The 54,390-nt window shown below is 67.0% G+C and carries 58 protein-coding genes (2 of these 58 cut by a window edge); 34 read left to right on the top strand and 24 right to left on the bottom strand.

The features are described from left to right. The 6 genes in view from TSO5_RS01320 to TSO5_RS01295 are tightly spaced (at most 49 nt apart) and all read left to right on the top strand, a layout consistent with a single transcriptional unit that may run on beyond the window. A protein-coding gene (locus tag TSO5_RS01320) for a D-alanyl-D-alanine carboxypeptidase family protein (RefSeq protein WP_109149900.1) crosses the window boundary here: on the top strand, positions 1-178 show its 3' end. 1,013 nt of this gene lie to the left of the window's left edge; only the last 178 of its 1,191 coding nucleotides appear in the window; its start codon lies off the left edge, out of view; it ends in the stop codon at positions 176-178. 11 nt (positions 179-189) lie between these two features. Continuing rightward, positions 190-849 (top strand): dTMP kinase, encoded by a 660-nt coding sequence (tmk, locus tag TSO5_RS01315; RefSeq protein WP_109149987.1) that lies wholly within the window; start codon positions 190-192, stop codon positions 847-849. Next, complete coding sequence (locus tag TSO5_RS01310) at positions 846-1,979, top strand: DNA polymerase III subunit delta' (protein WP_109149899.1); 1,134 nt, start codon at positions 846-848, stop codon at positions 1,977-1,979. Before tmk ends, TSO5_RS01310 begins: the two co-directional genes overlap by 4 nt. Positions 1,980-2,028: 49 nt before the next feature. Continuing rightward, complete coding sequence (metG, locus tag TSO5_RS01305; protein ID WP_109149898.1) at positions 2,029-3,579, top strand: methionine--tRNA ligase; 1,551 nt, start codon at positions 2,029-2,031, stop codon at positions 3,577-3,579. Positions 3,580-3,587: 8 nt separating this feature from the next. Further along, positions 3,588-4,367 (top strand): TatD family hydrolase, encoded by a 780-nt coding sequence (locus TSO5_RS01300; protein WP_109149897.1) that lies wholly within the window; start codon positions 3,588-3,590, stop codon positions 4,365-4,367. Beyond that, positions 4,364-5,173: an MBL fold metallo-hydrolase gene (locus TSO5_RS01295; protein WP_109149896.1), complete on the top strand. Its 810-nt coding sequence runs from the start codon at positions 4,364-4,366 to the stop codon at positions 5,171-5,173. Before TSO5_RS01300 ends, TSO5_RS01295 begins: the two co-directional genes overlap by 4 nt. Positions 5,174-5,347: 174 nt before the next feature. On the opposite strand, the gene TSO5_RS01290 is transcribed toward TSO5_RS01295, so the two are convergent. Next, positions 5,348-6,445 (bottom strand): TRAP transporter substrate-binding protein, encoded by a 1,098-nt coding sequence (locus TSO5_RS01290; protein WP_109149895.1) that lies wholly within the window; start codon positions 6,443-6,445, stop codon positions 5,348-5,350. A 598-nt stretch (positions 6,446-7,043) separates the two neighbouring features. Between TSO5_RS01290 and TSO5_RS01285 the strand changes: the two genes are divergently transcribed. The 3 genes from TSO5_RS01285 to TSO5_RS01275 are packed head-to-tail and all read left to right on the top strand — an operon-like array spanning position 7,044 to position 9,818. Further along, complete coding sequence (locus TSO5_RS01285) at positions 7,044-8,216, top strand: OpgC domain-containing protein (protein ID WP_247870524.1); 1,173 nt, start codon at positions 7,044-7,046, stop codon at positions 8,214-8,216. 40 nt (positions 8,217-8,256) lie between these two features. After that, positions 8,257-9,039, top strand: a complete 783-nt coding sequence (locus TSO5_RS01280; protein ID WP_109149893.1) for a hypothetical protein — start codon at positions 8,257-8,259, stop codon at positions 9,037-9,039. After that, complete coding sequence (locus TSO5_RS01275) at positions 9,036-9,818, top strand: SGNH/GDSL hydrolase family protein (protein WP_247870523.1); 783 nt, start codon at positions 9,036-9,038, stop codon at positions 9,816-9,818. The genes TSO5_RS01280 and TSO5_RS01275 overlap by 4 nt, the downstream gene beginning before the upstream one ends. Before the next feature lie 31 nt (positions 9,819-9,849). Here TSO5_RS01275 and TSO5_RS01270 read toward each other — a convergent pair whose 3' ends face one another. Then, positions 9,850-10,233 (bottom strand): hypothetical protein, encoded by a 384-nt coding sequence (locus TSO5_RS01270; protein ID WP_109149892.1) that lies wholly within the window; start codon positions 10,231-10,233, stop codon positions 9,850-9,852. Between the two features lie 35 nt (positions 10,234-10,268). Beyond that, complete coding sequence (locus TSO5_RS01265) at positions 10,269-12,815, bottom strand: GGDEF and EAL domain-containing protein (protein ID WP_109149891.1); 2,547 nt, start codon at positions 12,813-12,815, stop codon at positions 10,269-10,271. 194 nt (positions 12,816-13,009) lie between these two features. On the opposite strand from TSO5_RS01265, the gene recO reads away from it, so the two are divergent. Together recO and parC are read left to right on the top strand one after the other, a co-directional pair. Further along, positions 13,010-13,732, top strand: a complete 723-nt coding sequence (gene recO / locus TSO5_RS01260) for a DNA repair protein RecO (protein WP_109073777.1) — start codon at positions 13,010-13,012, stop codon at positions 13,730-13,732. A 20-nt stretch (positions 13,733-13,752) separates the two neighbouring features. Further along, the gene (gene parC, locus TSO5_RS01255; protein WP_109149890.1) at positions 13,753-15,978 is read left to right on the top strand and encodes a DNA topoisomerase IV subunit A; all 2,226 of its coding nucleotides are present in this window, start codon (positions 13,753-13,755) and stop codon (positions 15,976-15,978) included. 179 nt (positions 15,979-16,157) lie between these two features. On the opposite strand, the gene TSO5_RS01250 is transcribed toward parC, so the two are convergent. From TSO5_RS01250 to TSO5_RS01235, 4 genes are read right to left on the bottom strand one after another with little or no spacing between them, the layout of a single operon-like run. Then, positions 16,158-17,144: a hypothetical protein gene (locus tag TSO5_RS01250; protein ID WP_109149889.1), complete on the bottom strand. Its 987-nt coding sequence runs from the start codon at positions 17,142-17,144 to the stop codon at positions 16,158-16,160. After that, the gene (locus tag TSO5_RS01245) at positions 17,141-17,794 is read right to left on the bottom strand and encodes a DUF6468 domain-containing protein (RefSeq protein WP_109149888.1); all 654 of its coding nucleotides are present in this window, start codon (positions 17,792-17,794) and stop codon (positions 17,141-17,143) included. The genes TSO5_RS01250 and TSO5_RS01245 overlap by 4 nt, the downstream gene beginning before the upstream one ends. Next, positions 17,791-18,864 (bottom strand): flagellar motor switch protein FliM, encoded by a 1,074-nt coding sequence (gene fliM, locus TSO5_RS01240; RefSeq protein WP_085089732.1) that lies wholly within the window; start codon positions 18,862-18,864, stop codon positions 17,791-17,793. Before fliM ends, TSO5_RS01245 begins: the two co-directional genes overlap by 4 nt. A gap of 28 nt (positions 18,865-18,892) precedes the next feature. Further along, complete coding sequence (locus TSO5_RS01235; RefSeq protein ID WP_109149887.1) at positions 18,893-19,444, bottom strand: flagellar basal body-associated FliL family protein; 552 nt, start codon at positions 19,442-19,444, stop codon at positions 18,893-18,895. A 489-nt stretch (positions 19,445-19,933) separates the two neighbouring features. On the opposite strand from TSO5_RS01235, the gene flgF reads away from it, so the two are divergent. Genes flgF through flgH form a run of 4 tightly spaced genes read left to right on the top strand, consistent with a single transcriptional unit; the run spans position 19,934 to position 23,085 of the window. Then, positions 19,934-20,656, top strand: a complete 723-nt coding sequence (flgF, locus tag TSO5_RS01230) for a flagellar basal-body rod protein FlgF (protein WP_109149886.1) — start codon at positions 19,934-19,936, stop codon at positions 20,654-20,656. 31 nt (positions 20,657-20,687) lie between these two features. After that, positions 20,688-21,473 carry a flagellar basal-body rod protein FlgG gene (flgG, locus tag TSO5_RS01225; protein WP_085089735.1) on the top strand — a complete coding sequence of 262 codons (786 nt, stop codon included), beginning with the start codon at positions 20,688-20,690 and terminating at the stop codon, positions 21,471-21,473. 60 nt (positions 21,474-21,533) lie between these two features. Further along, a complete protein-coding gene (gene flgA / locus TSO5_RS01220) occupies positions 21,534-22,307 on the top strand; it encodes a flagellar basal body P-ring formation chaperone FlgA (protein WP_109149885.1) in 774 nt (257 codons plus the stop codon). A 13-nt stretch (positions 22,308-22,320) separates the two neighbouring features. Then, the gene (gene flgH, locus TSO5_RS01215) at positions 22,321-23,085 is read left to right on the top strand and encodes a flagellar basal body L-ring protein FlgH (RefSeq protein ID WP_199230785.1); all 765 of its coding nucleotides are present in this window, start codon (positions 22,321-22,323) and stop codon (positions 23,083-23,085) included. A gap of 235 nt (positions 23,086-23,320) precedes the next feature. Here flgH and TSO5_RS01210 read toward each other — a convergent pair whose 3' ends face one another. From TSO5_RS01210 to TSO5_RS01205, 3 genes are all read right to left on the bottom strand, one after another. Continuing rightward, entirely contained in the window at positions 23,321-23,512 is a 192-nt protein-coding gene (locus TSO5_RS01210) for a hypothetical protein (protein WP_109149884.1), read from the bottom strand. A gap of 205 nt (positions 23,513-23,717) precedes the next feature. Next, on the bottom strand, positions 23,718-23,882 hold the full coding sequence (locus tag TSO5_RS32520; protein WP_158282326.1) for a hypothetical protein: 165 nt from the start codon (positions 23,880-23,882) through the stop codon (positions 23,718-23,720). Between the two features lie 86 nt (positions 23,883-23,968). Then, positions 23,969-24,115, bottom strand: coding sequence for a DUF1289 domain-containing protein (locus TSO5_RS01205; protein ID WP_158282325.1), 147 nt, complete (start codon positions 24,113-24,115; stop codon positions 23,969-23,971). A 324-nt stretch (positions 24,116-24,439) separates the two neighbouring features. Here TSO5_RS01205 and TSO5_RS01200 point away from each other — a divergent pair, with 324 nt between their 5' ends. Then, entirely contained in the window at positions 24,440-25,405 is a 966-nt protein-coding gene (locus TSO5_RS01200; RefSeq protein ID WP_158282324.1) for an ATP-grasp domain-containing protein, read from the top strand. A 4-nt stretch (positions 25,406-25,409) separates the two neighbouring features. On the opposite strand, the gene TSO5_RS01195 is transcribed toward TSO5_RS01200, so the two are convergent. Continuing rightward, the gene (locus tag TSO5_RS01195) at positions 25,410-25,628 is read right to left on the bottom strand and encodes a DUF6494 family protein (protein WP_109149881.1); all 219 of its coding nucleotides are present in this window, start codon (positions 25,626-25,628) and stop codon (positions 25,410-25,412) included. An 86-nt stretch (positions 25,629-25,714) separates the two neighbouring features. Beyond that, on the bottom strand, positions 25,715-26,062 hold the full coding sequence (locus TSO5_RS01190; protein WP_247870522.1) for a helix-turn-helix transcriptional regulator: 348 nt from the start codon (positions 26,060-26,062) through the stop codon (positions 25,715-25,717). A gap of 35 nt (positions 26,063-26,097) precedes the next feature. Between TSO5_RS01190 and ybaL the strand changes: the two genes are divergently transcribed. Further along, entirely contained in the window at positions 26,098-27,795 is a 1,698-nt protein-coding gene (ybaL, locus tag TSO5_RS01185) for a YbaL family putative K(+) efflux transporter (RefSeq protein ID WP_109149880.1), read from the top strand. A 129-nt stretch (positions 27,796-27,924) separates the two neighbouring features. On the opposite strand, the gene dksA is transcribed toward ybaL, so the two are convergent. Together dksA and TSO5_RS01175 are read right to left on the bottom strand one after the other, a co-directional pair. After that, positions 27,925-28,344 carry an RNA polymerase-binding protein DksA gene (gene dksA / locus TSO5_RS01180; RefSeq protein ID WP_012974451.1) on the bottom strand — a complete coding sequence of 140 codons (420 nt, stop codon included), beginning with the start codon at positions 28,342-28,344 and terminating at the stop codon, positions 27,925-27,927. A 256-nt stretch (positions 28,345-28,600) separates the two neighbouring features. Beyond that, complete coding sequence (locus TSO5_RS01175; protein ID WP_109073789.1) at positions 28,601-29,026, bottom strand: flagellar assembly protein FliX; 426 nt, start codon at positions 29,024-29,026, stop codon at positions 28,601-28,603. A gap of 230 nt (positions 29,027-29,256) precedes the next feature. Here TSO5_RS01175 and TSO5_RS01170 point away from each other — a divergent pair, with 230 nt between their 5' ends. From TSO5_RS01170 to TSO5_RS01145, 6 genes are all read left to right on the top strand, one after another. Continuing rightward, positions 29,257-30,399 carry a flagellar basal body P-ring protein FlgI gene (locus TSO5_RS01170; protein ID WP_109073790.1) on the top strand — a complete coding sequence of 381 codons (1,143 nt, stop codon included), beginning with the start codon at positions 29,257-29,259 and terminating at the stop codon, positions 30,397-30,399. Between the two features lie 5 nt (positions 30,400-30,404). After that, positions 30,405-30,788: a rod-binding protein gene (locus TSO5_RS01165; protein WP_247870521.1), complete on the top strand. Its 384-nt coding sequence runs from the start codon at positions 30,405-30,407 to the stop codon at positions 30,786-30,788. Then, positions 30,781-31,290, top strand: a complete 510-nt coding sequence (locus tag TSO5_RS01160; RefSeq protein ID WP_109149878.1) for a flagellar basal-body protein — start codon at positions 30,781-30,783, stop codon at positions 31,288-31,290. The genes TSO5_RS01165 and TSO5_RS01160 overlap by 8 nt, the downstream gene beginning before the upstream one ends. A 302-nt stretch (positions 31,291-31,592) precedes the next feature. Further along, positions 31,593-33,458, top strand: coding sequence for a flagellar hook-length control protein FliK (locus TSO5_RS01155; protein WP_109149877.1), 1,866 nt, complete (start codon positions 31,593-31,595; stop codon positions 33,456-33,458). Positions 33,459-33,539: 81 nt separating this feature from the next. Continuing rightward, positions 33,540-34,289, top strand: coding sequence for a flagellar hook capping FlgD N-terminal domain-containing protein (locus TSO5_RS01150; RefSeq protein WP_109149876.1), 750 nt, complete (start codon positions 33,540-33,542; stop codon positions 34,287-34,289). Between the two features lie 188 nt (positions 34,290-34,477). Then, positions 34,478-34,804, top strand: coding sequence for a DUF1153 domain-containing protein (locus tag TSO5_RS01145; RefSeq protein ID WP_109073795.1), 327 nt, complete (start codon positions 34,478-34,480; stop codon positions 34,802-34,804). Positions 34,805-34,895: 91 nt separating this feature from the next. Here TSO5_RS01145 and TSO5_RS01140 read toward each other — a convergent pair whose 3' ends face one another. Beyond that, the gene (locus tag TSO5_RS01140) at positions 34,896-35,489 is read right to left on the bottom strand and encodes a TetR/AcrR family transcriptional regulator (RefSeq protein WP_109149875.1); all 594 of its coding nucleotides are present in this window, start codon (positions 35,487-35,489) and stop codon (positions 34,896-34,898) included. A gap of 147 nt (positions 35,490-35,636) precedes the next feature. On the opposite strand from TSO5_RS01140, the gene TSO5_RS01135 reads away from it, so the two are divergent. Further along, positions 35,637-36,080 (top strand): MaoC family dehydratase, encoded by a 444-nt coding sequence (locus tag TSO5_RS01135; RefSeq protein WP_109149874.1) that lies wholly within the window; start codon positions 35,637-35,639, stop codon positions 36,078-36,080. Between the two features lie 90 nt (positions 36,081-36,170). Here TSO5_RS01135 and TSO5_RS01130 read toward each other — a convergent pair whose 3' ends face one another. Both TSO5_RS01130 and TSO5_RS01125 read right to left on the bottom strand, forming a co-directional pair. Then, positions 36,171-37,259 carry a TRAP transporter substrate-binding protein gene (locus tag TSO5_RS01130; protein ID WP_109149873.1) on the bottom strand — a complete coding sequence of 363 codons (1,089 nt, stop codon included), beginning with the start codon at positions 37,257-37,259 and terminating at the stop codon, positions 36,171-36,173. 789 nt (positions 37,260-38,048) lie between these two features. Continuing rightward, complete coding sequence (locus tag TSO5_RS01125; RefSeq protein WP_109149872.1) at positions 38,049-38,738, bottom strand: rhomboid family intramembrane serine protease; 690 nt, start codon at positions 38,736-38,738, stop codon at positions 38,049-38,051. 218 nt (positions 38,739-38,956) lie between these two features. Here TSO5_RS01125 and TSO5_RS01120 point away from each other — a divergent pair, with 218 nt between their 5' ends. The 8 genes from TSO5_RS01120 (at position 38,957) to TSO5_RS01090 (ending at position 48,026) form a co-directional block, all read left to right on the top strand. Continuing rightward, entirely contained in the window at positions 38,957-39,754 is a 798-nt protein-coding gene (locus TSO5_RS01120; RefSeq protein ID WP_109149871.1) for an enoyl-CoA hydratase, read from the top strand. A 507-nt stretch (positions 39,755-40,261) separates the two neighbouring features. After that, a complete protein-coding gene (gene dprA, locus TSO5_RS01115; protein ID WP_109149870.1) occupies positions 40,262-41,398 on the top strand; it encodes a DNA-processing protein DprA in 1,137 nt (378 codons plus the stop codon). A gap of 46 nt (positions 41,399-41,444) precedes the next feature. Then, positions 41,445-44,234: a type I DNA topoisomerase gene (topA, locus tag TSO5_RS01110; protein ID WP_109149869.1), complete on the top strand. Its 2,790-nt coding sequence runs from the start codon at positions 41,445-41,447 to the stop codon at positions 44,232-44,234. 219 nt (positions 44,235-44,453) lie between these two features. Beyond that, entirely contained in the window at positions 44,454-45,272 is an 819-nt protein-coding gene (locus TSO5_RS01105) for an enoyl-CoA hydratase (RefSeq protein WP_109149868.1), read from the top strand. Continuing rightward, positions 45,269-45,805: a CoA-binding protein gene (locus TSO5_RS33180; protein WP_247870520.1), complete on the top strand. Its 537-nt coding sequence runs from the start codon at positions 45,269-45,271 to the stop codon at positions 45,803-45,805. The genes TSO5_RS01105 and TSO5_RS33180 overlap by 4 nt, the downstream gene beginning before the upstream one ends. A gap of 21 nt (positions 45,806-45,826) precedes the next feature. Further along, on the top strand, positions 45,827-47,122 hold the full coding sequence (locus tag TSO5_RS01100; protein ID WP_247870519.1) for an O-acetylhomoserine aminocarboxypropyltransferase: 1,296 nt from the start codon (positions 45,827-45,829) through the stop codon (positions 47,120-47,122). 119 nt (positions 47,123-47,241) lie between these two features. Then, positions 47,242-47,538, top strand: coding sequence for a DUF1778 domain-containing protein (locus TSO5_RS01095; protein WP_109149867.1), 297 nt, complete (start codon positions 47,242-47,244; stop codon positions 47,536-47,538). Then, positions 47,535-48,026: a GNAT family N-acetyltransferase gene (locus TSO5_RS01090; protein WP_109149866.1), complete on the top strand. Its 492-nt coding sequence runs from the start codon at positions 47,535-47,537 to the stop codon at positions 48,024-48,026. The genes TSO5_RS01095 and TSO5_RS01090 overlap by 4 nt, the downstream gene beginning before the upstream one ends. 6 nt (positions 48,027-48,032) lie before the next feature. On the opposite strand, the gene TSO5_RS01085 is transcribed toward TSO5_RS01090, so the two are convergent. Continuing rightward, positions 48,033-49,268: an MFS transporter gene (locus tag TSO5_RS01085; RefSeq protein WP_109149865.1), complete on the bottom strand. Its 1,236-nt coding sequence runs from the start codon at positions 49,266-49,268 to the stop codon at positions 48,033-48,035. Positions 49,269-49,489: 221 nt separating this feature from the next. On the opposite strand from TSO5_RS01085, the gene TSO5_RS01080 reads away from it, so the two are divergent. Beyond that, on the top strand, positions 49,490-49,834 hold the full coding sequence (locus TSO5_RS01080; RefSeq protein WP_109149864.1) for a hypothetical protein: 345 nt from the start codon (positions 49,490-49,492) through the stop codon (positions 49,832-49,834). 10 nt (positions 49,835-49,844) lie between these two features. Here TSO5_RS01080 and arfB read toward each other — a convergent pair whose 3' ends face one another. From arfB to TSO5_RS01055, 5 genes are read right to left on the bottom strand one after another with little or no spacing between them, the layout of a single operon-like run. Next, on the bottom strand, positions 49,845-50,264 hold the full coding sequence (arfB, locus tag TSO5_RS01075; protein WP_109149863.1) for an alternative ribosome rescue aminoacyl-tRNA hydrolase ArfB: 420 nt from the start codon (positions 50,262-50,264) through the stop codon (positions 49,845-49,847). Next, a complete protein-coding gene (gene rsmA / locus TSO5_RS01070) occupies positions 50,261-51,169 on the bottom strand; it encodes a 16S rRNA (adenine(1518)-N(6)/adenine(1519)-N(6))-dimethyltransferase RsmA (RefSeq protein WP_109149862.1) in 909 nt (302 codons plus the stop codon). The genes arfB and rsmA overlap by 4 nt, the downstream gene beginning before the upstream one ends. A gap of 56 nt (positions 51,170-51,225) precedes the next feature. After that, positions 51,226-51,534, bottom strand: a complete 309-nt coding sequence (locus TSO5_RS01065; RefSeq protein ID WP_109149861.1) for an AzlD domain-containing protein — start codon at positions 51,532-51,534, stop codon at positions 51,226-51,228. Continuing rightward, entirely contained in the window at positions 51,527-52,261 is a 735-nt protein-coding gene (locus TSO5_RS01060) for an AzlC family ABC transporter permease (protein WP_199230784.1), read from the bottom strand. Before TSO5_RS01060 ends, TSO5_RS01065 begins: the two co-directional genes overlap by 8 nt. A 22-nt stretch (positions 52,262-52,283) precedes the next feature. Beyond that, the gene (locus tag TSO5_RS01055) at positions 52,284-53,168 is read right to left on the bottom strand and encodes an AraC family transcriptional regulator (RefSeq protein ID WP_109149860.1); all 885 of its coding nucleotides are present in this window, start codon (positions 53,166-53,168) and stop codon (positions 52,284-52,286) included. A gap of 185 nt (positions 53,169-53,353) precedes the next feature. On the opposite strand from TSO5_RS01055, the gene TSO5_RS01050 reads away from it, so the two are divergent. After that, positions 53,354-53,863: a DUF4405 domain-containing protein gene (locus TSO5_RS01050; RefSeq protein ID WP_109149859.1), complete on the top strand. Its 510-nt coding sequence runs from the start codon at positions 53,354-53,356 to the stop codon at positions 53,861-53,863. A gap of 9 nt (positions 53,864-53,872) precedes the next feature. Here the strand turns inward: TSO5_RS01050 and TSO5_RS01045 are convergent, their stop codons facing one another. Further along, positions 53,873-54,390 carry the 3' portion of a DEAD/DEAH box helicase gene (locus TSO5_RS01045; protein WP_109149858.1) on the bottom strand. 3,013 nt of this gene lie beyond the right edge of the window, so 518 of the gene's 3,531 nt are visible here — the last part of the coding sequence; the start codon falls outside the window, past its right edge; the stop codon is at positions 53,873-53,875.

The raw sequence follows: 54,390 nt of genomic DNA, 5'->3' as shown, positions 1-54,390 counted from the left end.
CGCGCCGGTTGCCGCCCCGATCAAGAAGGGCGACACTGTCGGCAAGCTGGTCATCTCCGCCCCCGGCTTCCCGGGCAAGGAGGTGCCGGTGGTCGCGGCGCAGGACGTGCCGAAGGCCGGCTTCGTCGGCCGCGCCTTCGCCGCCGCCAAATATCTCGTTTTCGGCAACAGCCTGTAATCGTGACGACCATGCCGACCTCCTTCACCGCCTCCGCCAACCGTGGCCGCTTCATCACGCTGGAAGGCGGCGAAGGGGCCGGCAAGTCGACTCAGTTGCGCCGTCTGGCCGAGTCCCTGCGCGCCCGCGGCATCGACGTGGTGACGACGCGCGAGCCGGGCGGATCGCCTGGGGCGGAGGAAATCCGCGGCCTGCTGGTGACCGGCGAGACCGGCCGCTGGAGCCCGGTGACGGAGGCGCTGCTGCACACCGCCGCCCGCCGCGATCATCTGGAACGGACGGTGTGGCCGGCGTTGGAGGCCGGCAAGTGGGTGCTGTGCGACCGCTTCTTCGACAGCACCATGGCCTATCAGGGCTATGGGCTGGGGCTGGGACGCGAACTGGTGGAGACCCTGCAGCGGGCGGCGCTCGGCGAGTTCCGCCCCGACCTGACGCTGATCCTGGACATCGAGGTCGAGCAGGGTTTGCGCCGCGCCGCCTCGCGCCATGGCGGCGAGGACCGCTATGAGCGGATGGACATCGGCTTTCACCAGCGGCTGCGCGACGGCTTCCTCGACATCGCCCGGCGGGAGCCGGAGCGCTGCGCGGTGGTGGATGCCGACGCCGATCTGGACGGGGTACAGGCCCGCGTCTGGGACTCCGTCGCTGGGCGGCTGGGGTTGAACTCGTGAGCAAGGCGCGCACCCCTGCCCCCGCAACGCCGACGGCGGAGGAGGCGCTCGCCCCCCGGCGCAACCCGGACCTCATCGGGCATGAGGAGGCGGAGCGGCTCCTGCTGGAGGCGTGGAATTCCGGCCGGCTGCCGCATGCCTGGCTGATCGGCGGCACGCCGGGGATCGGCAAGGCGACGCTGGCCTTCCGCTTCGCCCGCTTCGTCCTGGCCCAGGACCCGCCGGGGGACAGCCTGTTCGGCAATAGTCTCTTGGGCGGAGCGGCGCCGGTCACCTCGCTGCACATCGGCCCCGACCATCCGGTGTTCCGCCGGGTGGCGTCGGGCGGCCATGCCGACCTGCTGACCATCGAGCGCCAGCGCGACGAGAAGAAGGGCCGGCTGAAGCGCGACATCGCGGTGGACGACGTGCGCAAGATCGGTCCGTTCCTGCGCCGCACCTCGGCGGAAGGCGGCTGGCGCGTCGCGGTGATCGACGGCGCCGACCGCATGAACCTGAGCGGCCTGAACGCCATCCTGAAAATCCTTGAGGAGCCGCCGCCCGGCGCCCTGCTGCTGCTGGTCAGCGACAATCCCGGCGGCATGCTGCCGACCATCCGCTCGCGCTGCCGCAAGCTGACGCTGAAGCCGCTGGCGGAAGACACCGTCATCGACCTGCTGGGGCAGCACCGGCCGGACATCGCCGCCGACGATCGCCCGGCGCTGGCCCGCCTGTCGGAGGGCAGCGTCGGCCGCGCCATTGATCTGGCCGATGCCGGAGGATTGGCGCTGTACCGCGAGATGGTCGGGCTGCTGTCCGACCTGCCGCGCATCGACATCGTCGCGGCGCACGCCTTCGGCGACAAGCTGGTCCGCAAACAGGACGACGGCATGTACGAGACGGCGACGGAGCTGCTGGTCTGGTGGCTGGCCCGCTTCGCCCGGTCGCTCGCCCGCGGATCCTGGCCGGCGGAGGTGGTGCCGGGCGAGGCCGCTCTGATGACCCGGCTGGCCAATGCTCGCGGTCTTGAACGTTGGGTGGAGGTGTGGGAAAAGGTTCAGCGTCTTTTCGCGCGCGCGGAATCCGCAAACCTGGACCGCAAGCAGGTGGTCCTGAACGCCTTGTCGGCGCTGGAAACGGCAGCCGCCTAGCGTTATTTCAGAACCTGCCGGTTAAACCTACTTGAAGAAAGTGCCACAAATGGCCGGGCCGAAGACCTTCTATCTGACGACGCCGATCTATTACGTGAACGACGTGCCGCACATCGGCCACGCTTACACGACGCTTGCCTGCGACGTCCTCGCCCGGTTCATGCGCCTCGACGGCTATGACGTGAAGTTCCTGACCGGCACCGACGAGCACGGCCAGAAGGTGGAGAAGTCGGCGGAGAAGGCCGGCATCGCGCCGCAGGAGTTCACTGACCGGGTCTCGCAGAATTTCCGCGATCTCGTGTCGCTGATGAACTATTCCAACGACGACTTCATCCGCACCACCGAGCCGCGCCACGTCAAGTCGGTGCAGGCGCTGTGGACGGTGCTGAAGGACCGCGGCGAGATCTATCTGGGCTCCTACGCCGGCTGGTATTCGGTTCGCGACGAAGCCTTCTATGGCGAGGACGAGCTGACCACCAACGCCGAGGGCAAGAAGATCGCCCCCACCGGCGCCGAGTGCGAATGGGTGGAGGAGCCCTCCTATTTCTTCAAGCTCTCGGCCTGGCAGGACCGGCTGATCGAGTTCTATGAACAGAACCCGGATTTCATCGCGCCGGCCGGCAAGCGCAACGAGGTGATGTCCTTCGTCAAGTCGGGGCTGAAGGACCTGTCGGTCAGCCGCACCACCTTCAAGTGGGGCATCCCGGTGCCGGGCGACGACGCCCACATCATGTATGTCTGGCTCGACGCGCTGGCGAACTACATCACCGCCGTCGGCTATCCCGACACGACGGGGGAGTATGCCACGTACTGGCCGGCCGACCTGCACATGGTCGGCAAGGACATCCTGCGCTTCCACGCCGTCTATTGGCCGGCCTTCCTGATGGCCGCCGGCCTGCAGCCGCCCCGCCGTGTCTTCGCCCATGGCTGGTGGACGATCGAAGGCCAGAAGATGTCGAAGTCCTTGGGCAACGTCATCGCGCCGGAAACGCTGGTCAACACCTACGGCCTCGACCAGACCCGCTATTTCCTGCTGCGCGAAGTGCCGTTCGGCAATGACGGCGACTTCTCGCACAAGCAGATGGTCAACCGGATCAACGGCAACCTTGCCAACGATTACGGCAATCTGGTGCAGCGCGTCCTGTCGATGATCGGCAAGAACTGCGGCGCCGCCGTGCCGACGCCGGGGGCCTTCACCGAGGCTGACAACGCGCTGCTCGGCTCGGCTTACGGCATGCTGGACATCGTCCGGGCAGAGATCAAGGCGCAGGCGTTCCACAAGGCGCTGGACGCCATCTGGGCCGTGGTCGGCGACGCCAACCGCTATGTCGACGAACAGGCCCCGTGGGCGCTGAAAAAGACCGATCCGGCGCGCATGGCCACCGTGCTGTATGTGCTGGCGGAGACGATCCGTCATCTCGCCATCCTGACCCAGCCGGTGATGCCGGACAGCTCCGCCAAGATCCTCGACCTGCTGGCGCTGGGACCGGATGCGCGCGGCTTCGGCACGCTGGGTCCGTCGGGGGCGCTGGCCGCCGGCACGCCGCTGCCGACGCCGCAGGGCGTCTTCCCGCGTTACGTCGAAGAACCGAAGGCCTGAGTTCCCTGATGCTCGTCGACAGCCATTGCCATCTCGACTTTCCCGATTTCGCCGAAGAACTGGACGCGGTCGTCGACCGCGCCCGGCAGGCCGGCATCGGGCGGATGGTCACCATCTGCACCTACATCAGCCGGTTCGACCGCATCCTGGCGGTGGCGGAGCGGTATGACGACATCCTCTGCTCGGTGGGGGTCCATCCCCACCAGGCGCAGGAGGAGTTCGCCATCACCACGACCGAAACGCTGGTGGAACTGTCACGCCATCCCAAGGTGATCGGGCTCGGCGAAACCGGGCTCGATTACTTCTATGACAAGAGCCCGCGCGACCAGCAACAGGAGTGCTTCCGCCGGCACATCCGCGCCAGCCTGGAGACCGGCCTGCCGCTGATCATCCACACCCGCGATGCCGACGACGACACCATGCGGATCGTCAAGGAGGAAGCGGCCGGCCAGCCGGTGAAGGGGCTGCTGCATTGCTTCAGCTCCGGCCGGGCGCTGGCGGAAGAGGCGGTGGAGTACGGCTTCAGCCTGTCGCTGTCCGGGATCGTCACCTTCAAGAAGTCGGAAGACCTGCGCGCCATTGTGAAGGACGTGCCGCTCGACCGCATCCTAGTGGAGACCGATGCGCCTTACCTCGCGCCGATCCCCTTCCGCGGCAAGCGCAACGAGCCGGCTTACGTCGCCCATACCGCGGCCTGCGTGGCCGAAGTGAAGGGCGTGTCGGCGGAGGAACTGGCGCGGGTCACCACCGACAATTTCTTCCGCCTGTTCGACAAGGCGGCTGCATGACAGTGGACGGCGCATCAACCGGCGCGATGCGCGTGACCGTCCTTGGCTGTGGCGGGTCGCGCGGCGTGCCGGTGATCGCCGGCATACCCGGCGGCCAATGGGGCCGCTGCGATCCCGCCAATTCGAAGAACCGCCGCATGCGCCCGTCGGTGCTGGTGGAGAGCGGCGAGGTGTCGGTGCTGGTCGACACCTCCCCCGACCTGCGGCAGCAGCTGTTGGACAGCGGCTGTGCGCGGCTGGATGCCGTGCTGTGGACTCACCAGCATGCCGACCATTGCCACGGCATCGACGAGCTGCGCGAGATCTGCCGGCACATGCATGCGCCGATCGACGCCTATGGCTGGGACGAGCATCTGCGGGACATCGAAACCCGCTTCCCCTACTGCTTCGATCCGCTGCCCGAAGGATATCCCTTCTACCGGCCGGTGCTGAAAACGCACCGCGTCGACGGCCCGTTCAGCGTGAAAGGGCTGGAGGTGACGCCGTTCGAACAGGACCACGGCTATATGCGGACGGTCGGCTACCGGTTCGGGCGCTTCGCCTATTCAACCGACGTGGTGCGGCTGGATGACAGCGCGTTCGAGGCGCTGGCGGGGGTGGATACCTGGATTGTCGATTGCGGCCGGATCGAGCCTCCCCACCCCGTGCACGCCCATCTGGCGCTGACGCTGGAGTGGATCGAGCGGGTGAAGCCACGGCGGGCCTATCTGACCCACATGGACAACAGCATGGACTACGACAGCCTGCGGCGGATTCTGCCGGAGGGGGTCGAGCCATCGTATGATGGGCTGGTGATCGAGGTTTGAGAGTGGTTGGCTTCGAATGCCCCCACCTAACCTCCCCCGCTCCGCAGGGGAGGAACTGCCGCCCCTCTCACGCATAAGCACTTGTCCCCTCCCCTGCGATCGGACCGGCCATAGGCCGGGCGGGGGAGGGTTAGGGTGGGGACAATCGAAGCTGACGCCCCCACCCAAAACTTCTTACTTCTTCTTCTCAAGCGGCGGGGCCGCGTAGACGAAGCGGTCGAAGCTGTATTCGGCGACGCGGAACCACAGATACTCTTCCTCGCGGAACTTCTTCCACGCCTCGTAGATCTTGCGGAACTTCTCGTTCTTCGCCGCCTCTTCCTCATACACTTCGATGGAGGCCTGATAGCAGGCCTGCATCACCTCGTTCGGGAAGGGGCGCAGCTGGGTGCCGGCGGCAACCAGACGCTTCAGCGCGGTCATGTTCTGGACGTCGTACTTGCCCAGCATGTCGAGCGTGGCGTCGGAACAGGCCGCCTGCAGCGCCGCCTTGTAAGCCGGCGGCAGCGACTCGAACTTCTCCTTGCCGAACATCATGGAGACCTGCGGCCCACCTTCCCACCAGCCCGGATAGTAGTAGTACTTGGCGACCTTGTTGAAACCGAGCTTCTCGTCGTCATAGGGGCCGACGAACTCGGCGCCGTCGATGGTGCCCTTTTCCAGCGCCGGATAGATGTCGCCGCCGCCGATCTGCTGCGGCACGACGCCCAGCTTCGCCATGATGGTGCCGGCATAGCCGCCGATGCGGAACTTCAGGCCCTTCAGGTCCTCGACGGTCTTGATTTCCTTGCGGAACCAGCCGCCCATCTGCGTGCCGGTGTTGCCGGCGCCGATGGCGACCAGATTGTGGCCGGCGAAGAACTCCGCCATCAGCTCCTTGCCGCCGCCGTGGGTCATCCAGGCGTTCTGCTGGCGGGCGTTCAGGCCGAACGGCATCGCCGCATCGAAGGCGAAGGTCGGATCCTTGCCGACGTAGTAATAGGAGACGGTGTGGCCGCACTCGATCGTGCCGTCCTTGACCGCGTCCAGAACCTGCAGAGCCGGAACGATCTCGCCAGCCGCGAAGACGCGGATCTGGAACTTGCCGTCCGTCAGTTCGGCCACGCGCTTCGCCACGAACTCCGCACCGCCATAGATGGTGTCGAGGCTCTTCGGGAAGCTGGAGGCGCAGCGCCACTTGATCTCGGGCGTGGACTGGGCGATGGCGGGGGCGGCAAGCGTGCTGGCGGCGACGCCCACACCGGCGGAGGTCAGAAATGCACGACGTTTCATGCAGAAGCTCCCTTGTTCATTCTCTGTTATGCGTTCTTATTGCCGGACCGGCGGACACCCTGCCAAGGCGTGCCGGCCCGCACCCGGTCATGGCAGGCCCCTCACGGGACCGGGCGATGCCGGGTGAGCAGGGAAAGCGGGAATGAGTGGGATGCACGCTCGACCGACCCGGACGGCGCACCCTCGGGACCCATGGAACCGGTGGGCACCGGCGCGTTGCGCCATCCGCCCGGTTCCATGGCGTCCCGACGTTGGTGTGCGTTTCCTCCCGTCCATCCGGGCTTGCCGCCGGCCTTCCGGCCGATCCGCCCCAACTTTCTTTTGCCAATCGGATTATGCAGGAAGCAAACGGTCGGGATCAAGCGCGATCGGGAATTGAAGCCTGTATTTCAGAGGTTTAACGCTGCGGCGCGAAGCCGCGGGTTTCATTCAATCAAAGGCCCGCTGGTGTTCCGCATCCATTCGACGCTAAACGTCTCGACTCCGGCGGCGGCACCCCCATCTTTTGCAAGGCGTGCCCCGGGAACCCGGCCGGGCTGGAATGTTGAAGAGGGCGGAACAGGCACTTGCGGGTTGAACGGCCATGAAAGACGCGGCCATGAAGAAGGCGACTGCTGCGGAGAGCGGGAACGAGACGGACGCACGCGACCTGCGGCTGGACTTCTTCCGCGGTCTGGCCCTGTGGTTCATTTTCGTGAATCACATCCCGGCCAACCAGATCTCGTGGGCCACGCCGCGCAATTTCGGACTAAGCGACGCCACCGAGATCTTCGTGTTCATCTCCGGCTACACCGCCGCGCTGGTCTATGGCCGGACGCTGGACCGGCAGGGAATGCCGATGGCGGCGGCGCAGGTGCTGCACCGCTGCTGGACGCTGTATGCCACCTATATCATCCTGTTCTTCGCCTACACCGCGCAGATCGCCTACACCGCCCGCGCCTTCGACAGTCCGCTGTTCGCGGAGGAGATGGGCATCGCCGGCTATTTCCAGGATCCCGTCACCGCCCTGACCCAGGCCATCCTGCTGAAATTCCGGCCGGCCAACCTGGACGTGCTGCCGCTCTACATCGTGCTTCTGCTGGGCTTTCCGCTGCTGCTGCCGGCTCTGCGCCGCCGGCCTCTGGGAGTACTGGCGGGATCCGGCGCGCTGTATCTGGCGGCGCGGCAGTGGGGGTGGAACCTGCCGACCTATCCCGACGGCGGCGTCTGGTACTTCAACCCCTTCACCTGGCAGTTCCTGTTCGTGCTGGGCGCGTCACTGCAGTTCCAGCCGGACCTGCGGGCCGTGCTGACCCGCTTCCGCCGGCCGGTGGGTGTCGCGGCGGCGGTGATCCTGCTGGCCAGCCTGTTTCTGACATTGTCCTGGAAATTCGCCCCGCTGCACGCGCTGATCCCGGTGTGGCTGACGGAGATCCTCTATCCCATCAGCAAGACCGACCTCGACCCGCTGCGCCTGCTGCATTTCTTCGCGCTGGCCTATCTGGTGCTGTGGCTGGTCCCGGCGGGGGCGTCCTGGCTGCGTGGATCCCTGGCCGCCCCGGTGCTCGCCTGCGGGAAGCAGTCGCTGCACGTGTTCTGCCTGGGCGTGCTGCTGTCCTTCGCCGGGCAGACCGTGCTTGTGCATGTCAGCGGCTCGCTTTCCGCCCAGTTCCTTGTTACCGTGGTCGGCATCGCCGCGATGGTGCTGATGGCGCGCTTCCTGAACTGGTACCAGTCGGCGGAGCGGGCACGGCGCCATCGGGTTGCTGCCACCACGAAAATGGGCACATGACGAGTTCATGGGGCGAGGACGGCGAGGGCGGAAGCGACAGATGCTGACGGTCACGGCAATCCTGCTGGCGGCCGCGCTGTTCGCTTCGCCGGATCGCGTCCTTGCCGGCCAACCGGCGGCCCCATCCGTCGATTCCGCCTGTGTCGTGCCGGAATCCGTGCTTGCCCCCGGCAGCGGATTGCCGCGGGTTTCGGCGCAGCTCGCCGCCGGGCGCCCGCTGTCGGTGCTGGTCGTTCATTCCGCCAAATCCCCGTCCAGGCCCGGCATCGTCGGCTATCCCGCCCGGCTGGAGAACGAACTGAAGCGCCGCCTGCCCGGCCGCGAGGTCAGCACCGCCGTGCTGAGCCTGCCCGGCGAGGCGGCGCCCGCCATGGTCGGCCCGCTGACCCAGGCGGTGGAGGACCAGCGGCCGGCGCTGGTCGTCTGGCAGACCGGCACGGTCGACGCCATGCGCAGCCTGGACCTGGAGAGTTTCGGTTCAGCCCTTCAGTCGGGCATTGCCGAGGTTCAGCGCCGCGGCGCCGATATCGTCATCATGGACATGCAGTACAGCATGCACACGGCGCAGCTGATCGACTTCGCGCCCTACGTGTCATACATGTCCTGGCTGGCCCAGAGTTCGGACGTCTTCCACTTTCCCCGCTACGACATCATGCGCTACTGGGTGGAGGATGGCCGCGTCGATTTCACCGACGAATCGGACGGGGCGAAACAGCGTGCTTATGATTTCGTTCACCAATGCATCGGACAATTGCTGGCGCAAAGCGTCGCGACGATGATCGACCCCCTGTCGATCGGCCGGCGCACCGGAGCGAGCAATTGAGCCCTGTTCTGCCGTCCGCCATCCGAATCCTGTCGCTGATCGCCGCCTTCGCCGTTTCCGTCCCGGCCTTCGCCGCGGAATCCGAGGCGTCCGCAAGCTGCCAGCTGCCGCGCGGCGCCTCGGCCCTGTCGGTGCCATTGCCGCAACTGTCACAACGCATCGCGGCCGGCGCGCCGATCCGGATCGTCGCCATCGGTTCCTCCTCCACCGCCGGAGCGGGGGCGAGTTCGCAGAACAAGGCCTATCCGGCCCGGCTCGACCATTACCTGAGCGAGCGGTTCCGCAATGCCGACATCGCGGTGCTGAACCGGGGGATCAACGGCGAGACCGACGACCAGACCGAAAAGCGGATCGAGGCCGATGCGCTGAGCGCCAAGCCCGATCTGGTGATCTGGCAAGTCGGCGCCAACACGGTGTTGCGCGACGGAGACCAGGGATTGAGCGAGCGGTCCATCCGCCAAGGCGTGGCGCGGCTGCGCGCCGCCGGGGTCGATGTGGTGCTGATGGACCTGCAATACGCTCCGAAGATGCTGGAAAAGACCGGCGTCGCCCCGATGCTGACCCGCATCACCGGGATCGCCACCGACAACCACATCGGCCTGTTCCACCGCTTCGACGTCATGCGGTCGCTGGTGGAGAGCCGCGGGATGACCATGGCCGACCTGATCGGACCCGACGGCGTCCACCAGAACGACGTCGGATACGACTGCGTCGCCCGCATACTGGCGGCCGGCATCGAGGACGCGGTGAACGTCCACAACAGCGGGCTTCAGCGGTAAAGGAACCGGGGCGTCAAGGCGCCCCGTTCCCTCAGCGCTGCATCATCGCGCTTTCCTTGCCGCACAGGAAGAACACCTTGGAATAGACCTTCAGCAGCGCGTCGGTCAGCGCCTGCACCTCGGGACTGCCCATGGCACGCGGCTTGGCGGGATCGACATGCAGGACGCAACTGTCCTTGACGTCGTTGAAGGCGGCCAGCGCGTGGATGCGGTCGGGGCGGAACTCGTCGGGGAAATTCTCGTCCATCAGCCAGAAGCACTGGAAGTTCCGGCAGGATTGCGGCCGCTCATCGTAGATCGAGCAGCCCTTGCCCTGGTCGCAGGACGCGCACCATTTGGCGGCGGGCTTCTTCAGCTCGGGTACGCCCATCAGCTTGCAGCAGAGGGTGCATTCACCGCAGTTGCGGTCGGACATCAGGCAAACTCCAAACAACGACGACTGGCAGCGGCTTACACCGGTGCTGGCAGGGCAATGTGCTCGTCCTCGGCGGCCAGCAGCCGCTCGACCGCCTCCGGCAGGGCCGGGCGGGCGAAGTGATAGCCCTGGGCGTATTGGCACAGACCGCGCAGATACACCGCTTCGTCCGCCGTTTCCACCCCTTCCGCCACGCAATCCAGGCGCAAAATGGTGGCAAGGCCGGCAATGACCTGGACGATGGCGGCGTTGCCCTCCCCCGTCGACACCGCCCGGACGAAGCTGCGGTCGATCTTCAGCACGTCGACCGGCAGCTTGTGCAGATAGGCCAGAGAGGAATAGCCGGTGCCGAAATCGTCGATCGACAGGCGGACATCCATGTCGCGCAGGCTCTGCATCAGCATCCGGCATTCGTCCGGATCCTGGACCAGCAGGCTTTCGGTCAATTCCAGCTTCAGGCTGGACGGCGGGATCGGCACCTCGTCCAGCAGGTCGCGCACCGCGCCGACGATGTCGTCGTCGCGGAACTGGCGGGTGGAGACGTTGACGCTCATGAACAGCGGCGTGGCGCGGGGGAAGCGAGCCTGCCACGCCGCCAGTTGCCGAACCGCTTCGCCCAGCGCCCAGCGGCCCATCGGCGCGATCAGCCCGGTCTCCTCGGCCAGCGGGATGAACTCGGCGGGAGAGACCAGACCGCGGTCGGGGTGGTTCCAACGCATCAGCGCCTCGAAGCCGGCGATGGCGCCGGTCTCCAGCAGGACGATAGGCTGGTAATGCAGACAGAGCTGCCCCTGCTCCAAGGCCGCCCGCAGGTCAGCCTCCATCTGCATCGCGGCCATCGCCTGCCGGCGCAGGTTGGCGTCGAACACGTCGATGCGCGCGCGCCCGCCGCTCTTGGCCCGGTACATGGCGAGGCTGGCGTCGCGCAGCATGTCCTCCGCCCGGTCGTAGCCGGTCTGGCTCAACGCCACGCCGATGGAGGCGGTCAGCACGATGTCGCGCCCCTCCTCCAGCGTGACCGGCCGCGAGATGGAGCGGGCCATGCGTTCCGCCGCCTCCAGCGCGTCGCCGGCATCGTCCAGTTCGTCCACCAGAACGGCGAACTCGTCGGCCGACAGCCGGGCCAGCGTGTCGCCGACGCGGCGGCTGGCGTCGAGACGTCTGGCGATGATGCGCAGCACGCGGTCGCCAGCGCTGGTGCCGAGCGCGTCGTTGATCGCCTTGAAGCGGTCCAGGTCGATGATGATGGTGGCGAAGGGCCGGGCGCCGGCGCGGCGGTTGCGGTCCAACGCCTGCCCGATGCGGTCCAGCAGAAGCGTGCGGTTGGGCAGGCCGGTCATGCTGTCGTGGACGGCATCGAACAGGATCTGCTGTTCGGCCTTCTTGCGCGCGGTGATGTCGGTCATCGAGCCGGCCATGCGGACGGCGCAGCCCTTCTCGTTCCGGACAGCCAATCCGCGCACCAGCATCCACAATTCCAGCCCGGCCTTATCGCGGATGCGGAATTCATGCTGGAGATGCGGGCGTTCGCCGGTCAGATGCAGGTTGAGCGCGGTGCGCAGCCCGTCCAGGTCGCCGGGCGTGACCCGCTGGAACCATTCGTCGATGGAACCGGCGATCTCCGCCTCCTCGAAGCCCAGCATCGCCTTCCAGCGCGGCGAGTAATAGACCTCGCCGCTGTCGATGTGCCAGTCCCACAGCCCGTCGGCGGCCCCGGCGGCGGCAAGGGCATAGCGCTCCTCGCTCTGGCGCAGGCGCTGTTCGGCGGTCTTGCGGTCGGTCACGTCGGCCTGGCTGCCGACCAACCGGGTCGGCCTACCGTCGGCGTCCAGCACGGCGATGCCACGGCAGGCCATCCAGCGGATCGCCCCGGCGGCGTTGCGCATGCGGTATTCGACCTGGAAGGCCGCTTCCGATTCGGCCCCTGCCTCTACACCTGCCGCTGCCCCGCCGAGTGCCGCCATCGCGTCGGTCAGGATCGCCCGGTCGGCCGGAAGGATGCGGCCAAGCCATTCCTGCGGATTGTCGGTCAGCTCGCCCGGCGACAGCCCCAGCAGCGACGCCCAGCGCGGCGAGAAATAGACGCGGTCGGTGACCAGATCCCAGTCATAGAGCCCATCGTTGCTGGCCGCAGCGGCGAGCGCATAGCGTTCCTCGCTGCGACGCAGTTCCTTTTCGGCGTGCTTGCGGTCGGTGATGTCGGCGACCGATCCCACCAGCCGGATCGGCTCCCCCGAATCGTCCATCACCGCCATGCCGCGACAGACCAGCCAACGCCAGTGCGGCGTCGCGGCGGCGGTGGAGTCGACGCGGCGGACGCGGTGTTCGATCTGGAAGGGAACGGACAGACCGACCATCTGCGCCTCGAAGGACGCATGCAGCCAGTCGACGTCCTCCGGGTGGACCAGCGACAGCCAGTCGTTCGGCCGGTTGGAGCCGCGGCTTGAATCGCCCGGCGGCAGCCCGAGGAACTCCTTGAAGCGGGGGGAGAGGTACAGCGTGTCGCTGCGCAGGTCCCAATCCCAGACGCCTTCGGTTCCGGCCTTTTCCGCCAGCAGATATCGGTCGATGTTGGTGTTCAAGACCCCTCGTCGGACCAGTCGGCGGTCAGCGATTGGTGGGGCCTCCCACCGTTGAGCCTCCGATGGTAGTGGCATTTTGGTGAAGAAACCATAAATGCATGCGACGGGCCGGCCAACTTGGTTGCCAAGGGTTCCATCTGCGAAATCTTTTCCTATATTAGGATAGCTCGCCACCTCATCCGGGACCGGCACCGATGGATTGGTCCGATCAGGGAATCGTTCTGTCCGCCCGCCCCCAGGGGGAAGGGTCCGCCGTCGCGACTCTGCTGACGCGCGAGCACGGCCGCCATGCCGGCATGGTGATGGGCGGCCGGTCGGCGCGCCAGCGCGGCACGCTGGAGCCGGGGACGCTGGTCCACGCCCGCTGGCGCGGCCGGCTGCCGGAGCATCTCGGCCATTTCACGCTGGAGCCGGTGAAGGGCTATGCCGCCAACTTCTTCGACGACGCGCAGGCTCTGGCCGCGCTGATCAGCGCCTGCGCGCTGGTCGAGGCCGCCCTGCCGGAGCGGGAGGCGCACCCTGCCCTGTTCGACGGGCTGCTCGCCCTGTTCGACCTGCTCGACAACCCGGCCTGGGCCGAGAGCTATGTACGGTGGGAGATCGGGTTGCTGGCGGAGCTTGGATTCGGCCTCGACCTCGACCGGTGCGCGGTGTCGGGGGCCAACGACTATCTCGCCTATGTCAGCCCGCGCACTGGCCGCGCGGTGACCGCGTCGGTGGGCGAGCCTTATCGCGACCGGCTGCTTCCCCTGCCCGACTTCCTGGCCGGGCGCGGCGGTGGCGGACCGGTGGCGGTGGCCGACGGGCTGCGGCTGACCGCCCATTTCCTGGAACGCCACGTGCTGAACGGGCCGCTGCCGCCCGCGCGTGAACGGTTGAGAGAACGTTACGCGAACGCGGTAGCGCGTTCCGCCTGAAACTGCTAGACCCCATCATCATGAAGCCGCAAAACCCCGCCTCCGAGATTCTGGAAAAGCCGCTGGCCGACGCGCTCGGCGAGCGGTATCTCAGCTACGCGCTGTCCACCATCATGTCCCGCTCGCTGCCCGACGTGCGCGACGGGCTGAAGCCGGTGCACAGGCGGCTGCTGTTCGCCATGAGCCAGCTCCGGCTGGAACCGACCACGCCGCCGAAGAAGTCGGCCCGCGTCGTCGGCGACGTGATCGGTAAGTTCCATCCGCATGGCGACACCTCCGTCTATGACGCGCTGGTGCGTCTGGCGCAGGATTTCTCCGTCCGCTATCCGCTGGTCGACGGCCAGGGCAATTTCGGCAACATCGACGGCGATAACGCCGCGGCGATGAGGTACACCGAAGCCCGCCTGACCGAAGTCGCCAAGGCCCTGCTGGAGGGCATCGACGAGGACGCGGTCGATTTCCGCCCGACCTACGACGGCGACGGCGATGAACCGGCGGTTCTGCCCGCCAACTTCCCCAATTTGCTGGCCAACGGGTCGAGCGGCATCGCCGTCGGCATGGCCACCAACATCCCGCCGCACAATGTCGGCGAGATCTGTGACGCGTTGCGCCACCTGATCAAGCACCGCGACGCCTCGATCGAGACGCTGGTCAACTTCATGCCCGGCCCGGATTTCCCCACCGGCGGCGTGCTGGTCGAGTCGCGGCAGAATGTGATCGAAGCCTACCGCACGGGCCGTGGCGCTTTCCGCCTGCGCGCCCGCTGGGAGGTGGAGAAGCTGGGCCAGGGCACTTGGCAGATCGTCGTCACCGAGGTGCCCTATCAGGTGCAGAAAGCCCGGCTGGTCGAGAAGATCGCCGAGCTGCTGCTGGCCAAGAAGCTGATCCTGCTGGAGGACGTCCGCGACGAATCGGCGGAGGACGTCCGCCTCGTCCTGGTGCCGAAGAGCCGGAACGTGGATCCCGAGGTGCTGATGGCCTCGCTGTTCCAGGCGACCGACCTGGAAATCCGCTTCTCGATGAACATGAACGTGCTGGGTGCGGATCATGTGCCGCGGGTGATGAACCTGCGCGAGGTGCTGCAGGCCTTCCTCGACCACCGGCACGAGGTGCTGGTCCGCCGGTCCAACCACCGGCTGAAACAGATCGATCACCGGCTGGAGGTTCTCGGCGGCTATCTCGCCGCGTATCTGAACCTGGACGAGGTCATCCGCATCATCCGCGAGGAGGACGAGCCCAAGCAGGAGCTGATCCGCGCCTTCACCCTGACCGACGTCCAGGCCGATGCCATCCTCAACATGCGCCTGCGCAACCTGCGCAAGCTGGAGGAGATGGAGATCCGGCGCGAGCACGACGCCCTGACCAAGGAGAAGAACGGCCTGCTGGAACTGCTGGGCGACGAAGCCCTGCGCTGGAAGCGGATCGCCGAGGGTGTCGCCGAGATCAAGAAGAAGTTCGGCACCGGCGCGCTCGGCAAGCGGCGCACCGACGTGGCCGACGCGCCCGCGGTGATCGAGGTGCCGCTGGATGCGCTGGTGGAACGCGAGCCGGTAACGGTCGTCTGCTCCGCCAAGGGCTGGATCCGCACGGTGCGCGGCCACCTGACCGACGCCGAGGCAGAGGACGTGAAGTACAAGGACGGCGATTCGCGCGGCTTCATCGAGCGGTGCGAAACGACCGACAAGCTTCTGGTCTTCGCCAGCAACGGCAAGTTCTTCACCATCGGCGTCGACAAGCTGCCGCGTGGCCGCGGCTTCGGCGAGCCGGTTCGGCTGATGATCGACCTCGGCAACGACGTCGACATCGTCGACCTGTTCCGCCACCAGCCCGGCCGCACCCTGATGGTGGTGTCGGAGGATGGCCGCGGCTTCCGCGTCGAGGAGGCGGAGGTGCTGGCCCAGACCCGCGCCGGCAAACAGGTGCTGAACCTGGAGGACGGCAAGTCGGCCCGCATCTGCCATCCGGTGACCGGCGACACCGTCGCCATCATCGGCAACAATCGCAAGATGCTGGTCTTCCCGCTGGAACAGGTGCCAGTGATGACCCGCGGCAAGGGCGTTCAGCTTCAGAAGTACAAGGACGCCAGCGTTGCCGACGTGAAGACCTTCACGCTGGCCGAGGGCCTGAGCTGGAAGAACGGCGAGCGCAACTTCAACGTCACCGACCTGACCGGCTGGATGGGCGACCGCGCCGGCCAGGGCAAGATGCCGCCGAACGGGTTCCCGAAGAACAACCGGTTCATGTGAGGTTGGGTGGGGTGCTCACGAGTGCCCCCTCCCTCCCGCTCTTGCGAGCGGGTCCCTCCCTCCCCCGCCTTCGGCGGTAGAGGGTAGATTTGTAGGACGGCGGCAGTTCCCTCTCCCTCGAAGAGGGGGAGGGTTAGGGAGGGGGCACCACAGCTATACCCACCAAGTAAAACCGCCCCCTACTTCGGCGCCGTGACCGTCGCCGACAGCGGCACGCGCCGCTCCACCAGCGCCGAGGTGACCTCCTTGGCCTTGACCGGGTCCATGGCGGCCAGGATCGGGGCGGTCTTCTGTTCCTTCATCTTCTGGATCACGCCCAGCAGCACCGGCATGTCGAGTTGCTCGAAGATGCGGGCGGCGTCCTTGGGCTTCATCGTCTCGTAGATCTTCACCAGACTGTCGAGCTGCGCAGACTGCTGCTGATCGCCCTGCGCCATCAGCTTCTGGATGTCGGATTTGGTCTTCTCCATCTCCGCCACCTTCTGCTCGATCCGCTTCTCGGCGGCGGACAGCAGGGCTTCGCGCTGTTCCATCTCCTTGGTGCGGCGCTCGATCTCGGCGCGGCGCTCGGCGAAATGCTGCAGCAGTTCCTGGTTGTCGATGGGGCCGAGCGGCGCCAGCGGCGCGTTGGCGGCCGGAGCATTGGCCGGGCCGCTCGCCCCGCCGGGCGCCGGCGGCGCGTCCTTGCCGGCCGGCTTCGTCGTGGCGGACGGCGGCTGACCCGGTGGCATCTGAGTGGGCGGCGTCGCCGGAGTGGAGCTTTGCGGCCCCTGGGCGAGGGTGACCGGGAAGTCCGGCAGGCGGGCGTCGTGGGTGGCGAGGCGCCACAGGTCGCCGACGCGCACGCCCAGCATCAGCACCGCCACGAAGATGGTCAGCGGCAGAAGGCGGAAACGGGCACCGCGCACCCGGGCGCGCAGCCGCTCGGTCAGCGGCACGCGCGGCGACGCCGGCTTGCGCGCCTTGGCCTTCGCCTTGCCCTTCTTCGCCGAAGCCTTGGCCGGGACCTTGCCGGTTGCGGGACGAACCGCCGGCAGTTGCGCCTGCTGGGCGGCCAGCGTGGGCGAAGTGCGGACGCCGGTCGGGGCGGCTCCAGCCGGGCGGATCACGACCTTGGGTTCGCCGCCCGCCGACGCGGGCTTGCCGTCACTGGTGCGCATGGTCATCCAAGCCCCTTGCCGGCATTTTCGATCGCCTGCAGCAGTTCACGTTCGGCCCTGGACAGGCTCTCGCCATCCCGGGTGATGGGGTCGCGCGCCTCGGCCGGCGGTTCGGCGCGGGCGACGGCGCGGCGCGGCGGCGCGTCCAGCCGGGCCGGCGGCGGAGCGTGGTCGTCATGGTCGTGGTCGTCCTCGACCGGCAGGCTGCGCAGGGCCGGGCGCGGCGCCACCAGCGGCGCCTTGGCGGGAGCACGCGAGGCCAGCGCCGGGGCCACGGCGGTGGAGCGGCCACCATCACGGCCGCTGTCTCGCCGGCCGGAATCGCGGCTACCATCACGTTCCCCGACATTGCCCAGCCGGTTGGCAAGCGCGTCGGCGGCTTCGATCATGAACTCCAGCTCGTCGCGCAGGGTCTGCGCCTTGTTCACCGTGCGCTGAAGGTCCTCGCCGGTGTCGCTGGCCGCCTTCTTCAGCGTGCGCACGCCGGTCTCCGCCCGCGCCATCGCGTCGTTCAGACCCTGGATCAGTTCGGCCATCTCGCCGCGGCTCTCGCGCAGCGCGATGATCTGCCGGTTCAGGATGATCGCGTAGGCGATGGTCGCGGCCAGCAGGCCGACCATCACGACGTCGATGATGATGGAGACCAGCGGACTCATAGCCTCATGACCTCCTGCTTGGGCAGTTCCTTTTCCAGGCGGACGGCGATGTGCCCGCCCTTGCGCCCCATCCGCCCCTGGAACATCGACACGTCGCCGCAGCGCAGCTCTATCGCTCCGTCTGGGGTGGCGTTCAGCAGGATGCGGGTGCCGACGCGCCAGTTCAGCACGTCGTGCAGGGTCATCGTCACCTCGTCGAGCACGGCCGACAGATCGACGTCCGTCACCATCAGCTCCGAGGCCAAGTGGGTTTCCCAGATCGAGTCACGGCCGAACTTCTCGCCCATGAACATCTGGAGCAGCAGCTCACGCACCGGCTCCAGCGTCGCGTAGGGGATCATCAGCTCCAGCCGGCCGCCGCGATCCTCCATGTCGATGCGCAGCTTGACCAGCACCGCCGCGTTTGCGGGCCGCGCGATGGTGGCGAAGCGCGGGTTGGTCTCCAGCCGGTCGAAGCGGAAGGTGACGGGCGACAGCGGATCGAAGGCGGCGGACAGGTCGGACAGCACCACATGGACCATGCGTTCCACGAGGTTGCGTTCGATGGTGGTGTAGGGGCGGCCTTCGATGCGCATCGCCGCCGTGCCGCGCCGGCCGCCCAGCAACACGTCGACGATGGAATAGATCAGCGCGGAGTCGACGACCATCAGGCCGTAATTGTCCCATTCCTCCGCCTTGAACACCGACAGCATCGCCGGCAGCGGGATGGAGTTCAGGTAATCGCCGAAACGAACCGAGGAAATCTGGTCGAGGCTGACTTCGACGTTGTCGGAAGTGAAATTGCGCAAGGACGTGGACATCATGCGGACGAGGCGGTCGAAGACCACCTCCAGCATGGGCAGGCGTTCGTAGTTGACCAGCGCCGAGTTGACCAGCGCCATGATGCCGGAGTTGTCGCCGTCGCCAGCGCCACCCTGGTCGAATCCCAGCAGGCTGTCGATCTCGTCCTGGTTCAGGACGCGCGTCGAACCACCGCCGCCCATGTCGCCGACATCGCCGCTGTCCTCGGCCAATGCCGCCCATTCCGCGGCAAGCCGTTCCTCTTCGCTCAGTTCACCGGTGTCGCTCATCGGCCCTTATCCCCAGCTGACCGGGCCCTCACTGGACCAGCATTTCCTTGAACAGCACGTCCTTCACCTTCACCGGAAAAGCGGCGGCGGTGATGCGCAGAAGCAGTTCCTGGCGCAGCCGGTACATGCCGGCCGACCCACGCAGGTCCTCCAGCCGCAATTCGCGCAGGTAGACCTGGAAGTTGTCGATGATGCGCGGCAGCACATGTTCCACCGCACCGACATCCTCCGGCTTCGACAGCTGGATGGAGATCTTGATCTTCAGGAAGGCCGGACGCTTGTTGCCGGTGTTCAGGTTCACCAGCATGTCCGGCAGATCGTAGAAGATGGGTGCCGCGTGCGGATCGGCCTTGCCGGCCTCCGCCCCATGTTCGCCCTCCGCGGCGGCGGCCTGTTCGCCCTCCGCCGCCGGCTTCTCCTTCCCCAGGAAGCTGTCGAGCAGGCCGGAGAAATAGACGCCGGCACCGGCGCCGATCAGCAGGACCAGAGGAAGAACGACGAACAGGACCAGCTTCTTGCCACTGAATTTCTTCCGGGGCAGGCCGTCGGTCAGTTCACCGGCGTCGGTTTCGGCAGCCATGACATCCTGGGATCGTTCGAGGTGCGCAACGGCTCAGGCTTTCACCCGCCTAACAAGGTCAAAGCTACTTTTGGGATAGTTAATAACTCCTTTCGAGTGGGGAATGGACCGCCCCGGACGGGCAGGTTTCCCGCCTCTGTCACCATTTCGGCACGGTTCTTGATTGGGTCTGCCCGGCACTCCGCGTCCGGAGTCCGACCGCGACCGCCCGCAATCCCCTTGGGAAAGGCGGGACCATGGTCCATCGCCCTGCCGCACCGACCCTGCGGCGGGAACGGGAGAGTCTTGCCCGGTCCAACTCGGCAAGGAACGCCCCTACCCCGGCAGATTCTGCCCGGCACCCCCTGCCCCATGCGGCGGGAACGCCCTCGCCTTGCCCGGACTCTGCGGATTTCCAGCACTTCGCGAAGTTGGCACGCCGCCTGCAATACCCTTTCCGCCGGTCGGACGCTGTCGCCCGATCCGTTCGCAAGGTGAAGAGGCCGCAAGATGGAAAATTCGATCTACGTCGCCCTGTCGCGCCAGATGGCGCTGCAACGCCAGCTGGACGTGACGTCGAACAACATCGCGAACATGAACACGACCGGCTACAAGAACCAGCGGATGATGTTCACCGAATTCCTGGAAAAGCCCGGCCTGCATGAGAAGGTCAGCTTCGTCCAGGACCGCGCGGTGGTGCGTGATCTCGCCAACGGCGCCATGACACAGACCGGCAATCCACTGGATCTGGCGCTGACCGGCCAGGGTTATTTCACCGTCGATACCGCCAGCGGCCCGCGATACACCCGCGCCGGCAATTTCCGCCTGAACGACCAGCGCCAGTTGGTTGATGCCGGCGGCCTGCCCGTCCTGGCCAACAACGGCCAGCCCATCACCATTCCGGCCGGCACCGGCGACGTGAAGGTCAGCGGCGACGGCACCGTCGCCACCGAACTGGGCCCGGTCGGCAAGCTGAACATCGTCACCTTCAAGAACGAGCAGCTGATGACCGAGGTCGGCAACGGCCTGTATGTCAGCGACGAGCAGCCGGAGCCGGCGCCGGCCGAGACGAAAGTGGCACAGGGTTTGCTTGAGGGTTCTAACGTTAAGCCCGTCGTCGAGATGACGCAGATGATCGAAATCCAGCGTCAGTACATGTCCGCCCAGCGGATGATCGAAAACGAGCACGAACGTATCCGCACGATGATCCAGCGTCTGGGCCGGACGGCCTGAACCAGACCGACGACGAGAGGAGAAGACCACAATGCGCAGCCTCGCCATCGGCGCCACCGGCATGATCGCCCAGCAGCTCAACGTCGAGACGATCTCCAACAACATCGCCAACTCGACCACCACCGGCTACAAGAAGCAGCGGGCCGAGTTCCAGGACCTGCTGTACCAGAATTTCCGCCGCATCGGCTCGACCTCGTCGGATGCCGGCACCGTGGTGCCGACCGGCGTGCAGGTGGGTGCCGGCGTGCGCGTCGCCGCTGTGGCCCGCGTGCTGGAACAGGGTAACCTGAACATCACCGACAACAAGCTGGATGTCGCGATCAACGGGTCGGGCTACTTCCAGGTGACGCTGCCCAGCGGCGACACCGCCTATACCCGCGCCGGCAACTTCAAGCTGTCGCCGGAAGGCATGATCGTCACCGCCGACGGCTATCCGGTCCAGCCGAACATCACCATCCCGACCGACGCCGTCGACATCTCGATCAACTCGTCGGGCGAGGTGCTGGTGAAGCTGGACGGTCAGACCGCCACCCAGAATGTCGGCCAGCTCCAGCTCGCCACCTTCGCCAACGCGGCCGGCCTCGAAGCCACCGGCGACAACCTGTTCCTGGAATCCGGCGCATCGGGCCAGTCGGTGACCGGCAACCCCGGCGCCCCCGGCTTCGGCCGCGTCACCCAAGGCGCGCTGGAGACCTCCAACGTCAATGTGGTGCAGGAGATCACGACCCTGATCACCGCCCAGCGCGCCTACGAGATGAACTCCAAGGTCATCAAGACCACAGACGAGATGATGCAGCAGGCCAGCCAGATGAAGTAACGGCGCGTGGGGTAATGCCCCCGGCGCTTCGCTTCAGCCTTCACATCGGGAACCACCGCCATGATCCGCCACCTCGCCAACCGCCGCCTGCCCGCCCTGATCCTCGGCGCCGCCCTGCTGACCCTTCCGGTCACGGTGCAGGCCGCCACGGTTGCGGCTCCGGCTGCCGGCATGGCGGCCCCGGCGCCCGATGTGGTCTATGGCATGCCGCATGTCGAGGCGGTTCTGTCCGACGCGCTGTCGCGGGTCATCACCGCCGGCCGGCTGCAGATGGAGCTGGACAACCGCGCGGTCGAACTGCGCGCCCCCCAGGGCGCCGGCGGGCTGGCGGTGGAGAACCTCTATTACAGCCCGGTCCAGGGCCGCTTCGCCGCCGAGATCGTGGTGACCGGCAGCCAGGTGCGCCTGCCGGTTTCCGGCCGCGCCTTCGGCGTGGTGCAGATCCCGGTGCTGTCGCGCCGCGTCCTGCCCGGCGACATCATCGGCCCGGGCGACATCGACTGGCAGGACATGCGTGCCGACCAGACCACCAGCGACACCGCCGCCACCGACGCCCAGCTGATCGGCATGACCCCGAAGCGCGGCGTGTCCACCAACCAGCCCGTCCGCCTGCGCGACCTGCAATCGCCGCGCATGGTCGACAAGGGCGCCATGGTCACCATCACCCTGCAGACGCCGTCCATGACGCTGACCACCCAGGGCAAGGCCCTGCAGGACGGCGGGAAGGGCGAGGTGATCCGCGTCGTGAACACCCAATCCAACCGCATCGTCGAAGCGACGGTCGCAGGCCCCAACGTCGTCGCCGTGGCAAAGCCCGGCACCATCGCGCAGTAAGGAGAAAGCTCCAATGTCCGCCACCATGACCGCCCGTCTGATCCGCCTCGCGATGGTCGCCGCCGCCGCCACCTCCCTGACCGCCTGCGGCGCCGCTTCGCGCATCGCCGACATCGGCAAGGCCCCGGAGATGTCCGGCATCCAGGATCCGCAGGCCAAGCCCGGCTATCAGCCGATCAGCCTGCCGATGCCGACCCCGCTGCCGACGGAGCGCAACCCGAACTCGCTGTGGCGGACCGGCGCGAAGGCCTTCTTCAAGGACCAGCGCGCGGCCAAGGTCGGCGACATCCTGACGATCAACATCTCCATCGCCGATCAGGCCAAGCTGTCGAACGAGAGCAAGCGGTCGCGCGCCAACACCGAGAAGGCCGGCATGCCGAGCCTGTTCGGCCTGGAAGGCGCCACGCTGAGCCGCGTCCTGCCGGCCGGCGCCTCGGCCTCCAGCCTGGTGGACCTGTCGAGCGACACGTCGAACGACGGCAAGGGGTCGGTGAACCGCAACGAGCAGATCGACCTGAAGGTGGCGGCGCTGGTGGTCCAATCCCTGCCCAACGGCAATCTGGTCATCCAGGGCCGCCAGGAAGTCCGCGTCAATTACGAGCTGCGCGACCTGCAAATCCACGGCGTGATCCGCCCGGAAGACATCACCGCGCAGAACACCATCAGCTACGAGAAGATCGCCGAAGCCCGCATCTCCTACGGCGGCCGCGGCCAGATCACCGACGTCCAGCAGCCGCGCTATGGCCAGCAGCTGTACGACATCATCATGCCGTTCTGAGGACGGCGGGTTTAACGGTTGAATGACGGGGCCATGGGGGAGGAGTTCCCCTGTGGCCTTGGTGCATGGAATGTCGTCGGGAGGCCGGGCATTTGCCATCGTTTGCCATCGTTTGCCATCGTGATCGGACGCCCCGCTTATCGATACCCGATGGGCAATTGCTGCCGCCCGGTGGGTTGTGCCGGGGCGATCTTGCCGGGCCCTGATCTCCATGATGGCGAAGTGCGCGGCCGGCTCAGCCTTCCGAGGATTGCTGCGATAGCGCGGTGAACCCATCCATCACCCCAACCGCCATGTTGCCGCCGACGCGCCCCAAAGCCGGCCCGATAAGTTCGGTCGCGCGACGGTAAGCCTCGCGCTGGGCAACGCAGTCGATCAGATCAGCCGCGTTGGTGATGCTCTGGGACAAGGTGAGGTCGCTCGTCATTGTTCATCTCCTCGGACAAGCCAGGATCGGCAGGATGAGGATGACGATACGCATCGGCCCTTTGATCCGCTGTGGCGTGCTTCACGAACTTGGCCCGCGACCAATCCCTTTACAGAACGAATGCCGGTCCGGCGCCACCCCAAAAAGAAGCGGCCCGGCCTCCCAGGTGGAGAGCCGGGCCGTCTCGCTTTGGGATGGTTGCCGCCTACTGGTAGCCGCCTTCGCGGGCGCGGTCCTTGGCGGCTTCCTCCTGGGCTTTCTCGGTGACGCGGCTGATCTTACCGACGCCGGCCTTGTCGGTGTCGGCTGGCTTCTGCGGCGATTCGCTGCGGCCGGCATCGGCCGGATTCCGGTTGGGCTGGTCGGCCATCTTGCTGCTCCTTGGTCGTTTTTACGACTGGTGATGAGGAGGAAACAGCGGCAGCCGGAGATCATCGCGGGAGAAGGCTGGCGGCCTCAGACGGCCGGGTGGGCGGTCTCACCGTCGTTATCGCTTTCGGCACGGTCCAGGGCGGCGTTGATCTGGTCCAGCGTGCGGCCGCAGCCGGTGCAGACGTCGCCGTCGATGGCACACATGCCCAGGCAATCGGGATCGTCGCTCATGGAAGCTGGCTTTCCTTGCGGTTGGCGGTGCGGATCCATCCCTATCGGAAAGTAAATTCCATCTCAAGCGTCCGGGTCGGAGGCATAGGCGGAATGGGTTGCGGTCGGGGTGTTTAGCGTATAAAGCATCCACTCTTTCCACAACCTGCGAAGGTATGTATGCCAACGGCATTGCTGGTGTCCTGCGCGATGTATCGTCACGGCACCGCCAGAATGCCCGCCGCGCTGAAAGCAGCAGGATTTCGCGTCTTCGCGATCTGCCCCCAAAATTCCCTGCTCGAGTTCAGCGATCATGTCGACGGGCGGCACTCTTTCTCCCCGGGAATGTCGGTCGACGATCTGACGGTCACCGCCGCGCGTGCGGCGACGCAACTGGGTGCGAACATCGTCATCGGTTGCGAGGAAAGCGCGGTCAAGGTGCTCGGCTCCGCTGGCCGCCTGCTTGCGCAGGTGGCGGATGACAGCGCCGACGCACACAAGCTGCGCTTCCTCCAGGATTGGTACGGCGGCGTCTGCTGGGAAGAGACGCGCTCGCGCTGCGTGGAACTGGCGGCGGAAGCCGGCATTCGGACGCCACGTCAGGTCGTGGTCGATCCGCGGCGCACCGGTCCGAACGACCTGTCCGCCCTCAGCGCGCCGCTTCTGCTGAAATACGACGGCAGTTCCGCCGGTCGCGGTGTTTTTCTCGCGTCCGACGCCCGGCACGCGACCGAACTGTTGGCGGGACTGGATCAGACGAGCGCCTTTCCGGCCGGTCGGCGGGTCGTCGCACAGGAGTTCGTGCGCGGGCAGGCGGCGTCGGTATCGTTCTGCGCGCTGGGCGGGCGGATGCTGGAGGGCTTCGCCTATATCACCCTGCAGCATCAGCAGTCCCCCTTCGGTCCGGCCTCGGTGATCGAGCTGGCGGACCTGCCACAGTTGATGGACATGGCCCGCCGGATGGTGGAGTTGACCCGCTATTCCGGCTTCGGCGGCATCGACGCCATCCTGCCGGCGGATGGCGGCCCGCCCGTCTTCCTGGAGTTCAACGGCCGCCCGACCCAGACCACCCATCTCGGTCGTCTGGCGGGCAGCGACCTGTGCCGGGCGATGGCCTGCACGCTGGACGGCCGGCCCTATGAAGGCGTGTTCGGCCGGACTTCCGGCAAGACGGTCGCCCTGTTCCCGGCGGAATGGGCCCGCGATGCCAACAGCCGCTATCTGACCGCGGCCCACCATGACGTGCCTTGGAGCGAACGGCGGATGACCGCGGCGATCCTGAGCATCACGCCGCAGTTGCACCCGGCCTGACCGCTCATTGCGGCGGCTGGTCCAGCGACAGTTCGCCGGTCACCTCGTGCGTCAGATCGATGCCGTCGACCGTCAGCACCATGCGGACCGGCAGTGACTTCATCCCGGCCAGCCGTCCTTCCGCCAGCGCGCGGCCGACGGCCAGTTCGATCTCCCGCTGGGAGGTGACACCGACCTGCTTGAGGAATTTGCGCAGGTCGAGGTTGAAGGTCTCGTTGTCCATGTCCGGCCTCCGGGTTGGGAACCGCTGTTTCGCCTGCCGTTCCGAACCCCCGGGGAGCGGCGTTGGTTCCATGGCCGGCCCTGCCCTTATTTGGACAACGCCTCGCCAGGATACAGCACGCCCGGCCCCCCGTCCTCCCGCGCAACCAGCCGCAGGCCGGCGGCGGTGAAGGCCGCAGTCAGCAAGGTCTCCGTACTCCGGTGCAAGGCGTGACGGCCCTTTTCGAAGTCGCGGATGGTCCCGCGGGAGACCGTCGCCCGATCCGCCAGTTCCTCCTGCGTCCAGTCGAGAAAGCCGCGGGCCGCTCGGCACTGACCCGGAGTCAAAACACCCTTCGTAAGCATATTTTTCTCCGAGAAAGCTTGGCCAGAAACGTTGAAGTTGACCATTTCCACCACAATATTGGCATCACCACCCCGGAATCCAAGTTCCATCCGCGCCCTTCCCCTGCCGCCGGAGACGCCGCCGCATGGCCCATCACGTTCCCCTGATCGCCACCATGGTGGCCGCCATCGTCCTGGCCTTCGTCTTCGGCGCCTTGGCCCACCGGCTGCGCCTGTCGCCGCTGGTGGGATATCTGCTGGCCGGCGTCGCCATCGGCCCCTTCACGCCGGGCTTCGTCGGCGACATGCAGTTGGCATCGCAGTTGGCGGAAATCGGGGTGATCCTGCTGATGTTCGGCGTGGGGCTGCATTTCTCGCTGAGCGACCTGATGAAGGTGAGGTCGATCGCCATTCCGGGCGCGGTGGTGCAGATCGCCATCGCCACGGCGATGGGATGGGGGTTGGCCCGCTTTCTCGGCTGGAATTTGGCGGCGGGGCTGGTCTTCGGCCTGGCGCTGTCGGTGGCGAGCACGGTGGTGCTGCTGCGCGCCCTGGAGCAGTTGGACCTGTTCCGCACCGAACGGGGACGGATCGCCATCGGCTGGCTGATCGTCGAGGATCTGGCGATGGTGCTGGCGCTGGTGCTGTTGCCGCCGGTGGCCACCATGCTGGAAAGCGGCAGCGGGCTGGACGGCGAGGTGCTGTGGTCGCTGGCGCTGACGCTGGGCAAGGTCGCACTGTTCGTCGCCCTGATGCTGGTCGGCGGCCGGCGGATCGTGCCCTGGGTTCTGGACCGCATCGCCCGCACCGGCTCGCGCGAGCTGTTCACCCTGTGCGTCCTGGCGCTGGCGCTCGGCATCGCCTATGGCTCCGCCACCCTGTTCAGCGTGTCCTTCGCGTTGGGCGCCTTCTTCGCCGGGATGGTGCTGAACGAATCCGATCTCAGCCACCGGGCGGCGGAACAGACCCTGCCCCTGCAGGACGCCTTCGCCGTGCTGTTCTTCGTATCGGTCGGCATGCTGTTCGACCCGTCGGTGCTGACCCGGTCGCCATGGGCGGTGCTGGCGACGTTGGCGATCATCCTGCTGGGGAAGTCGGCGGCGGCCTTCGGTCTCGTCCTGCTGTTCCGCTATCCGTTGCGCACGGCGGTGACGGTGGCGGTCAGTCTGGCGCAGATCGGCGAGTTCTCCTTCATTCTGGTCGCGCTTGGCATGCAACTGGGCATCCTGCCGGAAGAGGGCCAGGGGCTGATCCTGGCGGGCGCCCTCCTGTCGATCACCGCCAACCCGCTGCTGTTCGCAGCGGTCCAGCGCCTGTTCCCGGATGAGGCGGAGCCGCTGCCGCCGGCCGACACCGCGCCGGAACTCCGCGATTACCAAGCCTTGAGCGGCCATGTCATCGTCGTCGGCCATGGGCGGGTCGGCCGCTTCGTCACGCAGGCCCTTCAGGAGGTGCCCGCGGAGGAAGAGCGGCCGGTGGTGGTGATCGACCTGCAGCGCGAACGGGTGAAGACCCTGCAGGCGGCCGGCGTGCGTGCGGTCTACGGCAATGCAGCGGCGGCTGGAATTCTGGAGCGCGCCGGGGTGCAGGGAGCCTCGCTGCTGCTGGTCACCGTTCCCGATGCGCTGGAGGGTGGCGGCGTGGTGCAGCAGGCCCGGACACTGAATCCAACGATCGCCATCGCCGCCCGTGCCCACAGCGACGAGGCGGTGGCCCATCTCGACCGCACCGGCGCCGATGTCGTCTTCATGGGCGAACGCGAGATCGCGCGGCGGATGTTCGAATATGCCGGCCGCACCGATGGGGACGAGGCAAATGGAGCCGGACTGCTGGCAGCGACCTGAAAACGGCGAAAGCGCCGGTCAGGGACCGGCGCTCTCAAATCCGTCGGTGCAACGTCCGGCGAAGCACACGCCCCCTCCCCCGGCGACCGGCACCGGGAAGGCCGTGACCTGCCGGAAGACGGCGCGGCGTCAGTCGTCGCGCTGGGTCCGTTCCATCCGCTCGTGACGCTCCTGGGCCTCCAGGCTCAGCGTCGCGATCGGGCGGGCGTCCAGCCGGCGAACGGAGATGGGGTCGCCCGTCTCCTCGCAATAGCCGTAGCTGCCGTCGACCAGCCGCTCCAGCGCGGCGTCGATCTTGGAGATCAGCTTGCGTTCGCGGTCACGGGTGCGCAGTTCCAACGCGCGGTCGGTCTCCGCCGAGGCGCGGTCGGCGATATCCGGTTCCTGGATACCGCCTTCCTGGAGGCTGTTCAGCGTGCCGGTTGATTCCGCAAGAAGCTCCGCGCGCCAGCGCAGCAGCTTCTGGCGGAAATACTCCCGCATGATCGGGTTCATGAACTCCTCGTCTTCCGACGGGGAATAGTTCTGGGGCAGAAGCGGCGACGTCATCCGAAAGCATCCAGCGAAAAAGGGGTGATCCGGGCGGCGCGGAGTATAGGCACGCCACGCCGGGACCGCAACCCATTGGTTCGCCCCTAAAACGACCAAACAAGCCATTGGAATAAAAAAGATTTGTCAGAGTGGCACATTGGCCGCGCCGTGCCGCTACCCCATCGGGGCATGGGACCATGGGTCAGGCCGCGCCCTGCCCCGCCTGACTGCCGGCTCACGGCAACGGGGCGTCGGCCCACCGGCTCGGGAAGGCTCAGGAGGTGAGCTTCGCCAACTCGACCTGCGCCCGCAGGTCGATCTCGTCCAGAATTTCGGCCAGATTGGGATCGTCGACCTGGGCGCGGCGCGTCTGCACCACCTTCGCCAGATCGACCAGCTTCTGCATCGACAGGGTGCCAGACAGCAGGCCGTGCTGGATTTCCTCCAGCCGGTCGAGCATCTCCTCCGCCCGCATCTTGCCGCGCGAGGCGCGCGCGGTGGCGTCGTCGGTCGCATCGACCTCCTGCAAGGCCAGCACGCCCGAAACCCCGGCGGTGGCGGCGGTGCCGCTGACGCCATGGGCCGAGCCCGCCTCCCCCACCAATTGCTTGGAGAACGCGGCGCCGGACGAGCCTTCGGACTTGCCGGTGCGGCGTACCGAACCGCTGCCGCGTATGTTACCGGAGCCTTCGACTTTCATGATCCGTGCAACCGTTTGCAGTAAAGGATTCGTAAACGCGCGCACTGTAGATGGACCAACCTTAACATCCGGTCAAGGTTTGCCGCAATCGGGCAAAATTTGCCGGTCGGCTGTGACCGAAAGGCGCCATCTTTGGGCCGTTTTTCAGGACAAGCACGGATTGCTGCCGTTTCCGTCGTCTGGCACGGCGTTTGTATAGGGATGGGCACGAGTTCAGGAGTGTCCGCGTCATGCTTCCCACCGCCCTTCGCCTTCTGCGCCGCCGTGCCGTTCTGGCCGTGCTGACCGCCCTGCTGGCGTTCGGTGTCCCGGCCGCACCGGCATTGGCCGCATCCGCCCGTATCAAGGACATCGTGGATGTCGAGGGCGTGCGCGACAACATGCTGATCGGCTATGGCCTCGTGGTGGGTCTGAACGGCACCGGCGACAGCCTGAACAACTCGCCCTTCACCGAGCAGAGCCTGACCGGCATGCTGGAACGGATGGGCGTCAACACCCGCGGCACCAACCTGCGCACCAAGAACGTGGCGGCGGTGATGGTGACGGCGACGCTGGGCGCCTATGCCGCGCAGGGTACGCGCATCGACGTGACCGTGTCGGCGATGGGCGACTCCAAGAGCCTGCTGGGCGGCACCCTGCTGGTCACCCCGATGATGGGCGCCGACGGCGAGGTCTATGCCGTGGCGCAGGGGCCGATCGCGGTCTCGGGCTTCACCGCCCAGGGCCAGGGCGCCAGCGTGACCCGCGGTGTGCCGACCTCCGGCCGCATCTCTTCCGGCGCCATCGTGGAGCGGGAAATCCAGTTCTCGCTGGCCGAGTTGCCCGTGCTGCGGCTGTCCTTGCGCAATCCGGACTTCACCACCGCCCAGCGGGTGGCGACCGCCATCAACATCCAGCTGCGCGGCAACCGTGCCCAGGCGACCGACCCGGCCTCCGTCCTCATCAACGTGCCTGAGACGCGCCGCGGCGACGTGGTGGGGCTGGTGACGGAGATCGAACAGCTGCGCATCACTCCCGATCAGGTCGCCCGCGTGGTGGTCGACGAGAAATCGGGCGTCATCGTGATGGGCGAGAACGTCCGCATCTCCACCGTCGCCATCGCCCAGGGCAACCTGACCATTCGCATCACCGAAACCCCACAGGTCAGCCAGCCCGGCCCCTTCAGCCAGGGCCAGACCGCGGTGGTGCCGCGCACCGACATCCAGGTCGACGAACAGTCCAACAACCGCCTCGCCGTGATGAATTCCGGGGTGACCCTGCAGGAGTTGGTACAATCCTTGAATGCGCTTGGGGTGGGCCCGCGGGACATGATCGCCATTCTCCAGTCGATCAAGGCCGCCGGAGCTCTGCAAGCCGAGATCGAGGTGATCTGATGTCCATGAGCCCCGCCCTTTCCGCCGCTTCGGCCCCGCGCAGTTCCTCGCCAGCCTCTTCACTGGTCGAGCGCGCCCAGGCCGCCGGATTCGGCGTGCGGACCCTGGCAAAGATTTCCGATCTGGAGGCCAAGACCGACCCGGCAAAGCTTGCCCAGCTGCGCAAGTCGGCCAACGAGTTCGAAAGCCAGTTCGTGTCGCAGATGCTGAGCCCGATGTTCGAGGGGATCCAGACCGACGAGACCTTCGGCGGCGGGCGCGGCGAGGAAATGTTCCGGCCGATGCTGGTCGAGCAGTTCGGCAAGCAGATCACCCAGCGCGGCGGCTTCGGCATCGCCAAGCAGGTTTACGCAGAGCTTCTTCGCGCCCAGGAGGCCAGCCATGGATAAGGTCGACGTCCGTTTCCCGCAGCCGGCCAAGCCGGCCGCCAACCTGCCGAAGAATGCGCTGGAACGCGCGGTGGCGCTGATCGAGCTGATGGGCCGCCTGACCACCCTGCTGGAGCGCGAGGCCGCCGCCGTCCGTGCCCGCCGCCCGGCCAAGGAGCTGGCGCAGATCGTCAAGGACAAGCAGCCGATGACGCTGGTCTATGAGGAGATCAGCCGCATGCTGCGCGTCGACCGCGAAGGGCTGATGGGTTTGCCGCAGGAGATGAAGACCGCGCTGAAGGATGCGACCGGCAAGCTCTATGCCGCCACCGCCGACAATGCGGAGGCCCTGCGCATCGGCGGCGAGGCGCAGAAGGTGATGGTCGACACCGTGGTCACCGTCATCACCCGCCAGCAAAAGGCGCCGACCACCGCCTATGCCGCCCACATGGGCGGGGGCCGCGGCTATTCCCCGCCGCCCAGCGGGCCGCGCACCTCGGCGGCGCTGAACACCCGTCTTTGATCCCAACCGCCTTCATCCGTGACTGCCGAGATTTTTCGGACGGCCGCCTCTCTCCACAGGGGCGGCCTTTTTCTATGCGGGCCTTTGTCCTTGGGGGCCGGTTCCCTGGGATTGGGCCGCTGCGGCAAGAAAGACCCCCGCACCCGGCGGAAATTGCCGGTCCGGCCTGCACCATGGGGCGGGAACTGCCAACCCGCACCGCATGAATGGCCCAATGGCGCGGAGTCCCAACTGGCCCGCCTGTTGCATTGGTCTCTCCGCATCGCTGTCGGTGCGTTCCGCCGTCCCTGAGAGGCCGTTCCATGGAAGTCCAATCGAACAACATCGCCGCATCCTTGTTCGACGGTCTCAGCCAGTCCCAGCAGACGCAGGGGACGGGGGCGAAGAACGACCTGTTTTCCAAGATGATGGACCGCATGCTGACCGACGCCGCCGCGCGCAAGCGCGAGCAGGCCGATGCGGCGGCACGCGACTCCGCCAAGGACGCCGCAAAGGACGCGGCCAAGGAGGCCAGCGACGCCCGTAAGGCGGAGGCCCAGCGCAAGCAACCGGTGCGCGCCGAACCGAAGCCGGACCTGACCCGCGAGCGCACGGCCCAGGCCGCCCGTCCGGCCACCGATGCCGCCGACACTACCCGCGCTCCGGAGCCGAAGACCGCCAAGGCCGACGACGACCGCAAGGTTCAGGCCGGACAGGACGACCGCCGGCCGGCCAAAGCCGAAAAGCCGGCGAAGGATCCGAAGGCAGAGGCGGCGAAAGCCGATCCCTCCAAGACTTCCGCGGCGAAGACGGACGACACCAAGACCGTGGCGGCCGACGAAGCCGCTGCGACTGAGGATGCCACCGCTTCAACTGAGGATGCCGGTCAGAGCGAAACCGCGTCGGCCGATGCCGCAGGCGACGGTGACCCGACCGCCACAACCGACGAACAGGCCCAGCCCGGCGACCAGTCCACCACAGAACAGCCTCCGGCCGCTCAGCCGGTGCCGCCGCAACCGGTGCCGCAGGCCAGCGATCTGATCCTCGCCGGACTGATGCCGGCCGGACAGGCCGCGGCGAAGGATCCCACCGACGAGGCGGGCGCCGGCGCAGAAGACACTGCCAAGGCCGGAGCCGCGGCGACCGGCACGGCCGGCGCCCTCGATCCCGCCGCCCAGCATGCCCAGGCGCAGGCTGCCGCTGCCGCTGCCGCTGCCGGCGCGACGGCGGGCGGACAGGCCGCCGGTGCCGACGTGGCCGCGAAGGCTGCCGGCAAGGGTGGTGCCGTGGATGGCGACGCCGCGAAGACCACGGACGCCTCCCAGGCCGACGCCGGCGCCGAAGCCCTGCCGAGCGACGAGGACGTCGCCCTGCCCGACCGCTTCGCCGACCTGCTGGCCGCAGCCAAGGCCAAGACGGGTGAAGCCAAGCAGAACGGCAAGCATGCCGGCAGCGAGGGCAGCGGCCGGAACGACGCCCAGCCCCAAACTCAGGCGATGCCGCAGCAGCCGGTTTCGCCGGCTCCGCCCGCCGTCCCGGTGGCGGAAGCCGTGACGTCCGCTGCGACGGGTACGGCCACCGCGGCGCTGGAGGGCATCGATGCGGCCGGCTCGGCCGGCGGGGCATCCGGCACGTCCACCGCCAGCCCGCACACCCACCCGGCCCTGGCCGCGATGGAAGGCGTCCACGGCGGCATTCCCGGCCTCGACCAGCCGCAGGCGACCGCGACGCTCCGCCCGTCGCGCGGCGCCGGCATGCCGATGGGCGTACACGACCAGATCGCCGTCCATATCAAGAAGAATGTCGGCGACGAGGTCGACCAGTTCACCATCAACCTGCATCCGGCCGAGCTTGGCCGGATCGACATCAAGCTGGACATCGGCGCCGATGGCCGGGTCAACGCGATGGTCGCGGTGGAAAAGGCGCAGACCCTCGAACTTCTGCAGCGTGACAGCCGCAGTCTGGAACGCGCCTTGCAAGACGCCGGACTGCAGACGGACTCGAACAGCCTGAACTTCAGCCTGCGCGGCGAAGGCAACCCCTTCGCCGGCGACGGCCGGGGCGACGGCAAGAACGGTGGATCGGGTCGGCGCGGCCGCGGCTTCGGCGGGGGTGGCGACGATGACGGGACCGACAGCGCCGTCTACACGGCAACGCTCGGCAACGGGCGCGTCGACATCCGCGCCTGACGGCGACGCCGGCGGCCAACCCGCCTCAGCCCACCGTCACATGAGAGATATCGGCCGCAAGGCCAACGAAGGACGACCGCGATGACCACGACGACCAACACCACCAGCCCGACCCTGAACCAGTACGGCACCTATTCGGGTGGCCTGTCCACCGGGTCGAAGACGGCGTCCGAAACCGGCAAGACCCCGCAGACCGATGCCGACAAGACCGCGTCGGCGACCAAGGGCCTCGGTGACAATTTCCAGACGTTCCTCACCATGCTGACCACGCAGATGAAGAACCAGGACCCGCTGAAGCCGCTCGACACCAACGACATGACCAAGCAGCTGGTCGATTTCGCCAACGTCGAGCAGAACATCGGCACCAACAGCCGCCTGGACAAGCTGGTTCAACTGCAGTCGGCCGGCACCGCGTCGACCAACCTCGCCTATCTCGGCCGCACCGTCGCCTTCGAGGGCGACAGCTTCCAGTACAACCAGGGCATGGCCCAGGCGCCGCTGGGCTACGAGTTGGAAACCTCGGCCAAGTCGGTGCGCGTCGACATCCTGGATGCCAACGGCAACATCATCCGCTCGATGCCGGGCGAGACCACCGCCGGCACCAAGCATGCGGTCAGCTGGGACTTCAAGGACAACAACGGCCGCGCGGTGCAGCCCGGCACTTACCGCATGAACGTCGCGCCGGTAGCGGAGAACAAGAACGACACCATCAAGACCACCACCTACACCTTCGGCACCGTCGCCGGTATCGGCAGCAACAAGGACGGCGAAACCGTGCTGAACATCGGCACCAGCGAAGTCCCGCTGTCGAAGCTGACCACCGTCTATTGATCGGGATCCGTTGCGCACACGGATTGTCGGCACGCTTACCGGACGGGCGCCGCGACCGCCCTGTCCGTTCGGATGACCGACTACCACCCGATAAAAAGTTAACCCTTTCGTTTAGGCATTTGTTAAGTGCCGGCGCCTACAGTACCCCGAAATCGTGGAATCCACAGTTTGGGTTGGAGCGTCCGCGCATGGCACTCATCGAACTCGACACCGGCGACGACTCTGCAGCCGGTGCATCGGTCATTGGTCCTGAGGGGCGTCCCATGACCGAAAACGACCTTCCCCCGCCCGACACCAAGCGTTGGGTGATGCGCCGCAAGGCGGAAGTGGTCGCCGGCGTCCGTTCGGGCCTGATCAGCCTGGAAGAGGCCTGCCGCCGCTATACCTTGTCGGTGGAGGAATTCCTGTCCTGGCAGCGGCTGATCGACAGCCACGGCATGCGCGGCCTGCGCGCCACCCGCCTGCAGGATTACCGCCCCGGCCAGCCCGTCCGCGACCGCATCGGCGCGGACTGAGGCAGCGCATACAGAGTCGACGAAGCGCCGCAGGGCTGACCTGCGGCGCTTTGTTGCGTTTGGGGCGATTGAGCCCGGGGGCATCCGTCGCCTATGGCCGCGCCTGCGCACACGCCGCGTCGATCAGCATCGCAGCCGCGCTTGCCACCGCGTCGTTGGCCGGTCCCAAGTCCAGCGCCCGCCCGGCTGCATAGGCGCCTTCCATCAGCAGCTGCAATTGACCGCACAGCCGGTCCGGATCGTCGGCTCCGGCCGCCACCGCCAACCTGTGCAGGCGGTCGCGGACCATCCGCTTGTGGGCCAAAGCCAGCGCACGGGCGGGGTTGGCGGGGTCGCGCAGTTCGGCGGCGGCACTGGTGAAGGGGCAGCCCTGGAATTTCGGATGATCGATCCAGTGGGCGAGCGCCACGAAAAGCGCCTTCATCTGGGCGCGCGGATCGCCGGGATGGCGGGCCACCACCCGGTCCCACCACGCGCCATGCTGGGCGATGCTGCGTTCCAGATAGGCGCAGACCAGATCGTCCTTGGACGCGAAGTTCCGGTACAGGCTCATCTTCGCGACGCCGGATTTGGCGATGATTGTGTCGATGCCGACCGCGCGGATGCCTTCGCGATAGAACAGTTCCGCCGCCGTATCGAGAATCCGCTCCCGCGCCGACTTCCTTGCGCTCGTCGCCTCTGACATTCCCACCCCATGCGTTCCGAACGGCCGGGTTCAAGCCCGCCGTTGACAATGATACAGACCTGTCTCTACCATCGCAACGAAGAGACAGGTCTGTATCATCGCCGGGCGATCCGGACCTGACCACCACAATGAACGGAGTTCCGGGGGATGCGCTATTTCGAGGATGTCACGGTGGGCGACCGCTTCACCGGCGGGCCGCTGACGGTCGAGGCTGCGGAGATCGTCGCCTATGCCGAGAAGTTCGACCCGCAGCCCTTCCACCTCGATCACGATGCGGCAAAGGACACGCTGTTTCGCGGGCTGGCGGCCAGCGGCTGGCATACCGCCGGGATGACCATGCGGATGATCGTCGGCAGCGACGCCGAACTGGCGGGCGGCTATATCGGCATGGGGGTCGATTCCATCGGCTGGCCCCGCCCGACCCGGCCCGGCGACGTGCTGCGCATCGAGATGGAGGTGATGGAGGCCCGCCGTTCCGCCAAGCGTCCCGACCAGGGCGTGCTGCGGGTGAAGACCACCACCTTCAACCAGAATGACGAGGTGGTGCAGACCATGATCGCCAACCTGCTGGCACCCGGCCGCCCCACCTGAAAAAGCAAACACCTGAAAAAGAAAGCCCCCGCATCCGGGAGTGGATGCGGGGGCGGCAGTTTTTGCTCTCTCAGTCGCGGGTTTCTACCGTCAGCGCTTCAGGCCGGCGGTGAAGGCGAAGTTGTCGAAGGAGTTCTCGGCCACCCGGAACCACAGATACTCGTCGTCGCGGAACTTCTTCCACGGCTCGTAGATCTTGGCGAACTTCGGGTTGGTCTTCGCCGTTTCCTCATACAGCTCGGTGGCGGCCTTGTAGCAGGCCTCCATCACGTCGCGCGGGAAGGGGCGCAGCTGGGCGCCGCCGCCGACCAGACGCTTCAGCGCCGCCGGATTTTCGGCGTCGTACTTGGCGGCCATGGTCACGTTGGCCTCGAAGCAGGCGGCCTCCAGAACGGCCTTGTACTGCTTGGGCAGCTGTTCCCACTGCTGCTTGTTGACCAGCAGCGAGACGGTCAGACCGCCTTCCCACCAGCCCGGATAGTAGTAGTACTTGGCGACCTTGTTGAAGCCGAGCTTCTCGTCGTCGTACGGGCCGATCCACTCGGCGGCGTCGATGGTGCCCTTTTCCAGCGACGGATAGATGTCGCCGCCGGCGATCTGCTGCGGCACGGTGCCGAGCTTCGCCAGAACCTGCCCAGCGAAGCCGCCGATGCGGAACTTCAGGCCCTTCAGATCCTCGACGGTCTTGATCTCCTTGCGGAACCAGCCGCCCATCTGCACGCCGGTGTTGCCGGCCGGGAAATTCACGACGCCGTAGCCGTCGAAGAACTCGCGCAGCAGCGCCATGCCGCCGCCATTGTAGATCCAGGCGTTCTGCTGGCGGGCGTTCAGGCCGAAGGGCACCGTCGCGTCGAAGGTGAAGGTCGGATCCTTGCCGACATAGTAATAGCTGGCGGTGTGGCCGCATTCGACCGTGCCGTTCTGCACCGCGTCCAGAACCTGCAGGCCAGGGACGAGTTCACCGGCGGCGAAGGGACGGATCTGGAACTTGCCGTCGGTGGCCGCGGCGACGCGGGCGGCGATGGTGTCGGCGGCGCCGTAAATGGTGTCCAGGCTCTTGGGGAAGCTGGACGCCAGACGCCAATGGATCTCCGGCTGGGTCTGCGCGATGGCGGGGGCCGCGAGCGTGCTGGCGGCGACGCCGACACCGGCGGAGGTCAGGAAGGAACGACGCTTCATGAACGTTTCCTCATCGTTATGGCCATGGCGTCGGTTGAACGATGACGCCATTTGCCGAACAAAAGGCACCATGGTGCCTGAACAATTCTAAAAATCGCGATGGCTGTAGGACAATTCGTCAAAACGCATGGCTTCCATTCCCACCCTATTCCATCGCATGGAAAATACAGTTCGCAGGCGCGACTGAAACGGCGACAGAAGTCCGTCGACCTCTGCGGGATTTTCAAAGCAATGCATCGCTGGAAGAAACGAAGACTGGCGTCCGCTCCTGAGAGCATCCATCAGCCGCATCGATCAACCGCGGAACCGTCTTGCCGTCATCTGAATGGTTACGTGTACCGATGATATATGCGACGCGCGGAATGGCACCCACCCCTACTTTCGTTCATCCACACCAAGCCCGAGACACGCCATCGGCCACGCCACCTGCAATCGCTTCGTACGCACACAAAGGCGAGCACACGCGATCGCATGCAACTTGCAGCTTCCAACGGGATGGGATGCTTGGCATGTTTGCCGCGCGGTCGGGGCGGTCGGGGCGGTGGAACGGCCACCGCCCGCGCCGCACCAACGGAGGGCAAGAGGATGGACAAAATCCTCACTCTCCTGATCCTGCTGTTGCAGGTGGTCAAGCTGGTGCTTGAGTACCTGAACCGCTGATCGGGTCGGCGCGTCGGGGGTCACGACCTCGGCGCGCCTTCCCCGAAAATAGTGCTTTTTCACGCCGACGGCAACGCCTCACCCCCAACATGCGCTTCACGATCGGCGATGGGAGAGAATCGCGAGCGCTCAAGGAACGCCAACCGGCCGACGGTGCTTGGGATGCAGGCACAGCAACACGCCGCCCAACAGAAACCCGGCCGCCAGACCGCCCGCATGCGCCGCCCAGCCAACCTCGGCAAGCGGCGAGTCGGCTTTCGGCGGCACCAGCGTCATTGCCGCGTTCAACAGCGCGAAAACCAGGATCGCCCCCTGGACCAACCGCCGGGGCAAGCGTCGCGACAGCAGCCCGAAGCGCGGCCGCATCCACAGGAAGGCGCCCATCAGCGCGCAGATCGCCCCACTCGCTCCGATCAACGGCGCCATCCGGTCGACGGCGAGCAGCCCCTCCATCAGCGCCGCCGCCACCATTCCAGTGAAGAACAGCGACAGATAGCGGAGATGCCCGGCCTCCCGCTCCACCACGTCGCCCAACAGCCACAGCACGGCCATGTTGGAGACCAGATGCGTCAGGTCGCCGTGGATCAGCACATGCCCGAACAGCCCGCGCCACAGCGCACCGGTGGGCAGCGGCCCGGCCAGTTCGACCGTTCCAAAGAAATAGGCGGGAACGAAGGCGAAGGATTCCGGCGGCAGCCGCAGGACGAAGGCCAGCACGCAGACAAGGATGACGGTGCGGTTGGCATAGGGCGGTATGGGCACGATGGCGACCGGTCCAGTTCCTCCGCTCCGGCCACGCCGGTCCAGCGCCAGCGCCATCCCCTGCCCCCGCTGTTCGGTGCCGCCGCTTCGCGCGGCGATAAGTCTCACCCCAATGTAAGAAGGGGTATTGGCGAAAAACAGCCGTTTTCTACGCTGCTCAGGGTCCTCCTATACCGGTCGGACGGATTGGAGCGCCGGCCACCGGCTGGCACAGTGGCTCTACCACCCGGTGAGAGTCCCTTCGCCGGGCAATGACAACCGGGGAAGAAACGACCATGAACGAACGTCAGGATACCGGCAGCATGACGGTGGACCGCCAGGGGCGCGTCATGGTGCTGACCATGAGCGATACCGGCACCCGCAACGCGCTGGGCTTGAAGATGATGGCTGCCGGCCGCGACGCGCTGGACGAGGCGACGCACGACCCCGGCATCGGCGCCATCGTGCTGACCGGCGCAGACGGCGCCTTCAGCAGCGGCGGGCACCTGAACAACCTCTATCATCACGGCAGCCGCTCACGGTCGGAGAATCGGGACGGGATCGAACGTTTCCACGGCTGGGTCCGGGCGATGCGCGAATGTCCCAAGCCGATCATCGCCGCGGTGGAGGGGCCGGCCGCTGGCGCCGGCTTCTCGCTGGCGCTGGCATGCGATCTGATCGTCGCGGCGGAGGACGCGCAGTTCCTGACCGCCTATGTCAGGGTCGGGCTGACCGCCGACGGCGGTGCCTCCGCCTCGCTTGCCCGCGCGCTGCCGCCGCAGCTTTATGCCGAACTGATGCTGACCGGCGGCCCGGTCGATGCGGCGCGCCTGCATGCCGCCGGCGTCGTCAACCGCGTCACCGCGCCGGGCCGGGCGCTGGGCGAGGCGACCGCCTGGGCGCAGACCATCGCCGAGGGGCCGGCCGGCGCCATGGGCCGGGCGAAGAAGCTGATGGAACTGGCTTATGGCAGCTTCGCCACCCAGCTCGCTCGCGAAAGCGACCTGTTCGTCGAGGCCTTGCACCATGGCGAGGCGAAGGAGGGCATCACCGCCTTCTTCGAGAAACGCCGGCCGGTGTTCCACAAGCGTTGAGGGAAGCGACGGAGCCGGGCGTCGCGGATCGCGGCGCCCGAACGCGCGTCACCCCGCCGCAATTGACACATGGGTATGTTCCGGCTGCTCTTTGCGGGCCGTGCGGCATGCTGCCGAACGGCGTCCGAAAGGAGGTGACGCGAGTGAAGAAGTTCCTGAGGTGGCTCGACCGCTTCTGGTTCAGGTTGAAGATCGAACTGGAAACCGGCTTCAACAAGGATCAGGACAGGTAAGAGCCAAGGGGCGGGGTCGGGAAACCGGCTCCGCCTTCAGGACGAGGACTCGCGTCACCTCCTGACCGCTGAGGGTACCATCGCCGCCGAAGAGTTCAAGGCGGCAAGCGATCTGCAGCCCCGCGATGGGACATTGGACAAGTTGTATTTCGGCAAGGCGCCTTCAGCCTTGAGGCTGCCCAGTGCGATAAATTCTCGCCATGGCGATCGTCATTCCAATTTCATACGATTGCATGTTGAATGCAGCTGCGCATCGGTTGTAGAAACTATTCGCATGACACAACCGCGCCGCCCCTTGACCGACGCCGAACGGCTCGACTGGATCCGCCTCATCCGCACGGAGAATGTGGGGCCGATCACCTTTCATCGCTTGCTTGAGCAGTATGGCAGCGCCGCCAGGGCACTGGACGCCCTGCCGGATTTGGCGCGGCGCGGCGGGCGGGCAAAGCCGTTGCGCATCGCCTCCAAGGCCGAGGCGGAGCGGGAGGTGCAGGCCAACCGGCGTTTCGGCGCTCAACTGCTCTGCGCTTGCGAACCCGATTACCCGGAACCGCTGGCTGCGGTGGATGATGCGCCGCCGGTGATCTCCGTCGTCGGACACGCCCATCTGCTGCGGCGGCGCGCGGTCGCCATCGTCGGCGCGCGCAACGCCTCGCTGAACGGCAAGAAGTTCGCCGAATCGCTCGCGCGCGAACTCGGGGCGGCCGGGCTGCTGGTCGTCTCCGGCCTTGCCCGCGGCATCGACACCGCCGCCCATGCCGGTTCGATCGCCAGCGGCACCGCCGCCGTGCTGGCCGGCGGCATCGACGTCGTCTATCCGCCGGAGAATGACGGGCTGTACCGCGACATCGTGGCGCAGGGTGTGGTGGTGGCGGAAAGCCCCATCGGCACCCAGCCGCAGGCCCGCCATTTTCCCCGCCGCAACCGCCTGATCTCCGGCCTGTCACTGGGTGTGCTGGTGGTGGAGGCGGCGTTACGCTCCGGCTCCCTCATCACCGCGCGGATGGCTCTGGAACAAGGGCGCGAGGTGATGGCGGTGCCGGGTTCCCCGCTCGATCCGCGCTGCCATGGCACCAACAACCTGCTGCGCCAGGGCGCCACGCTGGTGGAACGGGCCGACGACGTGCTGCGCGCCATCGAGAACCTGAGGCCGCCGACGCTGGCGGAACGGCAGCGCGACCTGTTCAGCACCCCCATCCATACCCCCGCCCCTGCGGCGGAACCGGACGAATCCGACCTTGCCAAGGCGCGCGCCCTGGTGCTGGAAAACCTGGGCCACTCGCCCGTCACCATTGACGAACTCGTTCGCGGGTGCCAATTGTCCGCTCCGGTGGTGCTGACCGTGGTTCTGGAACTTGAGCTTGCCGGCCGAGTCCAGCGTCTTCCCGGTCATCAGGTCTCTCTCGCCTGATCGGCATCGCCGTGGTTTGGGTGGGCATACGCGAAGGGCTGGTTTCTTGCCGGGCAGCAACGTCGTCATCGTCGAATCGCCGGCCAAGGCGAAGACCATCAACAAGTATCTGGGCGACGACTATACCGTCATCGCCAGCTTCGGCCATGTCCGCGACCTTCCGGCGCGGGACGGTTCGGTGCGCCCGGATGAAGACTTCGCGATGGAATGGGAACTTGGCGACCGCTCCAAGCGCCACATCGACGAGATCGCCAAGGCGGTGAAGTCGGCCGACCGCATCTATCTCGCAACCGACCCGGATCGCGAGGGAGAGGCCATCGCCTGGCACCTGTCCGAACTCCTTCGCGAAAAGCATCTGTCCGACAATCGCGACGTACAGCGCGTCACCTTCAACGAAATCACCAAGTCCGCCGTCCAGACCGCGATGGCCAACCCGCGCGCCGTGTCGCAGGAGTTGGTCGACGCCTATCTGGCGCGCCGGGCGCTGGACTATCTGGTCGGCTTCACCCTGTCGCCGGTGCTGTGGCGCAAGCTGCCCGGCTCCAAGTCGGCCGGCCGCGTGCAGTCGGTGGCACTGCGCCTGATCTGCGAGCGCGAGTCGGAGATCGAGGTCTTCAAGCCGCAGGAATACTGGTCGATCGCGGTCGGTTTCACCACGCCGGCCGGGTCCTCCTTCACCGCGTCGCTGACCCAACTGGACGGCAAGAAGCTCGACAAGTTCGGCCTGCCCAACCAGGAGGCGGCCGAGGCCGCGGTGGCGAAGATCCGCCCACAGACCTTCGCCGTGTCGCAGGTCGAGCGCAAGCAGAGCCGCCGCAACCCGTCGCCGCCCTTCACCACCTCCACCCTGCAGCAGGAGGCCTCGCGCAAGCTGGGCTTCGGCGCCACTCGCACCATGCGCACGGCGCAGAAGCTGTATGAGGGCGTCGACATCGGCGGCGAGACGGTCGGCCTCATCACCTACATGCGAACCGATGGCGTCAGCCTGTCGCAGGAGGCCATCGACGGCGCCCGCAGCCTGATCGGCTCGCACTATGGCGAGCGTTACGTCCCGGCCCAGCCGCGCGTCTACAAGACCGCCGCTAAGAACGCCCAGGAGGCCCACGAGGCCATCCGTCCGACCGATCTGCACCGCCGCCCCGAATCGGTGTCCGGCTATCTGGAAAGCGACGAGCTGCGGCTGTACGAGCTGATCTGGAAGCGCACTCTGGCCAGCCAGATGGAAAGCGCCGTGCTGGACCAGGTTGCGGTGGACATCGCCAGCCCGTCGAAGGACGTGGTCCTGCGCGCCACCGGCTCCATCGTCGTGTTCGACGGCTTCCTGAAGGTCTATCAGGAGGACCGCGACGACGCGGCCGAGGATGACCAGCAGGAACGCCGCCTGCCGGCCATGGACCAGGGCGACGCTCTGGACCGCGGCGACATCGTCCCGGACCAGCATTTCACCCAGCCGCCGCCGCGCTATTCCGAAGCCAGCCTCGTCAAGAAGCTGGAGGAGCTGGGCATCGGCCGGCCGTCCACCTATGCCTCGATCCTGCAGGTGCTGCAGGACCGCAACTATGTGCGGCTGGACAAGCGGCGCTTCATCCCGGAAGACCGCGGCCGGCTGGTGACCGCCTTCCTGGAGAACTTCTTCCACCGCTATGTGGAGTACAACTTCACGGCGGAGCTGGAAAACCAGCTGGACGAGATCTCCGACGGCAAGATCGATTGGAAGACCGTCCTGCGCGACTTCTGGACCGCCTTCGACGTGGCGGTGAACGGCACCAAGGATCTGACGATCACCCAGGTGCTGACCACGCTCGACAACGAACTCGGCGCCCATTTCTTCCCCGCTGCCACCGAGGACGGCCACGACCCGCGCGTCTGCCCGGTCTGCCGCGAGGGCCGGCTGGGGCTGAAGCTCGGCAAGATGGGCGCCTTCATCGGCTGCTCGCGCTATCCGGAATGCCGCTACACCCGGCCGCTGGCCGTCGCCAACGACGAGAACGGCGAGGCGCAGGAAGGTCCGCGCGAGCTGGGCAACGACCCGGAGACCGGCCTGCCGGTGACGGTGCGCCGTGGCCCGTACGGCGCCTATATCCAGTTGGGCCCGGCGCCCACCGCAGCGGTCGCTCCGCCGGAGGAGCCTGCGGCGGAAGAGCCTGCCGCCGACGGCAAGAAGCCGAAGGCGAAGAAAAAGAAGAAGGACGACACGCCCAAGCCCAAGCGGGTGTCGCTACCCAAGGGCATGGCCGCGGCGGACGTCGATCTCGACACCGCGTTGAAGCTGCTGGCCCTGCCCCGCGTCATCGGCAATCACCCGGAAACCGGCGAGGAAATCAGCGCCGGCATCGGCCGCTTCGGCCCCTATCTGAAGCATGGCAGCGTCTACAAGTCGCTGACGCCCGATGACGACGTGCTGACCATCGGTATCAACCGTGCCGTCGACCTGCTGGCCGGCGCTGCCAAGAAGGCGTCGGCCCCGGCCAAGACGCTGGGCGACCACCCGAAGACCGGCAAGCCGATCACCATGGGGTCCGGCCGCTTCGGTCCCTATGTGAAGCACGCCAGCGTCTATGCCTCGATCCCCAAGGGGACCGAGCCGGACAGCGTCACGCTGGAACAGGCGCTGGAGCTGATCGACGCCAAGGTCGCCAAGGACGCCGCCAAGAAGGGCAAGGCCCCGAAGGAGGCCGAACCGGCCAAGGCCGAGGGCGCGGAGGCGGAGAAGCCCGCCAAGGCGAAGGCCGCCGCGAAGAAGCCCGCCGCCAAAAAGGCGACCAAGGCCAAGGCCGCCAAGGATGCTCCGGCGGAAGCCGCCGCGCCGAAGAAGAAGACCGCCAAGGCATCGTAACCGAAGTCCCCTCTCCCACCCCGGGAGAGGGATTTTCGCACGCAATTTTCCTACTAAAATAAAAGACATTAAAGCAGTTCAGACAAATTTTTCTGTTGAAATCCCCATAGGCCTGTCGTCTCATTGTCCCTGCCCTGCAGGTTACCCGTGTCACCCGCAGGCCCGGCGCGTTAAGCTGCCGGCGGTGCGCAACCAAAGGAATACGGGAGGACAACGACCATGAGCGCCGCGGTTTCGACACAGGATTCCCATTCCCCGCAGGAAACACCGCTGGTCCTGCGCGAGGATCGCGATGGGGTCGCCACGCTGACGCTGAACCGGCCGAAGGCGCGCAACGCGCTGTCGGTCGGACTGATGGCGGCGCTGCAGGACGCGCTCGACACCATCGACGAGGACCGTTCCGTGCGCGCCGTGGTGCTGGCCGGGGCCGGCGGCGCCTTCTGCGCCGGGCATGACCTGAAGGAGATGCGCGCCGCCCCGTCGCGCGAGCTGTACGAGGCGCTGTTCACCCAGTGCTCCCGCCTGATGCTGACGATCAACCGTGTCCGCCAGCCGGTGATCGCCAAGGTGCGCGGCGTGGCGACCGCCGCCGGCTGTCAGTTGGTGGCGACCTGCGACCTTGCCTATTGCGAGGAGGACGCGCGCTTCGCGACGCCGGGGGTGAACATCGGGCTGTTCTGCTCGACGCCGATGGTGGCGCTGACCCGCGCGGTCGGGCGCAAGGCGGCAATGGAAATGCTGCTGCTGGGCGACCTGATCGACGCCGAGGAAGCGGAGCGTATCGGCCTCGTCAACCGCGCGGTGCCGACCGACCAGCTGGACGAGGTGGTGGACAGCGTTGCCGCCAAGATCGCGTCCAAGTCGCCGCTGACCCTCGCCACCGGCAAGGAAGCCTTCTACCGTCAGATCGACCTGGACGTGGAAGGCGCCTATGCCTACGCCGCCAAGGTGATGACCGAGAACATGATGGCGCAGGATGCCGCCGAGGGAATCGACGCCTTCCTGGGCAAGCGCACGCCGGTCTGGTGCGGCCGATGACCGATCCCAAGCTGAGCGATCTCAAGATCACCGAGCCGGCCGACTACACCGACGCCTTCCTGCGCGGCGTGCTGGAAAACGCGAAGAGCATCGCCGTGGTGGGGGCCAGCGCCGACCCGGTGAAAGCCAGCTTCTTCGTGATGAAGTACCTGCGCGACAAGGGATATCAGGTCATCCCGGTCAACCCGAAGATGGCGGGCCAGACCATTCTCGGCCTGCCGGTCTACGCCAGCCTGAAGGATTTGCCGGAGCCGCCGGACATGGTCGACATCTTCCGCAACTCCGCCGCCGCCGTTGGGGTGACGGACGAGGCGATCGCCGCCGGGGCCAAGGTGGTGTGGATGCAGTTGGGCGTCCGCAACGACGAGGCGGCGGCGCGGGCCCAGGCCGCCGGCCTGACCGTGGTGATGGACCGCTGTCCGAAGATGGAAATCCAACGGCTCTACGGCGAAATCGGCCGGATCGGGGTCAATTCCAACGTGCTGATGACGCGCCGCATGGCGCCGACGAAATCGTTCAAAAAGCTGATCTGAAAAATTGGGGGAATCACGCAGATGACTGAGCAGAAGAGCTTCGGCTTCGAGACCCGCGCCATCCATGCCGGCGCCGCTCCCGACCCGGCGACCGGCGCCCGGCAGACGCCGATCTACCAGACCACCAGCTTCGTCTTCGAGGATGTCGACGACGCCGCCTCTCTGTTCAACCTGCAGAAGGTCGGCTTCATCTACTCCCGCCTGACCAACCCGACGGTGGCGGTGCTGGAGGAGCGTCTGGCCAATCTGGAAGGCGGCGCCGGCGCCACCGCGACCTCCTCCGGCCATGCCGCCCAGCTGCTGGCGCTGTTCCCGCTGATGGCGCCGGGCGATCACATCGTCGCGTCAAAGAAGCTCTATGGCGGTTCGCTGAACCAGCTCGGCATCAGCTTCCCGCGCGCCTTCGGCTGGCAGCCGAGCCTCGTCGACACCGACGACGTGGACAACGTCAAGGCGGCGCTGACCGAGAAGACCAAGGCCATTTTCGTGGAGAGCCTCGCCAACCCCGGCGGCGTGGTGACCGACATCGAAGCCATCGCCAAGATCGCCGACGAGGCCGGCATCCCGCTGATCGTCGACAACACGCTGGCCACCCCCTACCTGATCAACCCGATCCAGTGGGGCGCCACGCTGGTGGTGCATTCCACCACCAAGTTCCTGTCCGGCAACGGCACCTCGGTCGGCGGCGTGGTGATCGACAGCGGCAAGTTCGACTGGAGCAAGTCCGGCAAGTTCCCGGCGCTGAGCGAGCCGGACCCCGGCTATCACGGCCTGCGCTTCCACGAGACCTTCGGCCATCTCGCCTTCACCATCCACGGCCATGCCGTGGGCTTGCGCGACCTGGGGCCGAGTCAGGCGCCGATGAACGCCTTCCTGACGCTGAACGGCATCGAAACCCTGCCGCTGCGCATGCAGCGCCACGCCGACAGCGCGCTGAAGGTGGCGCAGTTCCTGGAAAGCCATCCGGCGGTCGGCTGGGTCAGCTATGCCGGGCTGGAGTCGTCCAAGTACCGTGACCTCGCGAAGAAGTACCTGCCGCGCGGTGCCGGTGCGGTTCTGACCTTCGGCGTCAAGGGCGGCTTCGAGGCCGGCGTGAAAATGGTGGAGAGCGTGGAGCTGTTCAGCCACCTCGCCAACATCGGCGACGCCCGGTCGCTGATCATCCACCCGTCCTCTACCACCCACCGCCAGTTGTCGGCGGAGGCCCAGGCCTCGGCCGGCGCCGGTCCCGACGTGATCCGCCTGTCGATCGGGCTGGAGACGCCGGAGGACATCATCGCCGACCTTGATCAGGCACTGAACAAGACACTGGCCTGACGATCTGGCGGGGAGCGCGCCGGTGTGGCCGTCGCGCTCCTGACGGCGGACTTGGCTTGTTGATAATGACATTGTCATTACGCTGTGGCAGGCTATCTCCCTAACCGGAGGTGGCCGCCATGCAGCCTGTCGAACCGTCAGAAGAGAAGCCCCGGCGCGAGACGCTGAACATCCGCATCCGCCCGGAAGAGCGCAGCCTGATCGACCGGGCAGCCCAGGCGCAAGGCAAGAACCGCACCGACTTTATCCTGGAAGCGGCTCGCCGCGCCGCCGAGGATGCCCTGCTCGACCGCGCGATCATCGCCGCCAGCCCGGACGCCTATGCCGAGTTCCTGGCCCGTCTCGACGCACCGCCCAAGCCGAACGATAGGCTGCGCCGGACAATGCGGACAGCCGCCCCCTGGGACCGCGAATGACGCTGTCCGCGCCGGAACCGCTTGCGCCCCACCACCGCGTCGACCTGTTTGACTCCGGCACGCCGTCGCTGGACACTTGGCTGAGGCGCCGGGCGATGGCAAATCAGGCCAGCGGTGCGTCGCGGACCTTCGTCGCCTGCGCTGGCGACGAAATTGCCGGCTATTACGCTTTGGCATCAAGCGCGGTGGCAGTCACCGATGCGCCGGGACGTTTCCGCCGCAACATGCCCGACCCAATCCCGGTGGTGGTGCTGGCGCGGCTCGCCGTTTCGCGGACACGGCAGGGGCAGGGTCTCGGCCGGGCGCTGTTCCGTGACGCCGCCCTGCGGGTCGTGCAGGCGGCCGATCTGATCGGCGTCCGCGGATTGATGGTTCATGCATTGTCGGAAGAGGCGAAGAGCTTTTATCTCCGCCTCGGCCTCGATCCCTCGCCGATTGACCCGATGATGCTGATGGTCACTCTGGCCGACCTGCGGGAGAACCTGTAGCGCACCTCACTCCGCCGCCGGCAACGGCTCCGCCACCGGTTCGGCCTTGCGGCGGTCGTCGGGCAGCAGCAGGGCGGCGGCGAAGGCGATGGCGGCCAGCGCCGACAGGGTCAGATAGAGCATGGTGAACTCACCGGTCCGCTCATAGACCCAGGCGACCAGTTGCACGGCCAGCGGACCGGCGCCGAAGGACAGGATGTATTTGGCGCCGAAGGCCAGCCCGCGGTGCTTGTCCGGGGTATAGCGGGCCAGCAGCATGTTCTCCGCCGGGATCTGCGTCTGCGAGGCGATGACCACGAAGGCGGCAGCGGCCACCAGCGGCACGTCGGCCAGCACGGCGACCGCCGCCATCAGCGGAATCTGGGCCAGCAGGCAGAGCATATAGACCCGCTTCAGCGAATGGCGGTCGGCCAGCACGCCGCCGACCATCTGCGGCAGGGCGGAGATCAGGTAGACCGCCGTCACCAGCCCGCCGACGCCCAGCGTGCCGGTGCCAAGCCAACCGCCCAGCCGCGCCTCGAACAGCTTGGGCAGCACCACCTGCATGGCGTTGAAGATCAGACCGGCGCAGACCATGGTGAGCGACAGCACGAAGAAGGCGCGCACCACGTCGCCGCGCGACGGCTTGGGCTGCGGCTTCACGTCGGCGTGGCGGTCCTGAACCACGCCGGTCATCATCAGCAAGGCCAGAACAACGCCCAGCACGAGGCAGATCGCACCCGGGATGATGAAGGCCATGCGCCAGTTCAGCCATTGCGTCAGGCTGCCGGCGACCACCGCGGCGGTGGCGACGCCGAAGGTACCGAACAGGCCAAGCCAGCCCATCGCCTTTCCGCGATTCTCGGCGTTCGCCATCATCCAGGCCATGCCGACGGGGTGGTAGATCGACGCCCCCAGCCCCAGCAGGGCCAGCGACCACATTAGCATCTCCGGCCCGTCCGACAGTCCGGCCAGCACCGCGCCGGCGCCGGTCATCAGGTAGAACACGGCGATCATGCCGGCAGAACTCCAGCGGTCGCCCAGCCAGCCGGCGAGCGGCGCCCCCAGCCCGATCATGAAGGCGCCCAGCGTCCACAGCCGGATCAGCTCGTCATAGGAGAGCTTCCATTCCGTTTCCAGCGCCAGCACGATGGTGAGGAACAGCGCCGACACGATGTGCATCAGCGAATGCCCGACCCAGGCGAACCCGACGGACAGCCGCGCCGAGGTCGGCGACGGCAGGGCGGCGGAAGGGTGGCTCATCGAACGTCTCCGACCCCGGACCTGTTCGGGCCGGGAAATGTTTCACAGGCAAGCGAAAAGCAAAGCTGGCACGGGATGGTTGAACCGTCCAATGCGCCTGCCTCATGGCGGGCATGCCGCGTCGAATCGGGTGGCAGCGTTGTCGGTCAACAGGGCTGGACATGATGTGGTGGGTCGCCATATGTGGCTTTACACATCGCGGCGGTCAGGGAGGGAAGGCTATGACGACGCTTCAGATCCACATCGGGATCGACCTCCAGGCCGAGGCCGCTGCCATCAAGGATGCGCTCCGCCGCCATGCAGCCGGGAAAACCGTCCGGGAGCACCACATCACCTTCGAGTCCTTCGAGGGGATGGCGCGGGTTCTCACGCCGAAGCGACTGGAGATCCTTCGGCATCTTCATCGCACTCCCACCGCAAGCATCCGGGCATTGGCCGGGGCACTGGGCCGCGATTACCGTAACGTCCATTTGGACGTGACCGCATTGGTCGAGGCCGGACTGATCGACGACCGGGACGGTTTGCGGGTGGATTATGACGATGTCGAAATGAAGATGGCGCTCTGAGGGAATACGTTCAGTCGTGAACGTTCCCGCGCATCTTCTTCACCTCCGACCGCTTGGCCTTGCCCTCCAGTCGCCGCTCCTTGGATCCCTTCGTCGGCTTGGTCGGGCGGCGGGGCGGCGGCGGCGGGGCGGCGGCTTCGCGGATCAGATCGATCAGGCGTTCGCGGGCGTCCTCGCGGTTGCGGATCTGCGAGCGGTAGCGGTCGGCCACCAGGATCAGAACCCCGTCCTGGGTCAAGCGCGAACCGGCAAGCCGCTCCAGCCGGTAGCGCACCGGGTCGGGCAGGTTCGGCGAACGGCGCACGTCGAAGCGCAGTTGAACCGCGGTCTCCGTCTTGTTGACATGCTGGCCGCCGGGGCCGGAGGCGCGGATGAACTCCTCCTGCAATTCGCTCTCGTCCAGGCTGATGCGGGGGTTGACCCGGATCATGTCGACGCCTCCGGTGGCGGCTCCAGCGGATGGCGGGCGCGGAAGGCGCGGGCCAGCGCGGCGAAGCCGGCGACGTCGATCTCCTCGGCGCGGGCGGTCGGGGCGATGCCGGTCTCCTCCAGCAGGGCTTCGGCATTGCCGAGCGACTTCAGGCTCTGGCGCAGCATCTTGCGGCGCTGGCCGAAGGCGGCGGCGGTGACCTGTTCCAGCGCGCGCCAGTCGGCTGGCTCGGGGTTCATGCGCGGAGTCAGGTGAACGACCGTCGATTCGACCTTCGGCGGCGGGGTGAAGGCGCGCGGTGGCAGGTTGAACAGCACGCGGGCGTCGGAGCGCCACTGGGTGATGACAGACAGCCGGCCATAGGCCTTGCTGCCCGGCTTCGCCACCAGCCGGTCGGCGACCTCCTTCTGGAACATCAGCGTCAGGCTGACATAGGCCTCGATCCGCGCCAGCCAGCCGAGCAGAAGCGGGGTCGCGATATTGTAGGGCAGGTTGGCGACGATGGCGCGCGGCGCGGGGGCGAGGTCTTCCGGGTCCACCGTGAGGGCGTCGGCCTCGACGATGCTCAGGCGGCCCTGCGATGCCTCGATGACGTCCTGCAGCGCCTCGATGAAGCGGCGGTCGCGTTCGATGGCGATGACCTTCACCGCATTGGTCGCCAGCAGCGCGCGGGTCAGGCCGCCGGGACCGGGACCGACCTCGATGGCGGTGGTGCCGGCCGGCAGATTGGCCGAGCGCGCGATCCGCCCTGTCAGGTTCAGGTCGAGCAGGAAGTTCTGCCCCAGCGACTTGCGCGCCTCCAACCCAAAGCGCGCGATCACGTCGCGCAGCGGCGGCAGGGCGTGCGGGTCGAAGCCAGCCGGGGTGGATGCGGGCGCGGAGGGGGCGGAGATCGGGTCGGTCATTCCCGACTTATAGGCATCCCCCGCCCGCTTCACCAGACGGCAGTTTGCAACAATGATTACAGCAGTCGGCGCAGCAGCACGACCGCGACCACGCCAGCCATCACGGCGACCACCATCGGCACGCGCCGGGCGATCAGGCAGACGAAGGCGGCGGCCAACGCGTCGGACGGACGCGACAGGGCGGCGGGTGCCACCAGGGCGACCAAGACGGCTCCCGGCGTGGCTTCCAGCGCGGCACTCGCCGCCCGGCCTGGCCGGATCCGCGCGATCAGCCACGGCCCACCGATCCGCGTCATCCAGGTGACCAGCGCCCCGCCCAGAACGATGGCGAAGACGTTCCAGTCCAGGTGCAGCGACTCAAGCATCGCGCGCCCTCCCCTGCCCCAGTCCCGGCCCCTTCGCTTGCATTGCGGCAACCGCTCCGCCGGCCAGCGCGCCGGCCAGGATGTGCCATGTCCCTCCGGAAGACAGCGCATGGACGGCCAGCGCGGCGGCAGCGCTCGCCAGCCAGGGCGGCAGCGAACCGACTCCACGCCAGAACCCGGCCAGCAGACAGAGGAAGACGGCGATGAAGGTAAAATCCAGCCCCCAGGCGGCGGGGTCGGCAATCAGCGTCCCGGCCAGCGTCCCCGCCACCGTGCTGGTCAGCCACGCCAGATAGAGCGTCGCCGCCACGCCGTACCAATAGGCCAGCGTCAGCTCCGGCCCGCGGCGCAAAGCCAACGCCCATTGCTCGTCGGTCATGAAAAACAGCGCCAGCCCGGCCCGTGCGCGCGGAACGCCGCGAAAGCGCGGCTCCAGCGTCGTGCCCATCAGCAGGTGACGCAGGTTTACCAGCAGGATGGCGCCGACGACGGCCAACCCTGCACTGCCCTTGTCCAGCAGTTCGACCGCAACGAACTGGGAACTGCCGGCGAAGACCAGCGCGCTCATCAGCCCCATGTCCAGCGCCGACAGCCCGGCCTTGGCGGCGAGACTGCCCAGCAGGAAGCCGAAAGGAACCGCGCCGGCCACGATGGGCAGGCAATGGACGACGCCCGCCGCGAACTCCTGCCGCGGGGATGCCGGTATGGGGTAGCTACCCATGCTCATGTGCTTGCTCATGGCTGCGAAACTAGGCGGCGACGGCGGGCGCGTCTTGGACGGGATTGCTGCCGCGCCGGTATTGGCCGGGGGAGACGCCGACCCGCCCCTTGAACACCCGGTTGAAATGCGCCTGATCGCAGAAACCGCAGGCCAGCGCCACGTCGGCAAGCGGCAACGGACCGGCGAGCAGCCGCTTGGCCTGGGCGACGCGGCGGTCGGTCAAATAGCCGTGCGGTGTGGTGCCCACCGCCGCGCGGAAGACGCGCAGCAGATGGAATCGGCTGAGCCCCGCCGCCTCGGCCAGATCGGCCAGTTCCACCGGGCTGTCGAGATGGGCGTCCAGATACTCCCGCGCGCGGCGGACCGCCGCCGGCTCCTGCCCGGCATCGCGCGGACGGGCGGTCAGGTCGCCGTGGCGCAGGGCCAGCGCAGTGAAGGCGCGCAGCGCGTCGGTGTCGGTGCGCAGCGGCTCGCGGTACGGCCCCTCCAGCCCATGGTGCAGGCCGCGCAGGGCCTGGAACAACTCCGGGTCGTCCAGTTCCATCGCGGCGAAATGCGGGGCGACGGGCCGGCCCAGCGCATCCGTCATCGCTTGTTCGAACAGCGCCACCGAGGGGTAGAACATGCGGTAGGCATAGCCGTCCGCCGCCGGGCGGCCGTCATGCAGAACCTCCGGATCCAGAACCACGACCTGTCCGGCCCGCGCCACCCGCTCGGTGCCGCGGCAGCGGTACAACTCCGTCCCGGCGGTGATGACGCCGACCACATAGGTCTCGTGCGTGTGCGGGGCATAGCTGTGGCGCTGGAAGCGGGCGTTCAGGCATTCCATGCCGTCGAAGCGCGCTTCCCGCCACAAACGGGCGAAATCGCCTCCGCCGGCCGGTGTCCGGTTTAGTGCCGATTGCTGGTCCATGCCGCAGTCTAACAGGAGGGCGTGACGGTCGTCTTGGACAGGATTGCGGGCGGAGCGGCCGATAGCACGCCGGCCGGCACGTTACACACTGTTACACAGCCACACCCCGCCGGATATTGTCCAGTTACAGTCGCGAGCGATCATGGCCGCCAACAAGAAACGACACCGGATCAAGGGCGACTGCCATGACCATCTCCAAGACCATGACCCGCGACGTGGTCACCCCCGTCACCATCGTCACCTTCGTCGTGTCCACGGTGACCGGCGTGATGCTGCTGCTGCACTGGAACACCGGGCTGGTGCGCTTTTCCCACGAATGGCTGAGCATGGCGTTCTCCGCCATCGCGCTCTGGCATCTGGTGAAGAACTGGCGGGCTTTCCTGGGCTATCTGAAGCGGTACGCCGCGCAAGCCGCCTTCATCGCCAGCATCGTCGTGTCGGTGGTCTTCACCGGCATGACCGGCACCACCGGCGGCGGCAGCGTCAATCCGGGGGCGGTGTTCGGCGCGCTGTCGGGCGCGACGCTGGAAGCAGCGGCGCCGGCGCTGGGCCTCACGCCCGACAAGGCGATGGAAGTGCTGAAGACCGCCAACATCGACGCCGCGCCGGGCGAGACCCTGACCGCCATCGGCGAGCGCGCCGGCAAGAACGGCGCTGCCGTCGCCAGCCTGCTGGCGGCGAAGCGGGCGAACTGAGGCGGGGGCCTATTCCTCCCCGTCTTCCTCGCCGTCACCGAGCAGATAGTCGATATCGCCGCCGTCGAGAGCACTGACCAGCCCCTTGCCCTCGATGGTGGCGGCGGACAGGCTGCCCTTGCGGCGCTGGAGGTCGAGGATGCGTTCCTCCACCGTGTTGGCGGCGATCAGCTTGTAGACGAAGACCGGCTTGTCCTGGCCGATGCGATAGGCGCGGTCGGTCGCCTGATCCTCGGCGGCCGGGTTCCACCAGGGATCGTAATGGATCACCGTGTCGGCCGCGGTCAGGTTCAGGCCGCGTCCGCCGGCCTTCAGGCTGATGAGGAAGACCGGAACCTCGCGGTTCTGGAAGCGGTTCACCGGCTCGGCGCGGTCCAGCGTACGGCCGGTCAGCTCGACATAGGGGATGTGCGCCTTCTCCAATTCCAGCTTGATGAGGTCGAGCATGGTGGTGAACTGCGAGAAGATCAGGATGCGCCGGCCTTCCGGCACCATCTCCTTCACCATTTCGGTCAGGGCGTGCAGCT

The organism is Azospirillum sp. TSO5 (genome assembly GCF_003116065.1).
Classification (GTDB): domain Bacteria; phylum Pseudomonadota; class Alphaproteobacteria; order Azospirillales; family Azospirillaceae; genus Azospirillum.
Note: the sequence above shows the minus strand (reverse complement) of the source record. Positions and strands in the feature narration are given on the sequence as shown.

What these genes read in the sequence shown, in the direction of transcription:
- tmk (WP_109149987.1), top strand. Translation starts at nt 190, where the DNA reads ATGCCGACCTCCTTCACCGCCTCCGCCAACCGTGGCCGCTTCATCACG.
- metG (WP_109149898.1), top strand. Translation starts at nt 2,029, where the DNA reads ATGGCCGGGCCGAAGACCTTCTATCTGACGACGCCGATCTATTACGTG.
- TSO5_RS01300 (WP_109149897.1), top strand. Translation starts at nt 3,588, where the DNA reads ATGCTCGTCGACAGCCATTGCCATCTCGACTTTCCCGATTTCGCCGAA.
- TSO5_RS01295 (WP_109149896.1), top strand. Translation starts at nt 4,364, where the DNA reads ATGACAGTGGACGGCGCATCAACCGGCGCGATGCGCGTGACCGTCCTT.
- TSO5_RS01290 (WP_109149895.1), bottom strand. Translation starts at nt 6,445, where the DNA reads ATGAAACGTCGTGCATTTCTGACCTCCGCCGGTGTGGGCGTCGCCGCC.
- TSO5_RS01285 (WP_247870524.1), top strand. Translation starts at nt 7,044, where the DNA reads ATGAAGAAGGCGACTGCTGCGGAGAGCGGGAACGAGACGGACGCACGC.
- TSO5_RS01280 (WP_109149893.1), top strand. Translation starts at nt 8,257, where the DNA reads ATGCTGACGGTCACGGCAATCCTGCTGGCGGCCGCGCTGTTCGCTTCG.
- TSO5_RS01270 (WP_109149892.1), bottom strand. Translation starts at nt 10,233, where the DNA reads ATGTCCGACCGCAACTGCGGTGAATGCACCCTCTGCTGCAAGCTGATG.
- recO (WP_109073777.1), top strand. Translation starts at nt 13,010, where the DNA reads ATGGATTGGTCCGATCAGGGAATCGTTCTGTCCGCCCGCCCCCAGGGG.
- parC (WP_109149890.1), top strand. Translation starts at nt 13,753, where the DNA reads ATGAAGCCGCAAAACCCCGCCTCCGAGATTCTGGAAAAGCCGCTGGCC.
- TSO5_RS01250 (WP_109149889.1), bottom strand. Translation starts at nt 17,144, where the DNA reads ATGACCATGCGCACCAGTGACGGCAAGCCCGCGTCGGCGGGCGGCGAA.
- TSO5_RS01245 (WP_109149888.1), bottom strand. Translation starts at nt 17,794, where the DNA reads ATGAGTCCGCTGGTCTCCATCATCATCGACGTCGTGATGGTCGGCCTG.
- fliM (WP_085089732.1), bottom strand. Translation starts at nt 18,864, where the DNA reads ATGAGCGACACCGGTGAACTGAGCGAAGAGGAACGGCTTGCCGCGGAA.
- TSO5_RS01235 (WP_109149887.1), bottom strand. Translation starts at nt 19,444, where the DNA reads ATGGCTGCCGAAACCGACGCCGGTGAACTGACCGACGGCCTGCCCCGG.
- flgF (WP_109149886.1), top strand. Translation starts at nt 19,934, where the DNA reads ATGGAAAATTCGATCTACGTCGCCCTGTCGCGCCAGATGGCGCTGCAA.
- flgG (WP_085089735.1), top strand. Translation starts at nt 20,688, where the DNA reads ATGCGCAGCCTCGCCATCGGCGCCACCGGCATGATCGCCCAGCAGCTC.
- flgA (WP_109149885.1), top strand. Translation starts at nt 21,534, where the DNA reads ATGATCCGCCACCTCGCCAACCGCCGCCTGCCCGCCCTGATCCTCGGC.
- flgH (WP_199230785.1), top strand. Translation starts at nt 22,321, where the DNA reads ATGTCCGCCACCATGACCGCCCGTCTGATCCGCCTCGCGATGGTCGCC.
- TSO5_RS01210 (WP_109149884.1), bottom strand. Translation starts at nt 23,512, where the DNA reads ATGACGAGCGACCTCACCTTGTCCCAGAGCATCACCAACGCGGCTGAT.
- TSO5_RS32520 (WP_158282326.1), bottom strand. Translation starts at nt 23,882, where the DNA reads ATGGCCGACCAGCCCAACCGGAATCCGGCCGATGCCGGCCGCAGCGAA.
- TSO5_RS01205 (WP_158282325.1), bottom strand. Translation starts at nt 24,115, where the DNA reads ATGAGCGACGATCCCGATTGCCTGGGCATGTGTGCCATCGACGGCGAC.
- TSO5_RS01200 (WP_158282324.1), top strand. Translation starts at nt 24,440, where the DNA reads ATGTCGGTCGACGATCTGACGGTCACCGCCGCGCGTGCGGCGACGCAA.
- TSO5_RS01195 (WP_109149881.1), bottom strand. Translation starts at nt 25,628, where the DNA reads ATGGACAACGAGACCTTCAACCTCGACCTGCGCAAATTCCTCAAGCAG.
- TSO5_RS01190 (WP_247870522.1), bottom strand. Translation starts at nt 26,062, where the DNA reads ATGGAACTTGGATTCCGGGGTGGTGATGCCAATATTGTGGTGGAAATG.
- ybaL (WP_109149880.1), top strand. Translation starts at nt 26,098, where the DNA reads ATGGCCCATCACGTTCCCCTGATCGCCACCATGGTGGCCGCCATCGTC.
- dksA (WP_012974451.1), bottom strand. Translation starts at nt 28,344, where the DNA reads ATGACGTCGCCGCTTCTGCCCCAGAACTATTCCCCGTCGGAAGACGAG.
- TSO5_RS01175 (WP_109073789.1), bottom strand. Translation starts at nt 29,026, where the DNA reads ATGAAAGTCGAAGGCTCCGGTAACATACGCGGCAGCGGTTCGGTACGC.
- TSO5_RS01170 (WP_109073790.1), top strand. Translation starts at nt 29,257, where the DNA reads ATGCTTCCCACCGCCCTTCGCCTTCTGCGCCGCCGTGCCGTTCTGGCC.
- TSO5_RS01165 (WP_247870521.1), top strand. Translation starts at nt 30,405, where the DNA reads ATGAGCCCCGCCCTTTCCGCCGCTTCGGCCCCGCGCAGTTCCTCGCCA.
- TSO5_RS01160 (WP_109149878.1), top strand. Translation starts at nt 30,781, where the DNA reads ATGGATAAGGTCGACGTCCGTTTCCCGCAGCCGGCCAAGCCGGCCGCC.
- TSO5_RS01155 (WP_109149877.1), top strand. Translation starts at nt 31,593, where the DNA reads ATGGAAGTCCAATCGAACAACATCGCCGCATCCTTGTTCGACGGTCTC.
- TSO5_RS01150 (WP_109149876.1), top strand. Translation starts at nt 33,540, where the DNA reads ATGACCACGACGACCAACACCACCAGCCCGACCCTGAACCAGTACGGC.
- TSO5_RS01145 (WP_109073795.1), top strand. Translation starts at nt 34,478, where the DNA reads ATGGCACTCATCGAACTCGACACCGGCGACGACTCTGCAGCCGGTGCA.
- TSO5_RS01140 (WP_109149875.1), bottom strand. Translation starts at nt 35,489, where the DNA reads ATGTCAGAGGCGACGAGCGCAAGGAAGTCGGCGCGGGAGCGGATTCTC.
- TSO5_RS01135 (WP_109149874.1), top strand. Translation starts at nt 35,637, where the DNA reads ATGCGCTATTTCGAGGATGTCACGGTGGGCGACCGCTTCACCGGCGGG.
- TSO5_RS01130 (WP_109149873.1), bottom strand. Translation starts at nt 37,259, where the DNA reads ATGAAGCGTCGTTCCTTCCTGACCTCCGCCGGTGTCGGCGTCGCCGCC.
- TSO5_RS01125 (WP_109149872.1), bottom strand. Translation starts at nt 38,738, where the DNA reads ATGGCGCTGGCGCTGGACCGGCGTGGCCGGAGCGGAGGAACTGGACCG.
- TSO5_RS01120 (WP_109149871.1), top strand. Translation starts at nt 38,957, where the DNA reads ATGAACGAACGTCAGGATACCGGCAGCATGACGGTGGACCGCCAGGGG.
- dprA (WP_109149870.1), top strand. Translation starts at nt 40,262, where the DNA reads ATGACACAACCGCGCCGCCCCTTGACCGACGCCGAACGGCTCGACTGG.
- TSO5_RS01105 (WP_109149868.1), top strand. Translation starts at nt 44,454, where the DNA reads ATGAGCGCCGCGGTTTCGACACAGGATTCCCATTCCCCGCAGGAAACA.
- TSO5_RS33180 (WP_247870520.1), top strand. Translation starts at nt 45,269, where the DNA reads ATGACCGATCCCAAGCTGAGCGATCTCAAGATCACCGAGCCGGCCGAC.
- TSO5_RS01100 (WP_247870519.1), top strand. Translation starts at nt 45,827, where the DNA reads ATGACTGAGCAGAAGAGCTTCGGCTTCGAGACCCGCGCCATCCATGCC.
- TSO5_RS01095 (WP_109149867.1), top strand. Translation starts at nt 47,242, where the DNA reads ATGCAGCCTGTCGAACCGTCAGAAGAGAAGCCCCGGCGCGAGACGCTG.
- TSO5_RS01090 (WP_109149866.1), top strand. Translation starts at nt 47,535, where the DNA reads ATGACGCTGTCCGCGCCGGAACCGCTTGCGCCCCACCACCGCGTCGAC.
- TSO5_RS01085 (WP_109149865.1), bottom strand. Translation starts at nt 49,268, where the DNA reads ATGAGCCACCCTTCCGCCGCCCTGCCGTCGCCGACCTCGGCGCGGCTG.
- TSO5_RS01080 (WP_109149864.1), top strand. Translation starts at nt 49,490, where the DNA reads ATGACGACGCTTCAGATCCACATCGGGATCGACCTCCAGGCCGAGGCC.
- arfB (WP_109149863.1), bottom strand. Translation starts at nt 50,264, where the DNA reads ATGATCCGGGTCAACCCCCGCATCAGCCTGGACGAGAGCGAATTGCAG.
- rsmA (WP_109149862.1), bottom strand. Translation starts at nt 51,169, where the DNA reads ATGACCGACCCGATCTCCGCCCCCTCCGCGCCCGCATCCACCCCGGCT.
- TSO5_RS01065 (WP_109149861.1), bottom strand. Translation starts at nt 51,534, where the DNA reads ATGCTTGAGTCGCTGCACCTGGACTGGAACGTCTTCGCCATCGTTCTG.
- TSO5_RS01060 (WP_199230784.1), bottom strand. Translation starts at nt 52,261, where the DNA reads ATGAGCATGGGTAGCTACCCCATACCGGCATCCCCGCGGCAGGAGTTC.
- TSO5_RS01055 (WP_109149860.1), bottom strand. Translation starts at nt 53,168, where the DNA reads ATGGACCAGCAATCGGCACTAAACCGGACACCGGCCGGCGGAGGCGAT.
- TSO5_RS01050 (WP_109149859.1), top strand. Translation starts at nt 53,354, where the DNA reads ATGACCATCTCCAAGACCATGACCCGCGACGTGGTCACCCCCGTCACC.